Here is a 57,671-nt window from a genome sequence, read left to right as displayed (position 1 = left end):
TCGCGCCCGGTGACGGACGTGCTCCTGGACCCGGACCTGCTGGTGACGGTGGAGCCCACGGTGACCCCGGGCCAGGTGGTGGAGCTCACCGCGCGCACCGGGTACTCGCGTTTCCCCGTGGTCGCATCGAACGGAGCGTTCATGGGCTACCTCCACGTGAAGGACGTCCTCGACATGGAGGACTCCGAGCGGGCGGTGCCGCGGCAGCTCTGGCGGCCGATGACCACGCTGGCGGCGGAGCTGCCGCTGGACGACGCGTTGACCGTGATGCGCCGGGCGGCCACGCATCTGGCGCAGGTCGCGGATGCCTCCGGGCAGGTGCTCGGCCTGGTCGCTCTGGAGGACGTGCTGGAACTCCTGGTGGGCGAGGTCAGGGACCCGGCACACCGGGAGGCCCCGCCGCAGCCGCGCATGCCGGAACAGAAGGAACCGGTACCGAGCTGACCGGGCAGGGTCCCCCCGCGCCCCGCAGGGGCGCGGGGGGACCCTGGCCGCCCGTATACGGGCACACCCAGAGCTCGCAGGGTGCGCTCACCATCCCGAGGGATCCTGCGGCCCCCGCCCCGACAGCACCTCCCCGTACGCCTGCATCAGATCCGGCAGCCTCAGAGTCGACAGATCGTCCCGGGACGGGGTTCGGGGATATGCGGTGAGCCGGAGATCCCGGTACGCGCAGCTCTTCTCGTACAGCGTCCGCAGGAACCGGCCGTTGCCCAACTCGTCGATCCAGCCCTGGTCCACCACATGCCCGGCGATCGAGCGGAGTTCCTCCAGGGTTTCCTCGTCCCAGACGTCTCCGTTCTCCGCGGCCAGCACCTCGCCGATCGCGGTCAGTTCCAAAGGACGGTACGAGGGGAAGTCGACCCGGGTGGTGAAACGTGAGGACAGCCCGGGGTTGGCGGCCAGCAGCCGGTCCATCCCTTCGGGGTAGCCCGCGAGGATCACCACCAGATGGTCGCGGTTGTCCTCCGCCCGCTTCAGCAGCACCTGCAGTGCCTCGTCGCCGTACGCGTCGCCCTTGCCGTAGCCGGAGTTGGACAGCGAGTAGGCCTCGTCCACGAACAGCACACCGCCGATCGCTGAGTCGATCAGCTCGTTCGCCTTCACCGCGGTCTGGCCCAGGTACTCGCCGACCAGGTCGGCCCGCTGGGCCTCCACGAGGTGGTCGCCACCGAGCAGGCCGAGTGCGTAGAAGACCCGGCCCAGAATGCGCGCCACCGTGGTCTTGCCGGTGCCCGAGGGCCCGGAGAAGACGAAGTGGCGCTTGGGCGGCTGCACGGGCAATCCCTGGTCCGCCCGTAGCCGCGCCATGTTCAACTGTGCCGACAAAGCCCTGACTTGGCGTTTCACCGGCTCCAGGCCGACCATGCGCTCCAGCTCGGCCAGCGCCTCCTCCAGCAGGGCCGGATCGGTCGGCCCGGCCGGCAGCGGCTTCAGCAGCGGTGAGGCCTTCTCGCGCACGGCGTCGCTCTGCGCCGGCAGCGCGCCCGGCGGCGGTGGCTCGGGCTCGGGCTCGGAGAGCTTCACCTCCCGCCCCTCGATGCCGAAGAGCGGGTCAAGACCGTCGGGCCCGTCCAGCACGTCCCCGCCGCCGGCGAACGCCATCGCCGTCAGGTCGGCCGACTCGTCGTACCCGTCGCCCTCGGCTATCGCCGCGAGTCGTGCGGAGGTGTCCATGAACGCCGGGTCGACGCGGTGCACCGCGCGGTAGAGGGGCAGGGCGGCGGCCGAGCGGCCCGTGCCCTCGAGGGCACGGGCCAGCCAGTACCGCAGCTCCTTGCGTTGCGGCTGCTCGCTGCGGCAGCGCATCAGCGCGGTGGAGAGCAGCGGCTCGGCCTGCCCGTACATCTCCAGGCGCACCCGGGCCATCCCTCCGAACAGCCCGACCTCGATGCCCAGCAGGGGATCGTCGATCAGCGGATCGGTGTGCCGGACCAACTGCTCCCAGTCCTTGACCAGGTAGGCCCGGCAGGCGTGCAGAAAACGGACCTGGGGGTCGGCGTCCACAGGCGGCAGCCCGGCGAGCGCCCGGTCCAGCTCGGGGACGTGGCGGCCGTCCAGCCAGTGCGAGGCGTGCGCGAGCAGCAGATCGCGCGGGCCCTCCAGTACCGGCTGCACCCACCAGCCCAGCCAGTACCAGGAGTTGAGGGCGCGCCGGTGGCGGGCCCGTTGTTCCCCGAAGCGGTCCCGGTGGCGGAACATCCGCAGCAGCGCGGTCGTCGTGTCGACGCGCAGCGCGTGCAGTCCGAGCCAGCCGTCGGCCATCCCCGGATCCATCCGGACCGCCGCACGGAACTCCTCCTCCGCCTGCGGATAGGCGCCCATCGTGTAGGCGTCGACCCCTCGCAGCCAAGCGAGGTCGGCCGGGGCCTCAGGGCCCTGCGTGCCGAAGTCCATCACGTCCCCCACAAACCGTGCCCCCGTTGGTTCACCGCCGGGCCTCACCCGCTGGTCGCTTCGCTTGAACCGCTGTGCCGTGGAACGGAGTTGCTACGGTGCGCAGAGCAGTCGTCCGAAGGCCGCACCGAGAGGCATCGTACCTGCGGGAGAGCGGCACGCCGTAGGGGGCGGCACAGGCTGTTCGGTGAGCTGGCGTGGACGGGGTGCATATCACGCAGTGACCGAGGGTGAGCGAATCGGGCCTGCCGACGCCTGCGGAAGGTGTCCGGGGCAGAACGAAGCCCCCGATCACGGGGGAACAACCGGGGGCTTCGTGTCTGCGGGCGGCTTCTAAAACCGCCCATTGAGAACGTAAGTCCTGTACGGCTCCCGGGTCAAGCCGAGTTGGAGCACTCAAAGAAGTTCTCTCGCAAGGGTCTTCACAAGCTCAGCACACTGCCGACGGCCCGTTACTGTGCGTGATCTCTTGGTCCGGTTCAGGAGTCCCGTTCGGCCCAGACAGTACCTCGTACCCCTCGTACTCCTGCCGCACCAGAAGGTCGGCGAACGGCCGGGACGGGTCCTCGGTGAAGTGCCGGAGTTCCGCCTCGACCCATCCGGCCCAGAACGCGCTTTGTTCCTCACCGTCGCGGGCCCGTCCGCGCGTCCAGGCCTCTTCGTGCGGCAGTTCCATCCACAGCAGCCACGCCAGATACGGACGCAGGGCCCGACGGCCCGCGCCGACCCCCTCGATCAGGATCACGGGGGCGGGCGGGAGCGTGCGGGTGGGGCCGAAGCGCCGCGCGAGCCAGTCGTAGGGGCGGTAGCGTGCGGTCTCGTCGCGGCCGAGCGGTTCGATCACCTCGCGCAGCAGTCGATCCGTCCAGGCGAACAGCTCCTCGTGGGTGGCGATGTCGTCGAGGTGCAGCACGGGCACACCACCGAGCGCCGCGGCCAATTGCCCGGCGAACGTGGACTTCCCGGAGCCCGCGTGCCCGTCGACGCCGATGAGGCGGACCGGGCCACAGGATGGGGGCAGTTGCCGAAGACGGGACGCGAGGGCGTGAATGGCGATGTCCTGGAAGTGAGAGGGCGTGGGTGTATTTCGGGAGAACTCTATGCGGGAACGATTCCCGGCCGCCCGCCCGCGCCGTGCCGATCTCGACAAGGCCGAGGCCGCTGCTGCGGCCTTGCCCCGGCTCACCGGAACGGCGGTCGCGTCCGCCGTTCGGCGGGGCCTGAGGTCATGCCAGTGGTCGGGACCAATGTTGGTGGACGCGCCGAGCGTCGAAGTGCTGGCAGAAGTCCCGGTGCGGCAGCCATAGTTGGCGCACACCGTGCGTCTGAGCCGCCGCTTCCGGATACCTGGGGGTCTCCCACCGATGACCAGAGCTTCAGAGCCGTCCCGCAGAACCATCCTCGCCGCCGCGGTCGCCGCCGCCACCGTGGCCGGCGCCGCGGGCCGGGCGTCCGCGGCCACCCCGGCCGACCGGCCGGTGAAAGCAGCCCCGAGCCTCGTGGACAACCGCGCCTGGACCTCGTACCCCGACTGGCGCTCGGGCACCGCGCAGGGCGTCCGCGCCGTGCCCGGCGCTCGCCCCGGCGTGGTGATCGCCACGCCCGCCGGCCGTGTCGACTACACCGACCCGCACACCGGAAAGACCGCCACCTGGGAGTACGCCACCTGGACCTCCCCGGTGCACCTGCTCGCCGTCCCGTCCACCGAGGCCATCGCCTCCTGGAACGCGCACACCCCGGCGGGCAGCTGGCTCCAGGTCGAACTGAAGGGCACCTACTCCGACGGAACGGACACGCCCTGGTACGTGATGGGCCGCTGGGCGGCCGGTGACCAGGACATCAGGCGGACCTCGGTCGACAACCAGACCGACGGCAAGAGCGACATCTGGACCGACACCTTCTCCATCGCCGACGCCGCCTCGGGCCTGCGTCTGATCTCCTATCGCCTGCGACTGACCCTCTACCGCACACCCGGCACCAAGATCACCCCGACCGTGTGGCGGCTCGGTGCCATCGGCTCCGACATCCCCGGCCGCTTCACCGTCCCGGCCTCCACCCCCGGCTTCGCCCGGGAGCTGACCGTCCCGCGCTTCTCGCAGGAGATCCACAAGGGCCAGTACCCGGAGTACGACAATGGCGGCGAGGCCTGGTGCAGCCCCACCTCCTCGCAGATGATCATCGAGTACTGGGGCGGGAAGCTCACCCCCGAGCAGGTGTCCTGGGTCGACCCCTCGTACGCCGATCCGCAGGTCTGCCACGCGGCCCGCTCCACCTACGACTACCAGTACCAGGGCTGCGGCAACTGGCCCTTCAACGCGGCCTACGCGGCGACCTTCAAGGACCTGCAGGGCGTGGTCACCCGGCTGTCCTCGCTCACCGACCTGGAGACGCTGATCGCGGCGGGCATCCCGGCCATAACGTCCCAGTCCTTCCTGAAGGAGGAGCTGACGGGGGCCGGGTACGGCACCTCGGGCCATCTGATGACCGTGATCGGCTTCACCGCCGACGGCGACGTGGTCGCCAATGACCCGGCCTCGCCCAGTGACGCGGCGGTGCGCCGGGTCTACAAGCGGCGCGAGTGGGAGAACATCTGGCTGCGTACCAAGCGGTACAACGCCTCCGGCAAGGTCGTCTCCGGCACCGGTGGCGTCTGTTACCTGTACTTCCCGGCCCAGCTCACCGGGCGGCAGCGCCAGGCACTGGCGGCGGTGGGCATCCGCTGACGCCTTGGCCCTGGTGCGTACGGCGGCCCCGGTCTCCCGGGGCCGCCGTACGCGCATGCGATGCGAAACCGGGGGCTCGGGTCATCGGACCGGCCAGGATTTTCCTTGAAGTAAGCGGTCGTTAACTGGTGACTCGCTGCCTTTGATCGGGCATACTCCAAACGCCACAGTCGCTGGTCAGCGGCTTCCGAGACCCGGAGCCGCGAGCATCGGCTGGGCCCAGTGAGACCCGGCGGAGTCGCCCCACTCCAGGCGCACGTCCGCCGATGTCCCCGAGAGGGAGGAGAGCGTCGCCATGCCCGACCGCGCCCCGCAGCCGGTGGAGCGTCAACTGCCCACGGACGAGGCCCGGGACCTGATCTCGCTTGTCCGCGACATCGCGCAGCACGAGATCGCCCCGAAGGCTGCCGAGGAGGAGGACACCGGGCGCTTCCCGCGCGAGGTTTTCCGACTGCTCTCCGAATCCGGGCTGCTCGGCCTGCCGTACGACTCCGAGTACGGCGGCGGAGACCAGCCCTACGAGGTCTACCTCCAGGTTCTCGAAGAGCTGGCCGCCGCCCGCCTCACGGTCGGCCTCGGCGTCAGCGTCCACACCCTGGCCTGTCACGGCCTGGCGCACTACGGCACGAAGGAGCAGCAGGCCGAGCACCTGCCCGCGATGCTCGGCGGCGGCCTGCTGGGCGCGTACTGCCTGTCGGAGGCGTCGTCCGGGTCGGACGCGGCGTCCCTGCGGACGAAGGCCGTCCGCGACGACGGCGGGAGCTGGGTGATCACCGGCACCAAGTCGTGGATCACACACGGCGGGATCGCGGACTTCTACACCGTGATGGCGCGCACCGGCGAGGAGGGCCCGCGCGGGATCACCGCGTTCCTGGTGCCCGGCGACACCGAGGGGCTCAGCGCCGCGGCGCCGGAGAAGAAGATGGGCATGAAGGGCTCGCCCACGGCGCAGGTCCACTTCGACGGCGTACGCGTCGGTGACGACCGCCGCCTCGGCGAGGAAGGCCAGGGCTTCACGATCGCCCTGTCCGCGCTCGACTCCGGGCGGCTGGGCATCGCGGCGTGCGCCATAGGCGTGGCCCAGGCGGCGCTCGACGAGGCGGTCGCCTACGCCGGCGGGCGGCGACAGTTCGGACGGCCGATCTCCGACTTCGAGGGATTGCGCTTTCTGCTCGCCGACATGGCGACCCAGATCGAGGCCGGCCGGGCGCTGTACCTGGCGGCGGCACGGCTGCGCGACGCCGGCCTGCCGTTCGCCAAGCAGGCGGCCATGGCCAAGCTGCACTGCACCGACGCGGCGATGAAGGTCACCACCGACGCGGTCCAGGTCTTCGGCGGGTACGGCTACACCGCGGACTTCCCGGTCGAGCGCTATATGCGCGAGGCCAAGGCGTTGCAGATCGTCGAGGGTACGAATCAGATCCAGCGGATGGTCATCGCCCGTCACCTCGCCGGTCCCGAGTCCCGCTGAACGGGTCCTGGCCCGTCGTGAGCCGGCCCGGGCCGGCCAGGGGCGCCGCGAGCCGCACCCACTCCGGGTCGTGGCGCCCCGGCAGCGTACGCCCGCGATCGGCCCAGGTCCGCATGAGTGCGCGGTAGATGGGCGGGTCCTGGTGGTGCGGCAGCGGAAGTGAAACTGCCGGGACGAGCACCCGTCGCCGGTGCCCCGTGTCTGTGGCGGTCATACATGGGGAACGGCGGGGCGTGTGCGCAGGTCACCGCCCCTGCTAATCGGGCGTGAGTTCCCCGGGGCTCGTACGAGGACATGACGCGCCTTCGCCGGGCGCGGCGTCTTGTCGCACGGCACCGGCCCCGGGCAGGCGTGCCGTGCCGCCGGCGTGCCATGGTGCAGGGCGGTTACGGGAAGGCTGCGTGGCGGGCGTCAGGCGGCCTGGCCCCGCATCACCGGCATCCGAATCGGCTGCGAGCCCGGGCCGCCGACGTGCGAGAACGGCTGCATCCGCCAGTGGAGCCCCTGAGGGAGCGTCAACAGCAGGGCCGTGTCCTGTTCCTGGGGCGTCACCGACTCGTCCGCGGCCCGGGCGTCGGCCGCCGCGCGGCCGGTACCGGCGCAGACCGTGAGACCGAACGGGTTCCAGGGCGAGGTGCACAGCGCATGCTCGGGCAGGACCTCCTCGTCCGCCAGAAGCGCGATGGGCTGCGCGCAGTCCGGGCAGACCACCCGGTACATCTCGAAGGTGTCGTAGGCGTCGAACTCGTCGTCGGCTTCGACACCCTCCGGCTCGGGTTCGACGGCGGGCTTGTGCCGCTTGGACGCACCACGAACAGGGCGCTTCAGACTCTGCATGGGATTCTCCCCCTCGGGCTGGGCCGACAAGGCACTGCGGCCTCGACCACAGCAAGCACTTCCCGCCCCGTCTTGGCGGTAATCACGAGACCATCACGAAGCCTGTCCGTACACTGTGGCGTTCGTCACATGCCGTCCGCAGGTGCCCCAGCGCGGTGGTTCTGTCCCACGGGCGGCCGGCAGGCCCGCTCGCGGCCACATCACAAACCGGGCATGACCTGCGCCGCTCGGTATCCGTGGGGAACAGGTGCACTGTAGGTTCTAGCGCCATGGAGGAGCTGGACCGACAGATCGTGCAGCTGCTCGTCAAGGACGGGCGGATGAGCTACACCGACCTGGGCAAGGCCACGGGCCTGTCCACCTCGGCCGTGCACCAGCGGGTGCGCCGACTGGAGCAGCGCGGCGTGATCCGCGGGTATGCCGCGGTCGTCGACCCGGAGGCGGTCGGGCTGCCGATGACCGCCTTCATCTCGGTGAAGCCGTTCGACCCCAGCGCCCCCGACGACATCGCCGAGCGACTCGCGGGCGTCCCGGAGATCGAGGCGTGCCACAGCGTCGCGGGAGACGAGAACTACATCCTCAAGGTCCGCGTGGCCACACCCCACAGGCTGGAGGAACTCCTGGCGCGCCTGCGGACGCTCGCGGGGGTGTCGACGCGCACGACGGTGGTGCTGTCGACGCCGTACGAGGCGCGGCCGCCCCAGATCTGAGGGACCTGCGTGCCGGACGGCTCGCGCGAGGCGCGAGACTGGTCCCATGAATGAGCGCACCACCCCGCCGCGGACCGTCCTGCTGCGCCGAGGAGAAGTCCACAGCCCCGCTGATCCCTTCGCGACCGCCATGGTCGTCGAGCACGGGCAGATCGCCTGGGTCGGCTCCGAAGGCGCCGCCGACTCCTTCGCGGAGGGCGTGGACGAGGTCGTCGATCTGGACGGCGCGCTCGTCACTCCGGCGTTCACCGACGCGCATGTGCACACCACGTCCACCGGCCTCGCGCTCACCGGCCTCGACCTGTCCGCCGCGCCCTCCCTGGCGGACGCCCTCGGCCGGGTCCGTGACTTCGCCGCGGCCCGCCCGGACGACCGGGTGCTGCTGGGCCACGGCTGGGACGCGGCCCGCTGGCCCGAACGCCGGGCGCCCCGGCGGGACGAGCTCGACGAGGCCACCGGAGGCCGTCCGCTCTATCTGAGCCGCATCGACGTCCACTCAGCCGTCGTCACCACCGCCCTGCTGGAGCTGACCCCGGGCGTACGGGGCAAGGCCGGCTTCGCGGACGGGGAACCGCTCACCCGCGACGCCCACCACGCCGTGCGCGCCGCCGCGTTCGCGGCGATCACCCCCGCCCAGCGCACCGAGGCCCAGCGCGCCGCCCTCGTACACGCCGCCTCCCTCGGTATCGGTTCGGTCCACGAGTGCGCGGGTCCGGAGATCTCCTCCGAGGACGACTTCACCGGACTGCTGCGCCTGGCGGCCGAGGAGCCGGGCCCCCGGGTCGTCGGCTACTGGGCCGAGCTGGACGTCGACAAGGCGCGGGAGCTGGGCGCGATCGGGGCCGCCGGCGACCTGTTCGTCGACGGTTCCATCGGCTCCCACTCCGCCTGCCTGCACGAGCCGTACGCCGACGCGGCCCACACTGGCACCGCCTACCTCGACGCCGCCGCCGTCGCCGCCCACGTCGTCGCCTGCACCGAGGCCGGGCTCCAGGCGGGCTTCCATGCGATCGGAGACGCCGCCGTGACCGCGGTCGTCGAGGGTGTGCGTGCCGCCGCCGAGAAGGTCGGCCTCGCCCGTGTGCGCGCCGCCCGCCACCGCGTCGAGCACGCCGAGATGCTCACCCCCGAGACCATCGCGGCCTTCGCCGAGCTGGGCCTGACCGCCTCCGTCCAGCCCGCCTTCGACGCGCTGTGGGGCGGCGAGGACGGCATGTACGCCCAGCGCCTGGGCGTAGAGCGGGCCCGCACCCTGAACCCGTTCGCGGCCCTGCTGCGCACCGGTGTCCCGCTCGCCTTCGGCTCCGACAGCCCCGTCACGCCGCTCGACCCGTGGGGCACGGTCCGTGCCGCGGCCTTCCACCGCACCCCCGAGCACCGGGTCTCCGTGCGGGCCGCGTTCACCGCGCACACGCGCGGCGGCTGGCGGGCGATCGGACGGGACGACGCGGGCGTTCTGATGCCGGGCGCGCCCGCGGACTACGCCGTGTGGCGTACCGACGCACTGGTGGTCCAGGCTCCCGACGACCGGGTGGCCCGCTGGTCCACCGACCCCCGTTCGGGCACCCCCGGACTGCCCGATCTGACCCCGGACGCCGACCTGCCCGTCTGCCTGCGCACCGTGGTGGGCGGCCGGACGGTGTTCGTACGGCCGGGAGAGTGATCTCCCGGGGCGCCGCGGCGGCGATCGCCGGTCCGGGCCCCGTCGTGCGACCTGCGCATCCTCCCCGCTGACCAGGGAATTGATGGAAGATGCGCAGGTCGCACGGCTGTTGACAGCCGGGCGCAGGGGGCCGGTAGGTTCGGCCGGGTCCACCACCGGACGTCCGACCGGGGAACCTCCGCACAGTCGCCGGAGCGCCGCTGGGTCAGGGGTGTGCCGCACCGGCGCATCACCGCTGGGAGCCAGGCACAGCGCCCGCGCCACGACGCGGGAACGTTCCGGCCGGTCGGCAGGGTGTGGCCCGGGTGGGGCCCGGACGTTCAGTAGACAACGGCCTTCGGTCGACCCGCAGCCAGCGGGTCCCAGGTCGGCCCGAAGGGCGCCGGGCCCCGATCCCACGCGGTACGGGCAAAACTACGTTCTTACCCGACTCTTGTGGAATCGACACCCCCTTAGGTGCGCGCTGCCACTTCGGCGTAGCCCGGAGGCCATATGGTGGTCCCCTGCGTACGGATATGAAGGGGCAGCAGTGAACGACGGCGACGGGACCCGCGCGGCGGGAGCCCAGGAGAGGCAGTTCGGTCCGCTCGGCACCGCCCTGGTGATTATCCCGACCTATAACGAGGCGGAGAACATCAAGGCGATCGTCGGCCGGGTGCGGTCGGCCGTGCCCGAGGCGCACGTCCTCGTGGCCGACGACAACAGCCCCGACGGCACGGGCAAGCTCGCCGATGAGCTGGCGGCCGCGGACGACCAGGTCCATGTCCTGCACCGCAAGGGCAAGGAGGGGCTCGGCGCCGCCTACATCGCCGGCTTCCGCTGGGGCCTGGAGCACGACTACGGCGTCCTGATCGAGATGGACGCCGACGGCTCCCATCAGCCCGAAGAACTGCCGCGCCTGCTGACCGCCCTCAAGAGCGCCGACCTCGTGCTCGGCTCCCGCTGGGTGCCGGGCGGGCGGACCGTGAACTGGCCCAAGTCCCGGCAGTTCATCTCCCGTGGCGGCAGCCTCTACTCACGCCTCGCCCTCGGCCTGTCGCTGCGCGACATCACCGGCGGCTACCGCGCTTTCCGGCGCGAGACCCTGGAGGGTCTCGGCCTCGACCAGGTCGCCTCGCAGGGGTACTGCTTCCAGGTCGACCTGGCCCGCCGTGCGGTCAAGGCCGGCTACCACGTGATCGAGGTGCCCATCACCTTCGTCGAGCGGGAGCTGGGCGACTCCAAGATGAGCCGTGACATCCTCGTCGAGGCGCTGTGGCGGGTCACGGCGTGGGGCGTGGGGGAACGCGTCGCCAAGGCCACGGGCCGCGACAGGTCCTCCTGAGCGCCGCTCGGCCCGCAGCCGGTTGCCGCGGCCGCCGGCGCGGGGTCGACAGGGCTGGTGATCACCCCCTTATCCCGTGCTGAGCCGGATCGATGCACACTGGGGGCATGACGACTGGCGCACCGACTTCCTCCCGCCCCGCCCAGCCGCGGCGTTCCCGGCTGCGCACCTTCTTGCCGCTGGGTGTCGCCGCGTGGCTGGTGCTGGAGATCTGGCTGCTCACGCTGGTGGCGGACGCGGCCGGCGGGTTCACGGTGTTCCTGCTGCTGGTGGCCGGTTTCGTGCTCGGAGCCGCCGTCATCAAGCGGGCCGGGCGCCGTGCCTTCCGCAACCTCGGCGAGACGCTGCACCCCCGGCAGACCGGTGCGGCGCCGACGGGCGGCGGTAACGGGCTGATGATGCTCGGCGGCCTGCTCCTGATGCTGCCGGGCATGATCTCCGACGTGCTCGGTCTGCTGCTCCTGATCCCGGCGGTCCAGAAACTGGCGAGCCGCTCCGTGGAGCGCACCATCGACCGCAGGCTCCGCAGGGCGCCGCTCGGCAGCTTCGGCGACGCCTTCCAGCGGGTTCGATTCCACCGTGGTGACGGAAAGGTCGTCCAGGGCGAGGTCCTCAGAGACGACGAGCACGAGTCGGACGAGGCACCGCGGGGCCCGCGCCCGCCGCTCAGCCGCTGAGCGGCCCGGGCAGCCTGAACGCCGAGCACCGAACACGCCAAGCAGCGGGCGCCCTACGTCGAGGTGACGTAGGGCGCCCGCTGCTTGGCGTGCTGTACCCCGCTCAACCCCCGGAGGGGACTACGCGGACTTGCGGCTGTCCCGCGGATGTACCGCGATGTTCATCGCGCCGGAGCGGAGAACGGCCAGACGCTCCTCGAGGACCTCTTCGAGTTCCTCGCGGGTGCGCCGCTCCATCAGCATGTCCCAATGCGTACGCGCGGGCTTGCCCTTCTTCTCTTCCGGGCCGTCGCCGTCTACCAGGAGTGCCGGGGCCCCGCAGACCTTGCACTCCCACTCCGGCGGGATCTCCGCCTCGACCGAGAAGGGCATCTCGAAGCGGTGCCCCTTCTCGCATGCGTACTCCACGGCCTGGCGCGGGGCCAGGTCGATGCCGCGGTCCGTCTCGTAGCTGGTCACCACGAGGCGCGTGCCGCGAAGAGCTCGCTCACTCATGAATCGTGCCTCCCGGGCTTGTCGCCCACAGGACAGGTGTCGCTGTCGTCGTCATCCGGTCAACGTCCGGTCGGCGGTAAAGATTCCCGTTCCGGGCCATGCGTCGCCGTCGTAGCCGCCCCTTGTTGTACCCACCAGCGCCCGGTTTGTCACATCTGCTAGCAGATGTCACCCAGCGTTTCGTCTCCGTTGACGCGCGGTAACGGTACGCCTGGTAGGCCAACCGCGTACACTACCGGTCTTTTCGGTCAGGTGCTAAATCGTCGCTGGGACCGGGTTGCCCGCCTCGCGCACCGCCTGGCGCACCGGTACCCGCGCGAGCAGCACGAATCCGATGATGAAGAAGGCCACCAGCGAGATGATCGCGTCCCGATAGCTTTCGGTCAGCTGGTAGGTGATGCCGAACAGAAGCGGGCCCAGCCAGCTCATCCCGCGGTCGCTCATCTCGTACGCCGAGAAGTACTCGGCCTCCTTGCCGGGCGGGACCAGATGGGAGAACAGGGACCGGGACAGGGCCTGGCTGCCGCCGAGGACCAGTCCGATGCCGGCCGCCAGCGCGAAGAACCCTGCCGGCGCGCCCGAGGGCAGGAAGTAGCCGGCGCCCAGCGTCACCGTCCATGCGACGAGCGACCCGAGGATGGTGCGTTTGGCGCCGTACATCCGGGCGAGCCGTCCCATGCCCAGGGCGCCGCCCACCGCCAGCACCTGCACCAGGAGCACGGCGGTGATCAGTGTGGACTGGCTCAGGCCCAGCTCCTCGGAGCCGTACACCGATGCCTGCGAGATCACCGTCTGGATGCCGTCGTTGTAGATGAGGTAGGCCAGCAGGAAGGCGAGGGTGAGTGGTTTGCCGCGCATGTCCCGGACCGTGGCCGCCAATTGTCGCCAGCCGTGCACCGCGGGGGCTGTGGAGGTCGTACGGCGGTCGCGCAGCCGTCTGAGCGGCACGAGCGTGAAGGCGCCCCACCACACCCCCGCCGAGGCCAGGCAGATGCGGACGGCCGTCGACTCGGAGATGCCGAAGGAGGCGTGCGCCGTGAAGAGGATCAGGTTCGCGATCAGGACCAGCGAGCCGGCCGCGTAGCCGAAGGCCCAGCCGCGTGAGGAGACCGCGTCGCGTTCCTCGGGCGGGGCGATCTGCGGCAGGTAGGAGTTGTAGATGACCATCGAGACGGCCACCGACGCGTTCGCGACGATCAGCAGGAAGCCACCGAGCAGATAGCGGTCGCCGTCCAGGAAGAACATGCCGGTGGTGGCCGCGGCGCCCAGGTACGCGCAGAGGGCGAGCAGGGGCTTCTTGCGGCCGCTGCGGTCGGCTGCCGCGCCCGCGAGCGGCATCACGAGGATCGCCACGATGACGGAGGCGGAGACGCAGTACGCGAAGAAGGAACCCGCGCGCACCGCGACGCCCAGCGGGTGCACATAACCGTCGGCGTCCGCCGCCGACTTGGCCACGGCGGTGAGATAGGGGCCGAGGAACACGGTGAGCACGCTCGTCGAATAGACGGAGCACGCCCAGTCGTAGAAGTACCAGCCGCCTTGTTCCCGCCGCCGCTCACCGGCCTCGTCGGCCACCGCCGCCACCGCGGTGTCGTTGCCCACCCGTGCCCTCGCTTCCCCGTGAAACGTGATCGTGCGCGGGACGTTCAGGCCCAAGTGCCCCGGTCCTCAAGGACCTTGCGCAGCGTGTCGATGCGATCGGTCATGATGCCATCCACTCCGAGATCCAGGAGCCGGTGCATGCGATCGGGTTCGTTGACCGTCCACACATGGACCTGCAGGCCGCGCGCGTGGGCGGTGCGTACGAAGCGGTGGTCGACCACGGGGAAACCGGACCGGGACTCCGGGACCTGGGCGGCGACTGCCGAGCGGCGCAGCGCCGCCGGTATGCCCCAGGAAAGCAGCCGCAGGCCCAGCACACCGCGGGTGCCGTACGACGTCGCCAGGCGCGGCCCGGCCAGACGCTGGGCACGGGCCACGCGTGCCTCGGAGAACGAGCCGACGCAGACGCGGCCCCAGGAACCGGTGCGCTCGATCAGATCGAGCAGGGGGCGCAGGGCGGGCTCCGCCTTGACGTCCACGTTCCAGCGGACCTCGGGGAACTCCTCCAGTAGATCCTCGAAGAGGGGCACCGGTTCGCTGCCCGCCACGCGCGCGTGCCGTACGTCCTCCCAGGGCAGGTCGGCGATCCGGCCCGCCCCGTCCGTCACCCGGTCCAGCGTCGCGTCGTGGAACGCCACCAGCTTCCCGTCGGCGGTGGCGTGCACGTCCGTCTCGATGTAGCGGTAACCCGTTGCCACCGCGCGCCGGAACTGGGCCGCGGTGTTCTCCAGGCCGTCCGCCGTCCCGCCCCGGTGGGCGAACGCGATCGGGCCGGGGTGATCGAGATAGGGGTGGCGTATGTGGGTGGTCACCGGGGCAGTATCGCCCCCTTCGGCTGCCCGGTGGCAACGACCGTGCTGCGATCCTGTGCCGCGGGGACGGTGAACACGCGCAGGAAGACCTGGGCGAGCGGGCCTATCGACAGCGCGTACAGGACGGTGCCGATCCCCACAGTGCCGCCGAGGGCGAATCCGGTCGCGACGACGGTGAGTTCCACGCCGGTGCGGATCAGCCGGATCGACCGGCCCGTGCGCCGGTGCAGTCCGGTCATCAGGCCGTCGCGCGGACCGGGGCCGAAGTCCGCGGCGATGTAGAGGCCGGTCGCGGCGCCGTTGAGTACGACACCCGCGAGCAGGAGGGGCACCCGTAGGGCAAGAGCGTGCGCGCCGGGCAGGACGGACAGGGTGGCGTCCATGGCGAACCCGATCACCAGGACGTTGGACACGGTGCCGAGACCGGGACGCTGGCGCAGCGGGATCCACAGCAGCAGGACGGCAGCGCCCACGATCGTCAGCACCACGCCCATGCTGAGCCCGGTGAGCTTCGCAAGTCCCTGGTGCAGGACGTTCCAGGGCTCCAGACCGAGACCCGCCCTCACGAGCAGGGCGGAACTCGCGCCGTACAGCGCGAGTCCTGCGTACAACTGGATCAACCGCCGCCCGAGACGGCTCCTCGTGGACGAGTCAGCGGACAAGACGTACCCCCCTGTGGTGGTCGTGGACCGATGCATGTCACTCTGTGGCTTGATAAGTGAAGCCATCCATGGCCAATTCGCGGAAGGTGGACTGGGAATCGTGGCGCAGTGGACCTCGGTGGTGGGAGCGGCACAGCTCGCTCGGCTGCTCAACTCCCAGCAGGACCGTCCCGCGGGCCCCGGCAGCCGCCGTCCGCCCGCCTACCGGGCGCTCGCCGACGGCATCCGGTTGCTCGTGCTGGAGGGCCGTGTGCCGGTCGCGGCCCGGCTGCCCGCCGAGCGGGAGCTGGCGCTCGCGCTGTCCGTGAGCCGTACGACGGTCGCCGCCGCGTACGAGGCACTGCGTGCCGAGGGGTTCCTGGAGTCCCGACGGGGCGCGGGCAGCTGGACGGCGGTACCCGCCGGCAACCCGCTGCCCGCGCGCGGCCTGGAGCCGCTGCCGCCGGAGGCGCTCGGCTCGATGATCGACCTCGGCTGTGCGGCGCTTCCCGCCCCGGAGCCCTGGCTCACCCACGCGGTGCAGGGCGCACTGGAGGAGCTGTCGCCGTACGCGCACACGCACGGCGACTACCCGGCGGGCCTGCCCGCGCTGCGCGCCATGCTCGCCGACCGCTATACGGCGCGCGGCATCCCGACCATGCCTGAGCAGATCATGGTGACGACCGGCGCCATGGGCGCGATGGACGCGATCTGCCACCTCTTCGCCGGGCGCGGCGAGCGCATCGCGGTGGAGTCGCCCTCCTACGCCAACATCCTCCAGCTGATGCGGGAGGCGGGGGCCCGTCTGGTCCCCGTCGCCATGTCCGAGGGGCTCGGCGGCTGGGACCTGGACCGCTGGCGCCAGGTGCTGCGGGAAGCCGCTCCGCGGCTCGCCTACGTGGTCGCGGACTTCCACAACCCGACCGGCGCGCTGGCCGACGAGGACCAGCGGCGGCGGTTGGTGGAGGCCGCCCGCTCGGCCGGGACGGTGCTGGTCGTCGACGAGACGATGAGCGAGCTGCACCTGGAGGACGGTGTGGAGATGCCGCGCCGGGTATGCGGGTTCGACCCCGCCGGCTCCACGGTCATCACGGTCGGCTCGGCGAGCAAGGCGTTCTGGGCGGGCATGCGCATCGGTTGGGTGCGAGCGGCTCCCGATGTGATCCGCAGCCTGGTCGCGGCCCGCGCGTACGCCGACCTGGGCACGCCGGTGCTGGAGCAGCTGGCCGTGAACTGGCTGCTGAGCACGGGGGGCTGGGAGCAGGCGGTCGAGCTGCGGCGCGCGCAGGCCCGGGAGAACCGGGACGCCCTGGTCGCCGCCGTGCGCAGGGAGCTGCCGTCCTGGGAGTTCTCCGTGCCGCAGGGCGGTCTGACGCTGTGGGTCCGCACGGGCGGTCTGTCCGGCTCCCGTCTTGCCGAGGCGGGCGAGCGGGTCGGCGTCCGGGTGCCGTCGGGGCCGCGCTTCGGCGTGGACGGGGCTTTCGAGGGGTATGTGCGGCTGCCGTTCACGGTGGGTGGGGCGGTGGCCGAGGAGGCGGCGGTGCGCCTGGCGGCCGCGGCGCGTCTGGTGAAGACGGGTGCGTCGGGCCCCACGGACGCCCCGCGCACCTTCGTCGCCTGACCGGCCGTCCGCGACCGGCGCTTGTCACAGGCCGGCCCTGTCATCCCTCCGCGGCGACCGCCTCCACCGGTACGGCCTTCACGGCGAGCGCCTCCACCGGCACGGCCTCCACGGCCGCCCCCTGCACCGCCGCTGCCTCTGCGGGCTCACTCCGTCGCGGCAGCAGTTCCAGCACCGCCTGCCGGTGGTTCTCACTGGTCGCGTCGTCGTACGGGTCCGGGGTGGCCGGTACCTGGAGACGGTGGACCGGGCCGGAGCCCAGGCGGGCGTAGCCCCGGCCGGGCGGAACGTCCTTGACCGGCGTGGTGTGGGGCCGTGCGCCGAGGACCGCCTCCAGCTCGTCCGGGACCGACGGGCCGAGCACCACGCGGGCGCGGGTGTGCTGCCGGACCGCCTCGGACAGGCCGTCCAGACTGTCGAACTGCTCGGCGACCACGACCGTGACGTTCGCGGCGCGACCGTGCCGGAGGGGTACCTGGAGCAGCGCCTGGGGGTCCCCGTGCCCCTCGGCCGCGGCGAGGTGCCCCAGCACGCTCGGCCGGTCCAGCAGGATCCACAGCGGCCGCTTGACGTCCTCCGGCGGAGGATGCCCGGCCTGCCGGGCACGGTTCGCCGCGATCAGCCTCCGCTCCGTTTCGTGGGTCGCCCACTCCAGGCTCGCCATCGCCCCCGCGAGCCCGGACTCCACGGCCAGCACACCGTCCCGGCCCGTCAGGCACGCGTACTCGCCGGTGCCGCCGCCCTCGACGATCAGGATGTCGCCGTGCTGCAGCGCCTGGAGGGCGATGGAGCGCACCAGCGTCGTCGTACCGCTGCCGGGTCCGCCGACGATCAGCAGGTGCGGCTCGGTGGAACGCGTGCCCCTGCGCCACACCACCGGAGGCTCGTCGCACTGCTCCTCGCCGCGGGTGAGGGGGAGCGTGCGCTGGACTCCGGTCGGGTCGGTGAAACCCAGGACCACTTCTCCCGGCGCGGTCACGAAACGCTGTGCCGTGATGTCGGTGGGAAGCGGCGGCAGCACGGTCACGGCCAGCTCGTTGCCCTCCTCGTCCCACGCGAAGTGGTACTCGCGGCCCCGGCCCGCCTTGGCGTGCAGGAGGTGCTCGATCCGGGCCCGCGAGTCGGCCTCGCCGTCCGTGAAGTAGGCGGGGTAACGGACGAGCAGGCGGCAGACGCGCCCGGTCTCGTCGAAGTCGTAGGAGGGGAACGCCCGGGTCCAGTCCCCGCCGTGCGCGTACAGGGGCGCGGGGTCCTCCGCCGCCGACAGGTACGGCACCAGCGCGTCGTACAGCGACCGCAGGCGCTTGGTCTGCGAGGGGTCCGGGCCCGTCGGCTGCGGCGCCCGGCGTTCGCGGCCCATCCAGCCGGCCGCCGCCATCAGGGTGATGGCGGCGAGCACCGGCCCGTACGGCATCAGGGCCACGACCAGGATCACTGTGGCGGCCAGGAAGAGGAGCGGCCCGCGCCGGTCCTTCGGTGTGTCCGCCCACTTGCGGCGCCCGACTCCGGTCAGCAGGCGCAGTCCACGCGTGATGGTGATCAGCGGGTGGAGGACGTCGCCGGCGCTGTCGGCCGCCGTCCGGGCCAACTCCCGACTGCGGGCGATGTGTGCGCTGCCGTTCGTCAGGATGCGGGGGAGTGGGCGCCGGGCCACGTCGTTCTCCAGGAAGTGCGAGGGGGCGGGGGCGGGGTCAGAAGTTGATCCCGCCGATGAGGTTCGCGAGGCTCGAGCCGCCGGCCTTGATGCTCGGGGCGATGGCGGTGCTCGAGAGGTAGAACCCGAAGAGTCCGCAGACCGTCGCGTGTGAGCCCTTGAGGCCGTCCTTGCGGCAGAAGAGGAAGACGATGACGCCGAGCAGTACGACGCCTGACATGTTCAGAATCATTACGCTCTCCTGGTTCATGGGGTGAAGTCACCATGAGTACTTCCAGGCTCACAGAATGTATCCATACGACAAAAGGTGCAACTGAGTGGAATTCCGTTGATTTCCACCGAGTGGTGGAGCTGCCCTGCAGCTCGGGCAGGGTTGCCGCAGGCACGGGGTGTCGCTGTGGTCCTTGCCGGGCGCGGGGCCGATCGTGTGCCCTGGAAGCCAGTACGCTGGCGATTCACCCGTACGGCGTCACCGCTCGGCGTCGTGCGAGCCCGAGTACGGCCGCCCCGCTCGCTGCCGTACTCCCACAGTCCCCAGCAGTCGTAGTGAGAGGCGGTCCGGCGATGAGTGAAGCCCCCGACCCCGAGGTCGTCGAGTTGGCGACCAAGATCTTCGAACTGGCGCGCCGAGGCGAGACTCAGACGCTCGTGGCCTACGTCGACGCGGGCGTTCCGGCCAACCTCACCAACGACCGCGGCGACTCCCTCGTGATGCTCGCCGCCTACCACGGTCACGCCGACGCCGTCCGCGCCCTGCTGGAGCGCGGCGCCGAGGTCGACCGGGAGAACGACCGAGGTCAGACTCCGCTCGCCGGTGCGGTCTTCAAGGGCGAGACGGAGGTCGTCCGGGCCCTGCTGGACGGCGGCGCCGACCCGGCGGCAGGCACTCCCTCGGCCGTCGACACCGCGCGGATGTTCGGCAAGAAGGAGCTGCTCGAACTGTTCGACGCACATGGATCCGAAACGCTCTGACCAGTGAGAACAAGGAAAATGGGGGAGTCAGTGCGGGGCCGCCCGAAATAAGGTCGCGGCGGGAAGAGACGCCGGGTCATCATGACGTCGTGATTCACGGACGCGATGGCTGGGCACGTGTTGCCGCACCGCGTGGACCGTGATGCGGTCCGCTTGGGCCACCGACGAGAGGCAGAAGAAAATGGTCTACAGCAAGCAAGAGACGGCGGGCGCCCCGACGTGTTGTCACGCGGCCAGGTAGTGGGTGGTCCCCGGTTGCGTCGACGCTTGATGTGAGGCTGTTTCCCATGTTCGAACCGGTCATAGCGCCCAGCGGTACCCTGCTCGGCCTCCTCCAGAGGGGCCGCGGCGACGGGACGTTGCACGCGCTCACCGCACCGCGGGCCGAGGCGCTCGCTGCTCTCAACCACTGCGTGCTGCGTGATCCCCGCCACGACTGGCAGGTGGAGAACCGCTCCCTTTACTACGCCCGGCTCTTCCTCGATCTGCACGGTGAGCTGGACGAGATCGAGTCGCACCTCTTCGGCGCCGAGGACGTCCTGGACACCGACGAGTGCCGCACCGGGCTCGCCCTGGCGGTCCTCGGGCATCTCGCCTCGTACGGCAGACGTGACGCGCTGGACCTGCTGCGCAGATACGCGGCCTCGGGCACCAACTGGGCCTGGGCCCTGGACGAACTGGCGCTGCGCGACGACGACGCGGGCCTGCGCGCCCTCGCCGCACCCGTCCTGGCGCGCTTCCCGGCCGACGCCGAGGGCGAGGCCGAACTTGCCGCCGCGGTCCGGGACGCCTTCGAACCGCGTCCCTGGCGGCTGTGGGCCGAGGACCCCCGGGCATCCATCGCCGCGCGCGTGCGTGCTGCCCAGGAAGCAGGCTGCTTCGATCGGTGGCAGCGGCAGCTGAGGCCCCAGGGGCCCCAGCCCGGGTGGAGTGTCCAGGCCGTCTTCGACTGGGCCCAGCAGGGCATCGAACGCGGAGCGGTACTCCACGTGCCGGCCGCCCGCTGCCTCACCGCCGTCGCGGGCCCCGAGCACCGGGCCGAGATCGTCGAGGCCGCCCGGTCGGGCGGCGACGGGGCGCGCTGTACCGCCCTGCGCTACCTCGCCGACAGCAACGATCCCGGCGTGCTCGACCTGATCGAGGACGCGGTGTCCGCCGCTTCCGCGCTGGTCGTCGACGCGGCCGTGGATGCCTTCGAGCGCATGCGCAGCGTCGCCGTCGTCAACCGGGCGCGCCGCTGGGCCCACCGGCCGGACGTCCTGGGGGCCGCCGCCGGGCGCGTGCTCGCCTGCCGGGGCGGCGCACAGGACAGGGATCTGGTGCTCGCGGCGCTGCGGGAGGCTGTGCGGGGCGAGGGCCCCGACGCGCCGACCCTGTGGACCCTCGTCGACGGCGCCGGACGGCTCGGCATCGCCTGCGCGGCCCCCGTGCTGCGCCATGTCTACCGCGAGACCGCCTCGTCCCATCTCCGTGGCCGCGCCGCCCGCGCCCTGGCCGCCACCGACCCCTCCTTCGCCGTCGGATTCGCCGTCGAATGCCTCTGGGACTGCGAGGAGTCCACGCGCGAGATCGCCGCACGGCACGCCGAGACCGGTGACGCGCGCGTCGTGGAGCGACTGCGCCGACTCGCCGCGGACCCGGCCGAGGAGGCTGAGGTCCAAACGGCCGTACGCACCCGGATCGGCCCCGACACACCAGCCGTATGACCGTTCGGTGACGGGAGCCGGGATGGACACGGGCTGACCTGCCGGGCCGCGCAGCAACGCTCGGACGGCGTGAACGACGGCGGGCCGAGCCCGAAGAGCTGGCCTGCGGAGCGGCTGCCGAGCACCGGCTCCACCGCCACCTTGCCCGCGCGCCGAGGTGGCTGCGGACCGCACCGGCCCGAAGCCGAGCGGCGCCGCCCGTCAGACGCACCGGCGCTCCCCGGGGCGCAGGGCGGCCGTCCGCCGTGACCGGGCAGGGTGGCCCGCCGAACTACGACCGTGAGCGTCGAACACGGCCGTACGGGCCAGCCGTTGAGCGTGGTGTGACACCTCGGATGTCTGGGCGCGTCTGCGCCGTTTGGGTCGTTGTCGGACCGAGGACCTAATCTGTGCACCGTGACTTCGCCTGCACCGACGGACAGTGTTCCGCCCCAGCTCAGCGCGGGGCCGCGCCCCGCTTTGGGTCCGGCCGCCGACGAGGGGCTGGCGCGGCGGCTGCGCGCGCTCGCCTGCACCGCGCCGATCCACGACCTGGACGCGCGCAAGGCGAACCTCGCGGGTGAGTACTCGGTGTACGGCATGGCGGAGATCGCCCTCGCCGCCATCGATCTCGTCACGCTGAACATGGACTTCGACACCGGCGCGGACCACGAGCAGATAGTGGCCCGCCTCGTCCCGCGCATCGCCGCCCAGGCTTCCGGGCGCCCGGCCGCCGAGCACGAGCGGGTGGCCCGCTGGGTGCTGGAGAACCTGATCAACGTCGGCAGCGTCGACCGCGGCTTCAGGGCCGTGTACGGCACGTTCGCCTCCGACGGCAGGTATGTCCGCCGTGACTACGACTTCAAGCTGATCGAAGAAGTGCCGGGATTCGGCGGCAGCGTCTACCTCCGGACGACGGACGAGGCGGTCAACGTCCTCGTCGGCGCCCTCGACACGGACGTCACCAGCGCCCAGATCGCCGCGGAGGTCAAGCTGGAGGTGCTGATCAGCCGAGGCCGCCTCGCCGACGCCCAGCTCGCCGCCGAGCAGGCGCGCTACCGGACGGTGCAGTACTCCGAGTCGCTGCGCAGGGCGCTGGATGCGACCCGGCGCAACGTCCGGGCGGTGGACTGGCTGAACGCGGTGCCGGACATGATCGCCGAGGCCCTCGACCACGTCGCCGACCGCTACCGCCACGAGAACGCGATCCTCACCAACATCCGCAAGGCTCGCGACGAGTCGGAGGACCCCGAGCAGAAGCGGCGCGCCGCCGAGCTCGTCGACATCGTCAAGGACTGCATCCGCAGGCACACACAGCTGCAGTCGCGGCTCCTGGAAGCGGGCCCGCTGTTCCGCGCCGAGCAGGACCGGCAGGCGTTCGCGACACCGATGACCACGTCGGGCGCCGACCTCTACGGACATCTCCTCGCGCCGGTACTGCCGCTGCCGCTGGAGCAGGCGGTTCGCGTCACGGACGCCTTCTTCGCGCACGGGACCGGGCTGCGCACGCCCGCGTCCGTTCGGGTCGGGGACCTTGTGGACCTGTTGCTGACGCCGCCCGTGGAGCGCGAGCACCTCGGGGCCGAGATGCCGGAACCGGATCTGATCGCCACGCCGGACGACAGCCGGTTCAGCGAGGAACAGCTGACCGCCGCGACACGGTTGCTCGACCTGCCGGCGGACGCGCCGAGACGGCTGTCCGGGCTGCTCGCCGAAGCCCGCCGACAGGATCCGGATCTGCCGTATCTGGTGGCCCTGCTGGCCGTGCACGCGGCCAGCCCACCGGTCGGTACGGCGTACCGGCAGGGCGAGCAGAAGCTGCTGTTCGCCGTGGACGACGGCACGGAGCTGGACGACTCCGAGTTCGGGGGCGCAGACCTCGTCGTCGGGACGGCCCTGCTGGACGCGGCGGCCATGGCCGCGGACCGGACGGAGGCGGCATGAGCAGGAACGAGTATCAGCGCAGCAAGGAGCCCCAACCGTGACCGAGCACGTCGACTGGAGCGAGCCGGAGGCCGCCGCGCCGGTGAGCAGTGCCGCCGTCACCCCTGCCGACGCCGCCGACGCGGCGCGGCTCGTCGCCTTCGGGCTGCAGCCCAAGCTGCAGCCCGCGCGGGACCAGGAGTACGCGGAACTGCTGCGCCGCTACCGCGAGGACCCGCCGTTCGCGCGGCTCGCCGACGCCGTCGCCACCGGGCTCGGGCTGGTCGTCCTGGAGGTGTCTGCGCGTGCCGGCATGGCCGTGACCGCGGCCGAGGACTCCGTGTTCGCCGTCCGCATGGGCGACTACGCGCGTCGCACGTCGGCCGACTCCGGGGACCGCTTCCTGCACGGTCTGGCCCATCTCGCCGTCGCCGCCCTGGCCTTCCCACGCCCCGAGGACCTCGCCGACGACGGCTACATCGGGCGCGTCACGGTCAACGGCGTGGACGCCTTCGTGCGCCAGGCCTGCCGCCGCCTGGAGGAGCGGGCCGAGGAGCAGGGCGAGAACACCGACCCGGCGACGGACGCGCCGGGACTGGAGGCGGCCTGGCGGATCTGGGCCAGACGCAGCGCGACCGGGGCCACCAAGGACGCGCGCAGGCTGGCGGGTTCGACCACCGGCATCGTCGGCAGGGCCGTCGCCTTCCTCACCGACTCCGGGTTTCTGCAGCGCACGGGCGACGACAACGGCGGTACGTACCGCACGACGGCCCGCTACCAGCTCCAGGTGCGCGACATGGCGGCCGGCGCCGCCATGACCGAGCTGCTCGAACTGGGCGTCGTCCCGGTCACCGACGGTACGGCGACCCTGCTGCCCGCCGAGGACACCGACGACCTGGAACTGGTGGCCGACGCCGGACTGCCGTTCCACTCCTGAAGTTCCCGGAGCCATCGAGGCTCCCGAACTTCTGCACGTTTCCGAAGACTTAGCACGATTTACGACGAGAGTCCGCCGCCATGTACGAGCTGTCCCGGGTCCGCCTCTACTCCATCGGCCCGGCCGGTGCGCGCTATGCCGACACCGTGCTGGACCTGCGGGGTGTGGGTGATCCGGTGCCCGACCCCGCGCCCGTCCAGGCGGAGTTCTTCGAGGAGGGTCCCCCCGGGCCGCCCCGTCGCCCCGCGCCCGCCGGCGTGCTCTTCCTGGAGAACGGAGGCGGCAAGTCCGTCCTGCTCAAGCTGATCTTCTCGGTGATGCTGCCGGGCCACCGCAACACGCTCGGCGGCGCCAGCTCCGGTGTGCTGCGCAAGTTCCTGCTCGCCGACGACTGCGGGCACGTGGCACTGGAGTGGCAGCACACGCTGACCGGCGAGTGCGTCGTGGTCGGCAAGGCGAGCGAGTGGCGCGGGCGCCAGGTCTCCAACGACCCGCGGAAGTTCGCCGAGGCCTGGTACTCCTTCCGGCCCGGCCCCGGGCTCAGCCTCGACAACCTCCCGGTCGCCGAGTCCACCGCCGTACGGCCGCCTGTCGAGGGCGCGTCCGGGGCACAGGGCCGGCGCCGCACGATGAAGGGCTTCAGGGACGCCCTCACGGAGGCGGGCAAGGCATACCCGCATCTGGAGGTGCACTGGGAGGAGATCCACGACCGCTGGAACGAGCATCTGACCGACCTCGGTCTCGACCCCGAACTCTTCCGCTACCAGCGGGAGATGAACGCCGACGAGGGTGAGGCCGCCGGCCTCTTCGCGGTCAAGAAGGACTCCGACTTCACCGACCTGCTGCTGCGTGCCGTCACCGACACCCGGGACACCGACGGACTCGCCGACTTGGTCAGTGGGTTCGGCAACAAGCTGGGGCGGCGTTCCGAGCTGATCGCCGAACGCGACTTCACCGCCGGCTCGGTGGATCTGCTCGGACGCATCGTCGACGCTGCCGAGGCGCGGTCGCGGGCCCGGGACGTCCACGCGGGCGCCGAGCGGCGGACGCGCACACTCGCCCGGCGGCTGTCCGCACGAGGGGTGCAGGAGCGGGTGCGGGCCGCCGACCTGGCCCAGCGGGTGACCGCGGCCGCGTACGCCGTCACGCATGCCGAGGGCGCCCGGGCGCGCAGTTCCCTGATCGCGGCCGAACTTGCCTACCGGCACGCCTCGTTGGCGCTCGCCGGGGCGGAGAAGGCCGCCGCCGCGCAGAAGCGCGAGCTGGCCGACGCGCGCCAGTTGTACAGCGCATGGCAGGCCGCGGAGGCCGTGCTGCGGCACCGCGCCGCCGCCGACCGCTCCGCACGTGTCGCGGCCGCGATCCGCGAGGCGGAACGGGACGCCGCGCCCGCGCTCGCCGCCCGCGCCAAGGCCGCCGTCGATCTCGTACGGGCGCTGCACACGGCCGCCGAGAGCGCCGAGACGCTCGCCAACGAGGAGGAGGAGCGCTCCGCCGCGCTCCAGGAAGTCGGTGACGGCGCCTACGGGGACTCGACCGCCGCCGCCACGCAGGCGCAGCGCGCCCGCAGCGAGGCCGGGCATCTGCGCCAGCGCCTCAGCGAGGTCGAACAGGAGACCGCCGAAGCCGTACGGGCCGGCTGGCTGGACGACAGCGCGCCCGACGCCGACCCGGCGCGGGCCGCGCTCGCCGCGAGCGACGCCGAGAAGACGACCGTCGCGGCCTGGGACTCCGCACGCGAGATCTCCCGCCGGGCGTCCGAGCACGCGCGCGAGGCGGCGTCCGCCCAGTCGCGTGCGGAACTGACGGCGGCCCGCGCGGCGGACGCGGCCACCGCCGCCGAGCGGGCGTACGAGGCGGAGTGCCGCACGGCGAGCGCGCTGGCGGCGGAGGAACGGCTGACGGAACTGCTGGGCCTGTCCGGCACCGGCGCACGCACCCGCGTCCCCGGACCTCGCCGTGCGGCGGACCAGGGCGCCGCCGACGCCCCCGCAGCGGGAGAAGGCCCGCTCGGCCCCGAGGAACTGGACGGATTCGCCGACGAACTGCGCGAACTGCTCGACACCTCCGTCTCCTCCGCCGAACGGCAGCTCTTCGAGCTGCGGACCGCGGCCGCCGACGACGCACGCATCCTCGGTGCCCTCGGTGACGGGGGGCTGCTGCCGCCGGGCCCGGACGTGCTGGCGACCGTCGAGTTCCTCGGTGAGCACGGCATCCCGGCGCTGCCGGGCTGGCGCTATCTCGCGCAGGCCGTCGACCCCACCGACCACGCGCGCGTGCTGGCCGCCCGGCCCGAACTGGTCGACGGCGTGATCATCACGGACCCGGACTCGCACGCCCGGGCCCGCGAGGCACTCGGCGATGCCGCGTTGCTGCCGCGCTCCGCCGTCGCCGTCGGCACGGCCGCCGCACTGCTCGCGCCGACCCCCGCCCGGGACGAGGACGACGGCGGTGTCTTCCTGGTACCGCCGAACCCGGCCATGCACGACGAGCACGCCGCCGACGAGGAACGGCAGGCGCTGCGCGCGCGGGCCACCGATCGGGACGAGGAGATCCGCGCGCTCGCGGCCCGGCTGGGCAAGGACCGCGGACTGGCGGCCCGGCTGGCGTCCTGGCGCGCGGGCTGCCCGGCCGGCCGGCTCACCGAACTCGCCGCGGCCGCCCGGGAGGCGCGTGCCTTCGCCGAGGAGGCCGAGGCCGAACTTGCCGAGGCACGGACCGTCCGGACCGAGGCCGAGGAAGCCGCCGCCGAGACCGCGCAGATCCGCGACGAGCGGCAGGAGGCCGCCCAGAAGGCCCGGCGCGCCGCCGACGCGCTCGCCGGACTCGCCTTCCGGCTGCGTGAACGCGCGGGATGGCAGGTCACGTTGCGTGAACTCGCGGACGAGGCGGTCGAGGCGGAGGCTCGTGCCCAGTCCTGCCTGGAGCGCGCCCGCGCCGCCGACGAGGACCGGCGCGCCGCCCAGCGCGCCGCCGATGACGCCCGCCGCACGGCCCGCTCCCTGCGCGCCGAACGCGCCGAGATCGCGGGCGCCCCGGACGACGTACCCGAGGACGAAACGGACGCGCCGACGGCGTCCCTGCCCGCGCTCCGCGAGGCCTACCGGGCAGCCTCCCAGGTGTACGAGAAGGTCGGGGTCGGCGCCGACCTGCGGGCCGAGCAGGCACGGGCCGAGAGCGACGAGTCCGCAGCGCTCGCCGAGCTGAACCGGCTCAGCAACAAGGTCCGCACGCGCGCCGAGCAGCTCCTCAGGTCCCCGGACGGCTCCGACGGCCCCTCCCGGCAGGCCGCCGCCGCGCGAGCCGAAGAACTGGTGCAGCTCCTGGAGACCCGTATGTCCACGGCGAGCGAGCAGCTCGGCCGGCTGCGGGGCGAGGCCGAGCGGCACGCGCCCGAGAACGGCGAGGCGCACACCGAACTGCCCGAGGAACTGGTCCCGAACGACACCGAGCACGCCCAGGCGCTGCTGCGCACGGCCACTGGTGAACTGGCCGCCCGCACCGAGGCGCTCGGCCAGGCCCGCGAGGCCCACGCCGAACTCCTCGACGCCCACCGGGCCGCCGAGGACGCGGCGAGCGGCTTCGACGAGATCGCCGCGATGCTCCGTGATCTGCTGCGCGAGCACACCGCGGACGAGGAGCAGGAGGAACCGGAGCCGTACCCGGGCACGCTCGAAGAGGCCCGGCACTCCGCCGCCGAGGCCCGCCGGTCGCTGCGCGGCTGCGCCGCCGATCTGTCCGCCGCCGAGGCGGCCGTGCGCGAGGCGAGCGACGTGCTCGTACGGCACGCGAACTCCACGCGCTACGAACAGGTCCGTACGCCCGCCCGGCAGCAGATCCGCGAACTGCCGGCGTCCGCGCTGCCGGAGCACGCGCAGCGGTGGGCGGAGGCCTTCGCACCCCGGCTCCGGGTCCTCACCGACGAGCTGGCGCAGCTGGAGCGCAACCGGGACTCGATCGTGGACCGGCTGCGGGGGCTGGTCGAGTCGGCCCTCGCCACCCTGCGCTCGGCCCAGCGGCTCTCCCGCCTCCCCGAGGGGCTCGGCGAGTGGTCCGGGCAGGAGTTCCTGCGCATCCGCTTCGAGGAACCCGACCAGGCCACGCTCACCGAACGGCTCGGCGAGGTCATCGACGAGGCGACCCGGGCGGCCGTGAAGAAGAACTCCGACCTCAGGCGCGACGGCATGTCCCTCCTGCTGAGGGGGGCCGGCGCGGCGCTCCAGCCCAAGGGCGTCGCCGTGGAGATCCTCAAGCCGGACGCGGTGCTGCGCGCCGAGCGCGTGCCGGTCGGCCAGATGGGCGACGTGTTCTCGGGCGGTCAGCTGCTCACCGCCGCGATCGCGTTGTACTGCACGATGGCCGCGCTGCGCTCCAACGACCGGGGCCGCGACAAGCACCGCCACGCAGGCACGCTGTTCCTGGACAACCCCATCGGGCGCGCCAACGCGACCTATCTGCTGGAACTCCAGCGGGCCGTCTCGGACGCGCTCGGCGTCCAGCTCCTGTACACCACCGGCCTGTTCGACACGACCGCACTCGCGGAGTTCCCGCTGGTCATCCGGCTGCGCAATGACGCGGACCTGCGGGCCGGACTGAAGTACATCCGCGTGGAGGAACATCTGCGGCCGGGACTGCCGCAGCAGCCCCAGGCCGGAGAGGCGGTGCACAGCGAGATCACGGCGACGCGGATGTTCAAACGACCGGCGATGGGTGCATAAGGGGCACGAGGACGCGGGGCTGTCCCATCACGCGGCTGCCCCGCGCAAGCACTACTAGTGCCGGGCGTCGCGACGGGGCGAACGTTGCCTGCCGCGGCACTAGGCATCCTCCGTCAGGAGATCAGTGCATTTCTCGCCGGGCAGAACAGGTCCGGCAGGTCCGGCCCCCAGCTTCTCGAGTACCCACTCGTGGAAGATCCCGATGTGGTGCTCGGCGGGAACCAGCACGCCGCCCCCGCGGTACGCCCGGGACGACATCGCCGGCTGTGTCCGCTCGCACGCCTCGAAGTCCTGGATGTTCACCCGGTGGAACAGCTCCACCGACTTCGACAGGTCCGCCCCCGACCCGACGACCTCCGGCGCGTACAGCCAGTCGCACTCGACGACCGTGCGGTCCTCGGCGAGCGGGAACATGCGGTGCACAATCACATGGTCCGGGACGAGATTGATGAACACCGTCGGCTTCACGGTGATCGCGTAGTAGCGGCGGTCCTGGTCCCCTGAGACGTACGGCAGCTTCGGGAAGCCCTCGCTGCCGTCGACCGTGAAGCCCCGGATGTCCTCGCCGAACTCCGCGCCGTGCCCCACGAAGGACTGGGCGGCGTACCCGCCCGCGAACTCCGGGAGCACATCGACGAGTTCGGGGTGGATCGTCGCGCAGTGGTAGCACTCCATGAAGTTCTCGACGATCAGCTTCCAGTTCGCCCTCACGTCGTAGACGATCCGCTTGCCGAGTGCCAGCCTCTCGGTTCCGTAGTGCTCGAGCGCGGCGGCATCACCGAGGCGCTCGACGGCCGCGCCCACCACGGTGTCCTCGAAGGACGGCGGCTCGTCGGCCAGGCACACCCAGGCGTAGCCGAGCCACTCCCGCAGCGCGACCTTGACCAGACCGTAGGCGACGCGGTCGACGTCCGGCATCTTCACCAGGTTCGGCGCGGCGACGAGCGTGCCGTCGAGGTCGTAGGTCCAGGCGTGGTACGGGCATTGGAGGGTGCGCCGGACCCGGCCGGTCTCCTCCAGGCACAGCCGGGCTCCGCGGTGGCGGCAGACGTTGAGGAAGGCACGTAGTTCACCGGTGCGCGAGCGGGTGATCAGGACGTTCTCGCGGCCGACCTGGACGGTGCGGAAGGAACCGGGTTCGGCCAGGTCCGCGCTGCGGACCGCGCAGAACCACATCGCCTCGAGGAGCAGCTCCTGTTCCCGCTGGAAGACCGCGGGGTCGGTGTAGGAGCGCCCGGGGAGGGTGGCGATCAGGCTCGGGGGGATCTGCTGAGGGGAGAAGGGGGGCGTCGTCACGGGCGTGCTCCTCAGGCGGGCGCGGCGGTGAGGCGGGAGGGGGCGAACAGCCCGATGGGGTGCCTGGTGGTGCCGGTGAGGGCCAGGTCGGCGAGGATCTCACCGACGACGGGCGCGAACTTGAAGCCATGCCCGGAGAATCCGCAGGCCACGGTCACGGACTCGGGGTGCGCGGGGTGGCGGGAGATGACGAAGTGCTCGTCGGGCGTGTTGGAGTACATGCAGGTGGCTGCCTTCAGGAAGGCGCCCGGCAGATCCGGGACGCAACGGGACATGTGGTCCGCCATGGCCTGGATCTCCTCCTCGTGCACGGTCCGGTCGATGGTGTCCGGGGTGCAGACGGCGCCCTTGCGGAAGAAGGCGACCTTGGCGCCGAGGTCCGGTCCGTCGATCGCGGGGAAACCGTAGACCTGTACCCCCTCCGCGTCCTCCCAGATGTAGACGGGGTGGTTCTCCAAGGCGAAGGGCCGGGTGCCGTGCTTCGGCTGGAACCAGTACATGACCTGCCGTTCGATGGTGAACGCCACCCCGAGGTCCGTGAGCAGCCGCGGTGCCCAGGCCCCCGGGCAGATCACCAACTGGCCGGCGGTGTAGGTGTTCTCGCAGGTGTGGACGCGGACGCCGTACCTGTACGGCTCCCAGCGGAGCACCGGCTCCTCGAAGTGCAGCCGAGCGCCCTGCCGGGTGGCCAGCTGGAGGTGGGCGGCCACCATGTTCTCGGGGCGGACCAGGCCGGCCTTCTTCTCGTAGAGCGCGACCTCGTCGTCCTTGGGGGCGAGGGTCGGGAAGCGGCGCCGGATCTCCCGTGCGTCCAGCATCTCGTGGGGCAGGTCCCACTCTGTGGCCGAACGCAGTGAGCCGGAGACGGTACGGGACGCGGGCGGGCCGACCATCACACCGCCGCACAGCGCGGCGATCTCACGGCCGGTGGCCCGCTCCACGTCCTCGTACAGCTCGTACGCGCGCAGCAGCAGCGGCACGTACGCCGGGTCCTCGAAGTACGACTGCCGGGTGATCCGCGAACCGCCGTGGCTGGAGCCGCGGTTGTGGACCGGGCCGAACCTCTCCAGGCCCAGCACACGGGCTCCACGTGCGGACAGATGGTGGGCGGCGGCGCTGCCCATGCCGCCGAGACCGATGACGATGACGTCGTACGAGGGGGACATCGGGCGCCTCCTGGCGGCTAGCGGCGGATGCGGGTCATCTTCGGGTCGAACAGCGGCTCGTCGGCGACGGTCGCGGGCACCTTCTCGCCGAAGTATTCGATGTGCACACCGGTCCCGGTCGCCAGCGGCGGCAGCCAGGCGTACGCGACGCATCGCCCCAGGGTGTAGCCGTACGAGGCGCTGGTGACGTACCCGGAGGGCACGCCGGCGGGGTCACCTCCCGCTCGGGCGGAGATGAGAGTTGGGGCGTACACCGGCTCGCTGCCGAGGACGTTCGCGGCCGGGTCGTCGAGGAGGAGGGCGGTGAGACGGCGGGTGGGCTCGCCGGCGGACTCCAGGGCCGCCTTTCCCACGAAGTCCCCCTTGCCCATCCGGACGGCGAAACCGAGGCCCGCCTCGAACGGGTTGTGCTCGTCCGTCATGTCGACCCCCCACGAGCGATAGCCCTTCTCCAGACGCAGGGAGTTGAAGGCCGACCGCCCGGCCGCGACCACGCCGTGCTCCCGGCCGGCCTCCCACAGCGTGTCCCAGAGGCGGAGCCCCAGGTCGGCGGTGGTGTACAGCTCCCAGCCCAGTTCGCCGACGTAACTCAGCCGCATGGCCGTCACCGGGACGTGCCCGAGCCAGGTCTCCTTGGCCCGGAAGTATCCGAAGCGCTCGTGCGAGAAGTCGTCGCGGGTCAGCGGCTGGACCAGGTCCCGGGCGAGCGGGCCCCAGACACCGATGCAGCAGGTGCCGGAGGTGATGTCCCTGATGTGGACGTCGGACGGAGCGTGCCTGAGGAGCCGGTCGAGGTCGGCGGGGGAGTTCGCGCCCACCTGGAAGCGGTCGGGGCCCAGACGGGCCACGGTGAGGTCGGAGCGGATGCCGCCGCTCTCGTCGAGGAGGAGGGTGTAGGTGACCGCGCCGGGCTTCTTGCGGAGGTCGTTGGTGGTCATACGGTCGAGGAAGACGAGCGCGCCCGGGCCGGTGACCTCCAGTCGGCGCAGCGGAGTCATGTCGTACAGCGCGACCTTTTCCCGGGTCGCCTTCGCCTCGGCCGCCGCGATCGGCGACCAGTAGCGGGCGGACCAGGCGTCCCGCTCGGGCAGGTCGAGTCCGTCCACGAGCGGGGCGTTCGCCTCGTACCAGTACGGGCGTTCCCAGCCGCCGCCCTCCAGGAAGTAGGCGCCGAGGGTCTGTTGGCGGGCGTGGAAGGGGCTGACCCGCAGCGGGCGCGGCTGCTCCATCGGCTGGAGCGGGTGGAGCACGTCGTACACCTCGACGAACTGCTGCGCGCCGCGCTCCGTGATGTACGCCGGTGAGCGCTGCGCCTCCTCGAAGCGGGTGAGGTCGCATGCGTGGACGTCGAGGGACGGGCGCCCGTCCACCATCCACTCGGCGACCGCCTTGGCGACACCGGCGGAGTGGGTGACCCAGACAGCCTCCGCCAGCCAGAAGCCGCGCACGGCGCGCGACTCACCGAGGACCGGCATGCCGTCCGGGGTGAAGGAGAAGACGCCGTTGAAACCCTCCTCGATCTCCGTGCCGCGCAGGGCCGGGATCAGCCGGCGGCAGTCCTCCCAGCTCGGGGCCCAGTCCTGCGCGGTGAAGGGGTACGCGGAGGGCATCGTCCTGTTCCGCACGCGCGCCTCGTCGTAGGACGGGACGGCGAACGGATCGACCGGCATCGGCCGGTGGGCGTAACTGCCGATGCCGAGGCGGTCGGTGTGCTCGCGGAAGTAGAGGTCGCGGTCCTGGAAGCGGAGGATGGGCCGGGAGGCCTCCGCGCGGTGGTCCGCGAGTTCGCTGAGCGGCTTCGTCTTCGCGTACTGGTGCGCGAGCGGCTGGAGCGGTACGCCGACCCCGGCCATGCGGCCGATGACCGGGCCCCAGAAACCGGCCGCCGAGACGACGTGGTCGGCCGGAAAGGTGCCCCGGTCGGTGACGACGGCGCTGACCCGGCCGTCTTGTTGTGTGATGCCGGTGACCGTGTGACGTTCCAGGAAGCGGGCGCCCCGGCTCGTCGCGCGTTCCATCTGGGCCCGGGCGGCGGGCAGGGCGCGGGCCAGGCCGTCGCCGGGGGTGTGGAAGCCGCCGAGGACCACCGACTCGTCGATGAGCGGCCACAGTTCCTTGCAGCGTGCCGTGCTCACGACCTCGCCGCGCACGCCCCAGGAGGCGGCGAACCCCGCCTTGCGGTGCAGGTCGGCGAGCCGCTCGGGGGTGGTCGCGAGTTCCAGGCCGCCGACGCGGTCGAAGCAGGTGACCCCGTCGATCTCCAGGGAGGCGAACTTTTCGACGGTGTACTTCGCGAACTCCGTCAGCGTCTTCGAGGGGTTGGTGCGGAAGACGAGACCGGGTGCGTGCGAGGTGGAGCCGCCCGGCGCGGGCAGTGGCCCCTGGTCGAGGACCGTGACGTCACTCCAGCCGCGGGCGGTCAGCTCGTCGGCCAGGGAGCAGCCGACGATGCCGGCGCCGATGACGACCGCACGGGGACCGTGGGGGCGGCGTGCGGGCGTGCTGCCCGGGTTCAAGGACATGCCCCTCCTTGCGGTGGCGGGGATGACAGGGCCGAGAGCGCACCTTCCCGGTAGGGGAGGTCCGCGGGGCAGACGCCGCGGGCTTGCGCTGGGACGCGCGCCGCGCCGGGTCCTGGATCAGGAACGACGATCGTCCGCACCTCGACGGGTGCGCCCTTCTCGGCATCGACTGCGGCACGGACCCCGTGTGGCACGACCCAGCTCCTCTGCTGTTGCGCACTGCACGATCGGTTGCGTGATTAGGGACATAGTGAGAACGGCGTCACGGAGCCGTCAAGAGGGTGGGCAACTGCTTGTCGGGGAGCGTGCCGGCTCGGACCACGGACACGATCCGTGTCGCCGCCCGGGAGGCGAAAGCGGACGACCAGTGCGCCCAGAACCGTTCGGGGTGTGCGGCTGATCGGGCTCACTCCTGCTCAGTCCGTAGGAACGGTGCGTCATCTCCTGGCAAAAGGAACGGGGAGGCCGGACCCGTCCGGCACACGGGCGGCGCGGGACCCGGGATTCAGGGTCTGCCGAGTCGTCGCCCGGTCGCGCCTCAGAATCCGTAGCCCATCCGGCACGACAGCTCGGACCCGGCGGCCACCATGCGCTTGGCCAGCTCCGGCAGCCGGTCGGCGTTCAGCCGGTACACCGGCCCGGAGACGCTGATCGCGGCGATCACCTTGCCGTCGTGGGCGCGGATCGGGGCGGCCACGGCCGCCAGGCCCAGTTCCAGCTCCTCGATCGTGATGCTGTAGCCCTGCTCCACCACCGCCTCCAGCTCGCCGCGCAGCGCGCCCGCACCCGTGAGGGTGCGCTCGGTGAAACGCGGCAGGGAACGGGCGAGCAGGCCTTCGCGCAGCGTGGGCGTCATGTGCGCGAGCAACACCTTGCCGCTGGAGGTGGCGTGCAGCGGGGTGCGTCGGCCCAGCCAGTTCTGCGCCGTCACGGACGCCGTGCCGCGGGCCTGCATGATGTTGACCGCGGCGTCGTCGTCGAGGACCGCGATGTTGACGGTCTCGCTCAGCTCACCGGCGAGTTCCCGGCAGACCGCGACCCCCTCCTGCGAGATGTCCAGGCGTCCTGCCGCCGCCCCCGCCAGGCGCAGTACGCCGGCGCCCAGGAAGTACTTCCCGCGGTCCTTGGCCTGGGCCACCAGGCCGCGGTTCTCCAGGACGCCGAGCAGCCGGAAGGCGGTGGACTTGTGTACGTCCAGCTCGTCGGCGATCTCCGTGACGCCCGCCTCACCGTGCCGGGCGAGGATCTCCAGCACGCTCACGGCGCGGTCCACCGACTGGACCGCGCTCGCCGCGCCTCTGCCGTTCTGCCGCTCCCGGCGCCCCTTGCCGTCGTCGGTCTGCCTGTGCGAGCGGACCATGACTCAACTCACCACCTGAGGGCCCTGTTTGGGCCGCATCTACGGGAAACCCTTGACGCGACGGTCGCCTCGCCCGGACTCTGTTGCGCACAGCGTCCATCAGTGCGCCATACGCAACATCATGTTACCGAGGCGTCTGGATCTCGTAAGGGAGCGAGCCCGAACAGGTACCGAGCCCGAACGGGGCGATACCTGGACCGGGACCGTTGCCCGCGGGGACCGGCGACCTGACCGACCCCGGACCGGGACCGGTTCCGCAAGGGGAACCCGACGGCCCGGCCCATGACGGACCCGACGACCCGGCCCATGAGGGGCCCGACTCTTTCCCGACCACCTGAACTCCCTGACTGCCTGGACCGACCGGGTCCAAGGCCATGTGTCCCGGACCGAGAGGGGGGCCCGTGATTCCCGTCTGCCGCCTTGAAGACCTCCCCAAGGGCGAGGCCGTCCGCGTCGACACCGAACGGCCCCTCGCCGTGTTCCACACCGAAGACGGCGAGTTGTACGCCATCGACGACACCTGCACCCACCAGGACGCCTCCCTCTCCGAAGGCTGGCTGGAGGGCTGTCTGGTCGAATGCCCGCTCCACGCCGCCTCATTCGACCTCCGCACGGGCGAGCCGACCTGCCTGCCGGCCCGCCGCCCCGTCCGTACCCACCGGGTGACGGTGGAGGACGGCGTGATCCATGTGTATCTGGCGGCGCGGGAGGGGAGCGCGGCGTGAGGACATAGGTGCAACCGGCCGCAGTCCGGCGCACCGGCCTCGTCGGCGCGCCCGCTTCGGTCATCCCGCCAGGGGCGCGGATGCCCCTACGACCACGCGGCCACGGGTGCGGCGTACCCCATCCCGCGCCCGAGACCTCATGGGTGCGACAGCCGACCCGTCCCGCCCTGCCCGCGTATCCGCTTCTGCGCCCGCTCCACGGCCCGTGCCTGCCGACGGGCCGTGCGGCGCTCGCGGCGCAGCACCCGGGCCGTGCTGCTCGGAACCGACACCACTCCATTGCGCTGGTTCCATACCTGGCGCGTCACCCAGACGTCGAGCACGCCCCAGGTCGCCAACACCGTGCTGGCCACGCTGCTCAGCACCATGGGGAAGGCCAGCCCGGATCCGGCCAGTGTGCACAGGAAGGCGATCACCGCCTGGATCAGTGTCACCGCGATGATGAGCACCGCCCGCACCGCCGCCGTGCGCACCGGGTCCGGCAGCCGACGTCTGCGCGCCGGCTCCTCGACCCACAGCGGGCGGCGGCACCGCGCCTCGTACCGCTCCTCATCCGTCATGGTGTACTGCTCGCCCGCCGGAACGGCGCGATCCGGTGTCTGCGGGCCCCGCCGCGTCGCCGTGCTCATCAACTCGTCACTCCCCACCGCCCGCAGACCGTCCGTCCCGGTGTCAGGCGACCCCGACTCCCCCAGTGGTTGCCCGGCTTGCACTGCTTTACGCCGCCTGGGTGCGACCTGCGGCGCCTGTGGCCGATTCCGCCCCCAGTCCCCTTGGAAAGAAGACGATCGGCGTTCCGTGAAGATTCCCACCGAAGGAAGAATTCGGCCAACCCGGCCACGGTTCCCGGCCGGGTTGGCCGCCCTCGCGGTATGCCGGTTCCGGGCAGGCGATCTCCCATAATGACGGGACAACTAACCATTCTCTGCTCGTAGTTCAAGGAGCGACGCGCGAGGTCGGCGCTTCGGGATACCGGTGAGACGGTAGTAGGCTCACGCCGTTTGTTGTCGCACATCTGTGCCCCCGGGCCGGAGGGGGTCGAGCTGGGGGAGGCCATGCGCTTTCGCGGGAAGTCGATCCGCCGGAAGATCGTGGCGCTGCTTCTCGTGCCGCTGTTGTCCCTGACCTTCATCTGGGCCTTCGCGGCGGTGCTCACCGGCCGTGCGGCGCAGTCGCTGTTCGACGTCTCGTACGTCGTCGAAAAGGTCGGCTACCCCACCGAGGACACCGTCCGCGTACTGCAGCAGGAACGCCGCCAGTCCCTGGTCTACCTCGCGGACCCGCGTGCCTCCGACACCCTCGCCGCGCTCCGCCGCAGCCGCGCCGCCACCGACGAGGTCGTGGCGAAGCTCCGTGCCAACAGCAAGGAGGGGGTCCTGCACGACGACATGGGGCAGGGCACCGCCGAGCGCCTTACCTCGATCCTGGACGCCCTCGACGGCATGGCGTCGTTGCGCCGCAGCGTCGAGGACGGCACCGTCAACCGCTACCAGGCCCTCGACCTCTACAACCGCCTGGTCGACCCCTGCTTCACGCTCCTGACCAATCTGCGCGTCCTCGACGACGTGGAGATGGACAAGCAGGGCCGCGCACTCGTCAACGTCTCCCGCGCGCGTGAACTGCTCTCCCGTGAGGACGCCCTCCTGGGCTCCGCACTCGTCGCCGGCCGGCTGACCCGCGACGACATCCACGACGTCTCCGACCTCGTAGCCCAGCGCGCGGTGCTGTACGACGTCGGCCTGCCGATGCTGCCGAGCTCGGAGAGCGCACACTTCCAGCGCTACTGGGAGAACGGCGACACCGCGCCATTGCGCGTGGCCGAACACGCCGTCATCGACGCCACCCCCGGCACTCCGCGCGGCGTGACCGCGAAGAGCTGGGACGGGGCCGCCGGCCAGGTCCTCGACCGGCTCGACAAGATGAGCGCCGAGGCGGACGACCGCTACCACGACCGGGTCCGCCCCCGCGCCGTCGACATCATCATCAAGGCGGCCGTCGCGGGCGTCCTGGGCCTCGTCGCCCTACTGGTCTCGCTCATCATGTCCGTCCGCATCGGCCGCGGCCTCATCCGCGATCTGCGCGGGCTGCGCCGGGAGGCCCATGAGGCGTCCGATGTGCGGCTGCCCAGTGTGATGCGCCGCCTCTCGGCGGGCGAACAGGTCGACGTCGAGACCGAGGTGCCGCGCCTGCAGTACGACAAGAATGAGATCGGCGAGGTCGGTCAGGCCCTCAACACCCTCCAGCGCGCCGCCGTCGAGGCCGCCGTCAAACAGGCCGAGCTGCGCGCCGGCGTCTCCGAGGTCTTCGTCAACCTCGCCCGCCGCAGTCAGGTCCTGCTGCACAAGCAGCTCACCCTGCTCGACACCATGGAGCGCAGGACCGAGGACACCGACGAACTCGCCGACCTTTTCCGCCTGGACCACCTCACCACGCGCATGCGCCGCCATGCCGAGGGCCTGGTCATCCTCTCCGGCGCGGCCCCCTCCCGGCAGTGGCGCAAGCCCATCCAGCTCATGGACGTGGTGCGCGCCGCCGTCGCCGAGGTCGAGGACTACGAGCGCATCGAGGTGCGCCGACTGCCCCGGGTGGCCGTCACCGGACCCGCGGTCGCCGACCTGACCCACCTGGTGGCCGAACTCCTGGAGAACGCCACGGTGTTCTCCCCGCCGCACACCACCGTACGGGTCGTCGGCGAGCGGGTCGCCAAAGGCTTCACCCTGGAGATCCACGACCGCGGCCTCGGCATGTCGGCCGAGGCGTTCCTGGAGGCCAACCTACGGCTCGCCGAGACCCCCGCGTTCGAACTCTCCGACACCGACCGGCTCGGCCTCTTCGTGGTCAGCCGGCTCGCCCGGCGGCAGAACGTCCGCGTCTCCCTCCAGCCGTCCCCGTACGGCGGCACCACCGCCGTCGTCTTCATCCCCGTCGCGCTGCTCACCGACGACGTCCCGGACACCAACGGCATCGGCTTCCGCCTCGACCGCCCTCTGCCCGACAAGAAGGCCCAGGCCGAGGAGGACCGCACGACGGCGCTGTCCCCGAGGCCCGTCGAGCTCCCCGGCATTCCGGCGTCGATCATGGACGGGCCGGTGGAGCTGGAGGCACCGGTCGGCCTGGACGCGCTCGACGGCTTCCCGGATGCCGCCGACGACGAGGGCGGCGACCGCGGCGGCCTGTTCCCTCGCCGTCCCTCCCTCGCCGAGGCCCCCGGCGAGCAGCACCAGCAGGCGTGCGACGGGCGGCGCGAGGCGGCTCGCCCCGGCGACTTCGATCACCCCGGGGGCCCGGTCCCGCTGCCGCGCCGGACCCCCAGGCTGGTCAGCTCCCACGGCCGTCCCGTGCAGGAAGCGGGACCGCAGGCCGACGGGGAACCGGAGCGGTCCGAGCGGGACACGGCGGGGCTTGGGGAAGCCGGACTTCCCTCCGGTCGCCCGGCGGAGGCCACCAGGGGCACCCTGCGGCTGCACGGTGACCGCTCGCAGCTTCCCGTCCTGCCCCAGCGGCGCCGTACCCGCTCCCCGGCCGGACCGGACAAGTCCATCCCGCGCCGGGATCCGGAGGCAGAACCGGTGGAACCGGAACCGGAACCGGCCACGGACGCGCTGCCTCGCCGGGTACGGCAGGCCAGCCTTGCCCCGCAGTTGAAGGAAGGACCCGACCGGCGCGAGGAGCGAGAACGGTCCCGCACCGAGCCCGGCGAGGGACCGGCCGAGCGCGATGCCGAGGAGGTACGCAGCCGTTTTGCCTCGCTCCAGCGGGGCTGGCAGCGCGGCCGCGAGGAGAACGCCGCGGGTGACGATGCCCGGGACGGTTCAGCAGGAACGACAAAGGGGGACGGTCGATGACCGCACCGAAGGCCGCAGGGCCCACCGCGACCAATATGCCGTCGGGCGAGCTGAACTGGCTGCTCGACGACCTGGTGGAGCGCGTCGCCAGCATCCGCAAGGTGCTCGTGCTCTCCAGCGACGGCCTGCCCACGGGGGTTTCCCGGGAACTGAGCGGGGAGGACGGCGAGCACCTCGCCGCGGTCGCCTCCGGATTCCACAGCCTCGCCAAGGGCGTCGGCCGGCACTTCGACGCCGGCAGTGTCCGCCAGACCGTCGTCGAACTCGACGACGCCTTCCTCTTCGTCATGGCCGCCGGCGACGGCAGCTGCCTCGCCGTCCTGTCGGACGCCGACTCCGACGTCGGGCAGGTGGCCTACGAGATGACCCTCCTGGTCAAGCGGGTCGGAGTACATCTGGGGTCCGCTCCGCGCACCGATCTGCCCTCGGGCGGGTAGTGGGATGGCATGAGCGGAGACGGTCAGGGAATCAGCCACTGGTTCGACGACGAGGCCGGACCGGTGGTGCGCCCGTACGCCATGACGCGCGGCCGCACCAGCCACGCGGCCCAGCACCGCCTCGACCTGATCGCGGTGGTCGTCTCGGAGCCGCCCAAGGACGACCTCGAGACGGACCCGTTGCTGTCCCCGGAACACGTGGACATCGTCGAGCTGTGCCGTGACACCCCGCAGTCGGTCGCCGAACTCGCCGCCGAACTCGATCTGCCGGTCGGCGTGGTGCGCGTCCTCGTAGGCGACCTGGTGGACGGGGAACTGGTGCATGTGACACGTCCCGTGCCGCCCGCCGAGCTGGTCGACGAGAACATCCTGCGCGACGTCATCAGCGGCCTGCGAGCTCTGTGAGGCATGGTCCGGCCACCTTCCCGCCCGCCGCGGTGGCTCCTCGCGAGCGTGCTGAGGCGCTTGCCGAGGAGCCGGAACGGCGGTCCCGGGCATCCCGGTGGGGGCGCGGTACTGACGGATCCGCCGCCGGAACCACCCTCCCGTTATGCTCTGACCGAGCGTCGACGAGCCGCAGCGCGCCCCGCCCCGCTGCGGACACCGTTGCGGGCAGCGCGATCGGAGAGACGGACGTGACCACGGGCTGGCAGTTCTGGGTCGACCGAGGCGGCACCTTCACCGACATCGTCGCGCGCCGCCCCGACGGCCGTGTGCTCACCCACAAGCTGCTGTCGGACAACCCCCACCGCTACGCCGACGCGGCCGTCGCGGGCGTCCACGCACTCCTGGACGACGGCGGTCCGATCGACGCCGTCCGCATGGGCACCACCGTCGCCACCAACGCCCTCCTGGAACGCAAGGGCGAACGCACCCTCCTCGTCGTCACCCGCGGCTTCCGGGACGCCCTGCGCATCGCCTACCAGAACCGCCCCAGCATCTTCGCCCGCGCGATCGAACTGCCCGAGCTGCTGTACGAGCGAGTCCTCGAGGTCGACGAACGCCTCGCCGCCGACGGCACCGTGCTGCGCACCCCCGACCTGGACGCCCTCGCAGGACCGCTCCAGGAGGCGTACGACGACGGGATCCGCGCCCTCGCCGTGGTCTGCATGCACAGCCATCTGCACCCCGCCCACGAGCGGGCCGTCGGCGAGCTGGCCGCCCGCACGGGCTTCCCGCAGATCTCCCTCTCCAGTGAGGTCAGCCCGCTGATGAAGCTGGTCCCGCGTGGTGACACCGCGGTCGTCGACGCCTATCTCTCGCCGGTCCTGCGCCGCTATGTCCAGCACGTCGCCGACGAACTCGAAGGCGTGCGGCTGATGTTCATGCAGTCCAACGGCGGCCTCGCCGAGGCCGGACAGTTCCGCGGCAAGGACGCCATCCTCTCCGGACCCGCGGGCGGCATCGTCGGCATGGCCCGGATGTCGCAGCTCGCCGGATTCGACCGAGTGATCGGCTTCGACATGGGCGGCACGTCCACCGACGTCTCGCACTTCGCCGGCGAGTACGAACGCGTCTTCACCACCCGGATCGCCGGCGTGCGGCTGCGGGCGCCCATGCTCGACATCCACACGGTCGCGGCGGGCGGCGGCTCGATCCTCCACTTCGACGGCTCCCGCTACCGCGTAGGGCCGGACTCGGCGGGCGCGGATCCAGGACCCGCCTGCTACCGCGGCGGCGGCCCGCTCACCGTCACCGACGCCAACGTCATGCTCGGCCGCATCCAACCCGCCCACTTCCCCCGGGTGTTCGGCCCGGACGGCGACCAGCCCCTCGACGACGCACTCGTACGCGAGCGCTTCGCCGCGCTGGCCCACGAGATCCGCGAGGGCACCGGCGACCGGCGCACCCCCGAACAGGTCGCCGAGGGCTACCTCCAGATCGCCGTCGCCAACATCGCGGGCGCCGTCAAGCGGATCTCCGTCCAGAAGGGGCACGACGTCACCCGCTATGCGCTCACCACCTTCGGAGGAGCCGGCGGCCAGCACGCCTGCATGGTCGCGGACTCCCTGGGCATCCGCACCGTCCTCGTACCCCCCATGGCCGGGGTGCTCTCCGCGCTCGGCATCGGGCTCGCCGACACCACCGCCATGCGCGAGCAGTCCGTCGAGGCGCCCCTCGTGCCCGCATCGATGCCCGCTGTCCTCAAGACCGCCGAGGACCTGGAAGGCGACGCCCGCGCCGAACTCCTCGCCGAGGACGTACCCGAGGACCGCATCCGGGTCACCCGGCGGGCCCAACTGCGCTACGACGGCACGGACACCGCCCTCATCGTCGGGTTGACCGAGCCCGACACGATGAGGTGCGCTTTCGAAGAACGTCATCGCGCCACGTACTCCTTCACGCTCGACCGCCCGATCGTCGTCGAAGCCCTCTCCGTGGAAGCCACCGGCCTCACCGAACCCCCCGATCTGTCCGCCCTCGCCCCGTACGAAGGCCGCCCCGCCGCCCCCGAGACCGTCCGCCTCCACACGGGCGGCGCCTGGCGCGACGTACCCCTCCACCGCCGGGAGCGCCTGCCTCCCGGCGAAGCCGTCACCGGCCCCGCGATCATCACCGAGGCCAGTGCGACGACCGTCGTCGACGACGGCTGGCGGGCCACGGCGACCGGCGAGGGGCATCTGGTCATGAAACGCATGGCGATCACGGAGAGTGCCGATCTCGCTACACAAGTCGATCCGGTCCTGCTCGAGGTCTTCAACAACCTCTTCATGTCCATCGCCGAACAGATGGGCGCCCGCCTGGAGTCCACCGCCCAGTCCGTCAACATCAAGGAACGCCTGGACTTCTCCTGCGCCCTCTTCGACCCCGAGGGCAACCTGGTCGCCAACGCCCCCCACATCCCCGTGCACCTGGGCTCGATGGGCACCAGCGTCAAGGAGGTCATCCGGCGGCGCGCGGACGGCATGCGCCCCGGCGAAACCTACGCGGTCAACGACCCGTACCACGGCGGCACCCATCTGCCCGACGTCACCGTCATCACCCCGGTCTTCGACACGGAGGGTGAGCGGATCCTGTTCTACGTCGCGTCCCGCGGCCACCACGCGGAGATCGGCGGCATCGCGCCCGGGTCCATGCCCGCGCACAGCCGCACCATCGAGGAGGAGGGCGTCCTCTTCGACAACTGGCTGCTGGCCGAGCACGGCCGCTTCCGTGAGGAGGAGACGTTCCGCCTGCTCACCGGGGCGCGCCACCCCTCACGCAACCCGAAGACCAACCTCGCCGACCTACGCGCCCAGATCGCGGCCAACCAGAAGGGCGTCGACGAAGTCGGCCGCATGATCGACGACTTCGGACTCGACGTCGTGCAGGCCTACATGAAACACGTCCAGGACAATGCGGAGGACGCCGTCCGCCGCGTCATCGACACCCTGGACGACGGCGAGTACGCCTACGAGACCGACTCCGGCGCCGTCATCCGCGTCCGCGTCCGTGTGGACCGCGACGGCCGCTCCGCGACCATCGACTTCACCGGCACCTCCCCCCAACTGGCCACGAACTTCAACGCACCCTTCTCGGTCGTCAACGCAGCAGTGCTGTACGTCTTCCGCACCCTCGTCGCCGACGACATCCCGCTCAATGACGGCTGTCTGCGGCCCCTCGACATCATCGTGCCGCCCGGCTCGATGCTCGCGCCCGAGCCGCCGGCCGCCGTCGTCGCCGGCAACGTGGAGACGTCCCAGGCCATCACCGGCGCCCTGTACGCCGCCCTGGGTGTGCAGGCCGAGGGCTCCGGCACCATGAACAACGTCACCTTCGGCAACGACCGTTACCAGTACTACGAGACTGTGGCCTCGGGCTCCGGCGCGGGCGACGGCTTCCCGGGTGCCCCCGTCGTGCAGACCCATATGACCAACTCGCGTCTGACCGATCCCGAAGTCCTCGAATGGAGACTGCCGGTCCTGCTGGACGAGTTCGCGGTGCGGTACGGCAGCGGTGGTGCGGGCCGCTGGCGCGGCGGCGACGGCGCCGTGCGGCGCATCCGCTTCCAGGAGCCCATGACCGTCTCCACGCTCTCCCAGCACCGCAGGGTCCCGCCCTACGGCATGGCGGGAGGCGAGCCCGGTGCACTCGGCGCCAACCGTGTGGAGCGCGCGGACGGGACCGTGGTGCGCCTCGAGGGCAGTGACGCGGCCGACGTCGGCCCCGGCGACGTCCTGGTCGTGGAAACCCCCGGCGGCGGTGGGTACGGACCGCCGCCCGACGCCCGGCAAGCGGGAGAGGAGAACGATGGCCTTCGGGTGCGGTGAGCGCCGCAAGCCTCCGGTCGAGCCCGTCACACTCAAGATCCTCGTGGCCGGCGGCTTCGGTGTGGGCAAGACGACCCTTGTCGGCACGGTCAGCGACATCAGGCCGCTGCGCACCGAGGAGGTGCTCACCGAGGCGGGCCGCCCGGTCGACGACACGCGCGGCGTGGAGGGCAAGGACACCACCACCGTCGCCATGGACTTCGGCCGCATCGCCCTTCGCGAGGACCTGGTGCTCTACCTGTTCGGGACGCCGGGCCAGGACCGCTTCTGGTTCCTGTGGGACGAACTGGCCACCGGTGCCCTGGGTGCCGTCGTCCTTGCCGACACCCGCCGCCTGGAGGACTGCTTCGCCGCGGTCGACTACTTCGAACGCCGCTCCATCCCCTTCGTCGTCGGCGTCAACTGCTTCGAGGGCACGACCCGTTACCCCGCCGAGACCGTGCGGCAGGCCCTCGACCTCGACGTCGACGTGCCGGTCGTCCTCTGTGACGCACGGGAGCGCGAGTCGGCCAAGGAGGTCGTGATCGCGGCGGTACGGCACGCCGGGGCACACACGGCCGACCGCCGCCGGAGCGTCACCACCTGATCCTGTGGCCGAGCAGCTGCGGCCCGTACCCCCGCCGACCGGGGTACGGGCCGCGCTCGTGCACGCGCGCGTGGCTCACGTGAGACGCACGCGCGCGTGAAGGGTGTTCGTCACTCCACCCCGTCCTCCTGCCAGCCGAAGCTCTTCTCCACGGCCTTGCGCCAGTTGTCGTACTCGCGCTCGCGTACCGACGCCTCCATGGCGGGAGTCCACTCGGCGTCCTTCTGCCAGTGGGACTTCAGCTCGTCAAGGTCGCTCCACACGCCGGTCGCGAGGCCGGCCGCGTACGCGGCGCCCAGGCAGGTCGTCTCGGAGACCCTCGGACGGATCACGGGCACACCCAGCACATCCGCCTGGTGCTGCATCAGCAGGTTGTTCTTCGTCATGCCCCCGTCGACCTTCAGGGTGGTGATCCGCACCCCGGAGTCCTGGTACATGGCGTCCACGACCTCACGCGTCTGCCAGCTCGTCGCCTCCAGCACCGCCCGCGCGAGGTGGGCCTTCGTGACATACCGCGTCAGGCCGGTGATCACGCCGCGGGCGTCGGAGCGCCAGTACGGGGCGAAGAGTCCCGAGAACGCCGGCACGATGTACGCCCCGCCGTTGTCCTCGACGCCCGCCGCCAGCGTCTCGATCTCGTCAGCGGTACGGATGATGCCGAGTTGGTCGCGGAACCACTGCACCAGCGCACCCGTGATCGCGATCGACCCCTCCAGGCAGTAGACCGGTGCCTCACCGCCGATCTTGTAGCCCATGGTCGTCAGCAGCCCGCTCTTCGACGGCACCGGCCGGTTCCCGGTGTTGAGCAGCAGGAAGCTGCCCGTGCCGTAGGTGTTCTTCGCCGTGCCCACGTCGTAGCAGGCCTGCCCGAACACGGCCGCCTGCTGGTCGCCCAGCGCCGAGGCGACCGGGACGCCGGCGAGCTGACCCACTGCTGTTCCGTACACCTCGGCGGAGGACCTGATCTCCGGCAGGATCGCCTCCGGGACATTCATGGCGGACAGGATGGAGGGGTCCCACTGGAGCGTCTCCAGGTTCATCAGCATGGTGCGCCCGGCGTTGGTGACGTCGGTGACGTGCCGTCCGCCGTCCGTGCCACCGGTCAGGTTCCAGATCAGCCAGGAGTCGATGGTGCCGAAGGCGATCTCGCCGCGCTCGGCGCGGACCCTGAGACCAGGTACGTGGTCGAGCAGCCAGGCTGCCTTGGGCCCGGAGAAGTAGCTTGCGAGCGGGAGTCCCGTCTGCTCGCGGAAGCGATCCTGCCCGTGGGAGCCGCCCAGTTCGTTGCACAGGGCGGCCGTCCGGGTGTCCTGCCAGACGATCGCGTTGTGCACCGGCTTGCCGGTGGCGCGGTCCCACAGCACCGTCGTCTCGCGCTGGTTGGTGATGCCGAGCGCGCTGATCTGATCGGCCCGCAGCCCGGCCCTGGCGATCGCACCCGCGACCACCGCCTGCACCTTGGACCAGATCTCCGTGGCGTCGTGCTCCACCCAGCCCGGCTTGGGAAAGATCTGGCGGTGTTCGCGCTGGTCGACGGCGACGATCGCACCGCCCTGGTCGAAGATGATGCAGCGGCTGGACGTGGTGCCCTGATCGATCGCGGCGACGTAACTCTGGGCGTTGTCCGTCATGACGTCCCCTTCGTCAAAAGGTCAGAAGGCTGCTTTGTACACGAGGGCCGACAGCGCCCCGCCGATCAGTGGTCCCGCCACCGGTATCCAGGCGTAACCCCAGTCCGAGGTCCCCTTGTTGGGGATCGGGAGCAGAGCGTGCGTGATGCGCGGGCCGAGATCACGGGCGGGGTTGATCGCATAGCCGGTGGGCCCGCCGAGGGAGAGGCCGATGCCGACGACGAGCAGGGCGACGAGCAGGGGCCCGATGCCCGAACCGTAGGCCGTCTGCGTGCCGGAGACGGGGCCGATGCCGGTGCCGAGGTTCTTGCCGAAGAACAGGAGGGGTAGCACCAGGCCGGCGGTCGCGATGGTCTCGGTGATCAGGTTGGCGACCGGATTGCGGATCTCCGGGGCCGTGGAGAAGATCCCGAGCGTGGGCAGAGCCGTTTCCTCGTCGGCGTTGGCCTGGAATTGTGCGAAGTAGAGCAGCCAGGTCAGAACGGCGCCGAGGATCGCGCCCGCCATCTGGCCCAGCAGGTAGTACGGGACGTCCCCCCACTTGGTGATGTCGGCGATGGCGAGGCCGAGGGTCACTGCCGGGTTGAGGTGTCCGCCGGACTTCGGGGCGGCGGTGTACGCACCCGCCAGGACGCCGAAGCCCCAGCCGAAGGCGACGACGACCCAGCCCGCGTCCTTGGCCTTGGAGTGGTTGAGGGTGACGGCGGCGCAGACACCGGCGCCGAACAGGATCAGGATGGCCGTTCCGATCAACTCGCCGACGAAGATGCTTCCATGGGTCATGGCGGCTCCTAGGCCCTCGCCCGGGGCGGTTTCGCCCGGTGTCCGTCCTTGGTGCAGGGTGCGTTTCCCTTGGCGACTTCAGCCGAAGGCAGGGAAGATCCCGCGTCCCCGCCCGGCGTCCGTGACGAGCGTGCCCGACCAGCGGAATCGCCCGTGGGGGAACGGCCCGGTCGTACTGGCGTGGGCCCGGGGCGCAGCACAAAGACGCCCGATTGCGGCGATGCCGACTGACACCCGGAAGTGTTCACCGGCACCCACAGAGCGTCAAGGTCGGCGACAGCAACGGTTGAAGGCGGCGCTCGTACGTCCGGATCCGCGGCGTTCGCCGCCGGACGGTCGGCGTGCAGGTCATGCCTGGAGCGCCCCGGCGACGACAGCGTGAACCGCGAGCCGCGCCCGTACCGGCCCGGCCGAGCGAACGCGGATCGCGCCGCCCGCTTCCCCCGGCCGACCCATCCCTGGTAAATGCAAGGGACATGACACGACTCTCCGTCGCGGTACGAGGCATCGTCACCGCACTCGCCGCCGTCCTGGCCTCCGCCTCCGCCACCGCCACCGCCCAGGCCGCCCCGGCGCCCAAGGCACCCGCGGACTTCGTGGCGCTGAGATCGGTGGACCCGACCATCCTTGAGGAGATCCGGTACTTCACCCCGCACAACTTCGTCGGCGAGCGCATCGACGGCTACCGGCAGCCCCTGTGCATCCTCACCCGCCCCGCCGCCGAGGCCCTCCACAAGGCGCAGACGAAGCTGCTGCGCCAGGGCTACACGCTCAAGGTGTACGACTGCTACCGGCCGCAGCGCGCCGTCGACCACTTCGTGCGCTGGGCGAAGGACCTCGACGACCAGAAGATGAAGGCCGAGTTCTATCCGCAGGTCGACAAGACCCGTCTGTTCGCGGACGGTTACATCGCGGAGCAGTCCGGACACAGCCGCGGCTCCACCATGGACCTGACGATCGTACGGCTTCCGGCCAGGCCGACCCGGCCGTACGTCCCGGGCCGACCGCTCGTGCCGTGCTACGCGCCCCAGAGCGAGCGCTTCCCGGACAACTCCGTCGACATGGGGACGGGCTACGACTGCTTCGACACCCTGGCCCACACCGACGACCCCCGGATCGCCGGCGAGCAGCGTGCACACCGGCAGCTCCTGAAGAGCACTCTGGAGGGTCTCGGGTTCGTCAATCTCGCCGAGGAGTGGTGGCACTACACCTACAAGCCGGAGCCCTACCCGAGCACCTATTTCGACTTCCCGGTGTCCCGGGCGTCGCTCACCCCCGGCCACTGAGCCGCCCCGAAGGACGCCCTCGATGTCATCGGATACAGTCCGCCACGTGTCCGAAACCCCGGTTCCATCCGCCGACTCCGTGCCGGACTCCCACTGTTCGAGCTGCGGAGCACCCTACGGAGAGGGCGTCTTCGGCTGGCCGCGCACCTGCGCCGCCTGCGGCACGGTGGCCTACCGCAATCCGCTGCCCGTCGCGGTGGCCCTCCAGCCCGTGTACGACACCCAGGGCGCGGCCCTGGTCGTCATCACCCGCACGATCTCTCCTGCGCGCGGGGGCGTCGCTCTGCCGGGAGGGTTCATCGGACAGCGGGAGGACTGGCAGCACGCCGTCGTCCGTGAGCTGAGGGAGGAGACGGGCATCGAAGCGGCCGGCCGCGACGTGCGGCTCGTCGACGCGATGAGCTCACCCGACGGCCATCTGCTGCTCTTCGGACTCCTGCCCGAACGCACGGCCGCCGACCTGCCGCCGTCCGTCCGCACGGACGAGACGGAGGGCTGGCACCTGCTGCGCCGGCCGGCCGAACTCGCCTTCCCGCTGCACACCCTGGCGGTGCAGGGCTGGTTCGAGGGCCGGTACGGGTGACCCTGTGGGCGGGACGGCGCCTGCGCCCGTCCCGCCCACATCACGTCCGGACCCCGCGCAGCCGTCCGGCGCGCCCGCGGGCCGCCCTCCCGCGTCACCCGGAGCCGAGGCCCCGTACGCGGACCGGATGCACGGGTTCACTCCGGCCTTCGTCCCCGTCCCGCCGGACGACCACCCGTCGGCCCTTCCACCGGCTCACATACCGCTCGACCTCCGGCTCGCCCCAGCCGTCGCCCGCGTCCCGCACCACCAGCCCGCCCCCGGACCGCCCCGGCGCCGGCGCCCAGGCCTCCAGCTCCAGACCGCCGCCCTCCCCCCGCACGGGCAGGACGGCGCCCGCGCGCGCGAGCACCGGAATCCGCGACAAGGGGGCGTCGACCACCACCCGGCCGGGCCCCTGGTACGCCTTCTCGGTCACCGTGTCGTACCAGCGCCCCCGTGGCAGACGCACCGTCCGCCGGTCCACGCCGGGATCCAGCACCGGCGCCACCAGGAGACCGTCTCCGAGCAGAAACGCGTCCCCGCAGTCCCTCAGCGCCCGGTCCTCGGGCGTGCCCCACCACAAGGGCCGCACATAGGGCGCACCCGTGCGGCGCGCCAGATGCGCCAGCGTGACGAAGTACGGCAGCAGGCGCCGCCGCTGGGTGAGCGCCACGCGCGCGTGCTCGAGGACGTCGTCGCCGAACTCCCAGGGCTCACGGCGTCCGGCGCGCAGGCTCGCGTGCGTACGGAACAACGGCAGATACGAGGCGAGTTGGAACCAGCGCAGATACAGCTCCGGCGACGGACTCCCGTCGAAGCCGCCCACATCGGGCCCGGAGTACGGCACCCCGCACAGTCCGAGCCCCATCACCAGCGACAGCGAGGCGCGCAGCCCGGACCATCCCGTGGCCACGTCCCCGGACCAGGTACCCCCGTAGCGCTGCATTCCCGCCCACCCGGAACGAGAGAAGAGGAACGGCCTTTCCCGGGGGGCGAGCGCGCGCAGTCCCTCGTACGCTGCCTGGGCCATGCACAGGGCGTACACGTTGTGCGCCTCGCGATGGTCACCCCCGCGCCCCTCCAACGCGTGCAGGGCCGATCGGGGCAGGGTGTTCTCCCCGAAGGCCGTGAACGACACCGGTTCGTTCATGTCGTGCCAGAAGCCGGCGAAGCCCTGAGCGAGGCGCTCCGCGTAGTGCCCGCCCCACCACTGCCGCACGCGCGCGTGCGTGAAGTCCGGATAGACGGCCTCCCCGGGCCAGACGACTCCTTCGACCACCCGGCCCGACGCATCCCGCACGAACGCGTCCTCGGCACAACCGCTGTCGTACACGGCGTTGCCCGGCTCCACCTTGACCGCAGGGTCGACGATCGACACCAGGCGTATCCCGTCCCGGCGCAACTCCTCGGCGAGCACCGGCAGTTCCGGAAAGCGGTCCCGGTCGACCGTGAACACCCGGTGCCCCTCGTAGTGGTCGATGTCCAGATGGACGGCATCCAGCGGAAGACCACGCTCCCGGTAGCCCGCCACGATCCGCCGCACCTCCTGCGCGCTGCCGAAGCCCCACCGCGCGTGATGGTGCCCCAGCGCCCAGGCCGGCGGCACAGCGGGAGAGCCGGTCAGCGACGCCCAGACGCGCAGTACACGCGCGGGGGTGCCCACCATCACCCAGCACCGCAGCGGCCCACCGTCCATCCGCAGCTCGCAGCTTCCTGCCCGGTCGTGCCCCGACCCAGCGCCCTCCTCGCCCTCGCGCAACGTCACCGTGCCGTCCCACGACGTGTCGTGGAACACCAGGTGCGTGCTTGCGTCGGCGACCACCATCTGTACCGGCATGGTGAGGTAGAGCGGGTCGTCGCCGGGGGCGAAGGGCCGGCCGGGGTCCGTGTTCCACAGCCGGTAGGTCCCATCGGCCAGCCGCGGTCCCGTGGCACGCCCGCCGAGCCCGAAGAACCGCGCGTCCGGGGCCACTTCGGACCGCTGCATCCACCGCGCACCACCCCCGTCCGCCGGCTCCCACCAGCGGGGCGGCAGATCCCGGCGCAGGGTCACCCCGCCCGGCGTCCGCACCTCGACCGCGCCGTGCCGCGACACCACGACCGTGACGCGTTTCGCCACGACCCGCCAGCCCCCGTCCTTGTCCGGCTCCAGCACCGCTCGCGGATCCGGCTCGGGGCCGCTGCCCGCGAGCGCGTACGATGGCTCCGGGCCGGCCCCGTCCCAGCCCCAGAACACCGCCCCGTTCACGGTGACCGTGATCCGCAGCTCGGACCGGGCGAACCGGACGACACCGCCGCCGGGCCCGGGCAGCGCCTCCTGCACGGTGCCGGGCACCCGTGCCCGTTCCGCTCCCCGCCGCGGCAGCCCGGCGGCATCGGCACGCCTCCTGCGCCACGCGGCCCGTACCCGGCGCAAGCCCTGCGCCGCGCCTCCCGAACCGACCGCCTTCACCGAACGCACCAGGTCACGACCGTCCATGCTGCTCACCCTGCCATCGACATCCCCGTACGGAGGCGCCGTTCAACCGTCGTTCACCCATGGCCAGAGCACATCTTCACGATGCCGAGTGTGTGCGGCGCACCCTGGTGCAGAAGTCGATCACATGGCATCGTCCGTGTCAGCCGCGTGACGCGCATACCCAAGCCGGTGCGCGGACCACGCACACCACGCGCACAGTCCGGGAGCCGACCCATGACCTCAGCGAACCCCATGCCGCTCTGGCAGCCCGACGTCGACCGCGTCGCCCGGGCACGGATCACCAGGTTCCAGGCCTGGGCAGCCGAACACCACGGAGCCCCCTCCGAGGGTGGCTACGCCGCTCTGCACCGCTGGTCCGTGGACGAGCTGGACACCTTCTGGAAGGCGGTCACGGAGTGGTTCGACGTACGGTTCTCCACCCCCTGTGAGCGCGTGCTCGGCGGCCGCTCCATGCCGGGCGCCGCATGGTTCCCCGGGGCGACGTTGAACTACGCCGAACACGCCCTGCGCGCGGCCGGCACCCGCGCCGACGAACCCGCCATCCTGGCCGTCGACGAGACCCACCAGCCCCGCCCGGTCACCTGGTCCGAGCTGCGCCGCCAGGTCGGCTCCCTCGCCGCCGAGCTGCGCGCCCTCGGCGTACGCCCCGGAGACCGCGTCAGCGGCTACCTCCCCAACATCCCGCACGCCGTCGTCGCCCTCCTCGCCACGGCCGCCGTCGGCGCGGTGTGGACCTCCTGCGCACCCGACTTCGGCGCCCGCAGCGTCCTGGACCGCTTCCAGCAGGTCGAACCCGTCGTCCTGTTCACGGTCGACGGCTACCGCTACGGCGGCAAGGAGCACGACCGTCGCGACGTCGTCACCGAACTGCGCCGCGAACTGCCCACCCTGCGTGCCGTCGTCCACATCCCGCTGCTCGGCACCGACGCCCCCGAAGGCGCCCTGGAGTGGTCGGCCCTGACCTCGGCGGACGTCGAGCCGGTCTTCGAGCAGGTCCCGTTCGACCACCCCTTGTGGGTGTTGTACTCCTCGGGCACGACCGGCCTGCCCAAGGCCATCGTCCAGTCCCAGGGCGGCATCCTGGTCGAGCACCTCAAGCAGCTCGGCCTGCACTGCGACCTCGGTCCGGAGGACCGTTTCTTCTGGTACACGTCCACCGGCTGGATGATGTGGAACTTCCTCGTCTCCGGCCTGCTGACGGGCACCACGATCGTCCTGTACGACGGCAGCCCCGGCCACCCCGACACAGGCGCTCAGTGGCGCATCGCCGAATGCACCGGCGCCACCCTCTACGGCACGTCCGCCGCGTACGTCATGGCCTGCCGCAAGGCGGGGGTGCAGCCGGCGCGCGACCACGATCTCTCGCGCCTGCGGTGCGTGGCGACGACCGGTTCTCCACTGCCTCCGGACGGCTTCGCCTGGCTGCACGACGAGGTCCGTGACGACCTGTGGATCGCCTCCGTCAGCGGTGGCACGGACGTGTGCTCCTGCTTCGCGGGAGCCGTGCCGACCCTCCCGGTGTACATCGGCGAACTCCAGGCGCCCTGCCTGGGCACCGACCTCCAAGCCTGGGACCCCAGCGGAAACCCCCTGATCGACGAGGTCGGCGAGCTGGTCGTCACCAACCCGATGCCCTCCATGCCGACCCGCTTCTGGAACGACCCCGACGGCAGCCGCTACCACGACAGCTACTTCGACATGTATCCGGGAGTGTGGCGCCACGGGGACTGGATCACCCTCACCTCCCGCGGCTCCGTGATCATCCACGGCCGCTCGGACTCCACGCTCAACCGCCAGGGCGTCCGCATGGGTTCGGCCGATATCTACGAAGCCGTCGAGCGCCTCCCCGAGATCAAGGAGTCCCTCGTCATCGGCATCGAGCAGCCCGACGGCGGCTACTGGATGCCTCTCTTCGTCCACCTGGCCCCCGGAGCCGTACTCGACGACACCCTCCTGAACCGCATCAAGCAGACCATCCGCGAACAGCTCTCCCCGCGCCACGTCCCCGACGAAGTCATCCAGGTCCCGGGCGTTCCGCACACCCTCACGGGCAAGCGCATCGAGGTCCCGGTCAAACGCCTCCTGCAGGGCACCCCCTTGGAGAAGGCCGTGAACCCGGGCTCTGTCGACGACCTCGACCTGCTGCACTTCTACGAGGACCTGGCCCGCAAGCGGGGCTGACGCATCTCGCCGCACCCATGACCGACCCCCTCGCCCCCGCCGCGGCCACCGCGGCGGGCAGGCGTTGTCAGTGCCGCCCGTTACTGTGAGTGAGCATTGATCGACTGCATGCAGGGGGAACCATGCCGCACACCGCGCACCACATCATGCGACGCGTCCTGCGCCGTGAAATCGCGGGCACCATCGGCTTGTTGACCGACGAACACGACTTCACCGAGATGCGGCGCTACCGCACCTTCGCCTTCGACGACCACACGACCTACCTCCAGCAGGTGGAAGCCCTGCTCAGGAGTCTCGCCGACCAGGGCAGCCATACCACGGTCGCCCTGTTCGATCCGCAGGAGTACGCGGACTTCTGCGCCGACAGCGGCCTGGAACCCGACGCCCCCTCCAGCCGCACCCGTTTCACGGCGGAACTGGCCGCCACGGGGCCGACCATCCCGTACGAGGGCCAACCCCTGGCCGAACTCGTCCCGGACCTGGTAGACGAGGCCGTACGACAGGCCACCTGGGAGTACGCGACCACGGTGCTGGCCCACCTCGGCCCCTGCGCCTCCTGCGGCGAGGACATCGGGCACGCCTCCCTCGCGCACGCCTCCCGGCTGCTCACCCGCGTCCTCGAGACCGCGCGTCCCGGCCACCACCACCTCGTGTGCAGCGTCTCGACGGCACCCGAGACCCTCGTTGCGGTGCTGCATGCCGACGAGGACCCCGACGGCATGCCTCGCGTCGACGAGACCGAGGTCCTCGAATTCACCACTGTCCTCGCCCTGGGCATCGCCACCCACCGTGTGGGCGGACTCGTCATGCGCACCATCGCACCCGGCACTGCGGACCGCGTCTACGGCTGGCGCCTGTGCGGAGAACACCTGGAACCCCTCACTGCGGGGGAGGTCTTCGACGCCTACTGCACCGACGTCGAGTCCGGCGACCTCGTCTCCCCGGAGTCCGGCGTCGACTACTGCGCGCCACCCGATCTCGGGGACGACGGACCGACGGGCCACACTCATGGAACGGACGCCCCGGAGCCACCGATGCGCACATGATCCAGACACGCCGAGCAACTGACACGTGCCCGAACGAGCCAGGGGCGCCCCACCCGCAGGTGGAGCGCCCCGGCCGTCCGCGTCGGGCGGCACCGCGTCCCGGCTACTCGCCGGACAGCACCGCCTGCGCCGCGCGCCGCGCCTCGTCGGCGGTGTCGGCGGCACGCGCGGCCGCTGCGGCACGCTCGCACTGCGCCAGTGTGTACTTCGCCAGCGTTGCCCGGACGTAAGGAAGCGACGCCGCACCCATGGACAAGGAGGTGACACCGAGACCGGTCAGCACACACGCCAGCAGCGGGTCCGACGCGGCCTCACCGCAGACGCCGCAGCTCTTCCCCTCGGCCTTCGCCGCCTCCGCGGACAGCGCGACCAGGTCGAGCAGCGCGGGTTGCCACGGATCCTGCAGGCGCGAGACCGCACCCACCTGACGGTCGGCGGCGAACGTGTACTGCGCGAGGTCGTTGGTCCCCAGCGACAGGAACTCGACCTCCTGCAGAATCGAGCGCGCCCGCAGCGCGGCCGACGGGATCTCCACCATCGCGCCGAACTTCGCGTGCAGCCCGGCCTCGCGGCACGCGTCCGCGAACGCCTTCGCATCGGTGCGGTCGGCGACCATCGGGGCCATGACCTCGAGGTAGACCGGCAGCCCCTCCGCGGCCTTCGCGAGCGCGGTCAGCTGCGTACGCAGTACCTCGGGGTGGTCGAGCAGCGTCCGCAGACCGCGTACGCCCAGCGCCGGGTTCGGCTCGTCCGCCGGGGTCAGGAAGTCCAGCGGCTTGTCCGCACCGGCGTCCAGCACCCGCACGACGACACGGCCCTCCGGGAAGGCCTCGAGTACCTGCCGGTACGCCTCGACCTGCTTCTCCTGCGACGGTGCCTTCCTGTTGTCGTCCAGGAAGAGGAACTCCGTACGGAACAGACCGACGCCCTCGGCCCCGGCCTCGACGGCGGCCGGCACATCCGCCGGGCCACCGACGTTCGCCAGCAGCGGCACCTTGTGACCGTCGGCCGTGGCACCCGGCCCGGTCGAAGCCGCCAGGGCGGCCTTGCGCTCGGCGGCCGCCGCCTCCAGCTGTGCCTTCTTCTCGTCGCTCGGGTTCACGAAGATCTCGCCGGTGCTGCCGTCGACGGCGATCACCGTGCCCTCGGTGAGCTCACCGGCACCCGGCAGCGCCACCACGGCCGGAACGCCGAGCGCCCGGGCCAGGATCGCGCTGTGGCTGGTCGGCCCGCCCTCCTCGGTGACGAAGCCGAGGACCAGGGTGGGGTCCAGCAGAGCCGTGTCGGCAGGCGCGAGATCGCGGGCGACGAGGACGTAGGGCTCGTCGCTGTCCGGGACACCCGGCATCGGCACCCCGAGGAGACGGGCGACGATACGATTCCGCACGTCGTCGAGGTCGGCCACGCGACCGGCGAGGTACTCACCAGCGGCGGCCAGCAGTTCGCGGTACGCGGCGAATGCGTCGTACACCGCACGCTCCGCGGTGCTGCCGACGGCGATACGACGTTCCACGTCCGCCATCAGCTCGGGGTCCTGGGCCATGAGGGCCTGCGCCTCCAGTACTGCCTGGGCCTCGCCCCCCGCCAGGTTGCCGCGCGCAATGAGATCAGCGGCCACAGCGTCCACGGCCTGGCGTGCGCGTCCCTGTTCGCGCTCCGCGTCCTCCGCCGGAATCTGCTTGGCCGGCGGTTCGAGCACCGCCGTCCCCATGTGCCGGACCTCGCCGATCGCCACGCCGTGGCTCACACCGACGCCTCGCAGCGTTGTCTGCATCTCAACCGTCTCCGAATCATGCGGTGGGTCCCGCCACCGCGATGGTTGTCTGTGATGTCGTTCAGTACGGCGTCGGCGTCACTGCCAGCTGAAGAGCTGGTCGCCCGCCTTCACATCGCCGTCCTCACGGAGACCGGAAAGGGAGTCGGCCATGGCCTCGAGCGCCACCACCGGGCACACCGGGGACTTGCCGGCCTGCTCGACGGCGGCCGGGTTCCAACGCACGATCGCCTGACCACGCGTGACGGTGTCGCCCTTGTTGACCAGCAGTTCGAAGCCCTCACCGTTGAGCTGCACGGTGTCGATGCCCAGGTGCGTCAGCACACCGCGGCCTTCTGCGTCCACGACGACGAAGGCGTGCGGATGGAGCGAGACGATGACACCGTCCACCGGGGAGACGGCTACCGAGGGCTCACGCAGGGGATCGACCGCCACACCGGGCCCGACCATCGCTCCTGAGAAGACGGGGTCGGGCACTGCAGACAGTTCGATCGCGCGTCCTGCGAGAGGAGACGTCACGGTGGTCATGGGAAGCCTCCCAGAGATGGAGTTTCAACTGCGCCGTCACCGCCTGTCCCGGACGGCGCACTGCCCAGAAGGGTATGTCATATGAAGTACAGGTTCCGGGTGAGTCGTAGGGGTTGCTGACCCTAGGGAAGCGGCTCAATATTGATTTGCACCCGCTCCGAGGCCCGTGTACAGTCTGACTCCTGCCTGGGGCCGAGAGACGCGATCAAGCGTCCTGGCTTGGCAGCACCCACCTTGTCGGATTCCTTTCTCGGGGCCGTTCTGCATGCCCGCAGAGCAGTGGTCAGAGAGACGGAAAATCACTGATAAAGTCGGGTTCGCCGGAAAGGGAAACGCGAGAGCGGGAACC

43 protein-coding genes (1 of these 43 running past the window's edge) are annotated in these 57,671 nt (G+C 71.6%); 23 read left to right on the top strand and 20 right to left on the bottom strand.

Features of this window, described 5'->3' with window-relative positions; all coding sequences use genetic code 11:
* Positions 1–444, top strand: the 3' end of a protein-coding gene (locus tag BIV24_RS02140; protein ID WP_071364387.1) for a hemolysin family protein. 627 nt of this gene lie to the left of the window's left edge; only the last 444 of its 1,071 coding nucleotides appear in the window; its start codon lies off the left edge, out of view; it ends in the stop codon at positions 442–444.
* An 87-nt stretch (positions 445–531) separates the two neighbouring features.
* Here BIV24_RS02140 and BIV24_RS02135 read toward each other — a convergent pair whose 3' ends face one another.
* Positions 532–2,397, bottom strand: a complete 1,866-nt coding sequence (locus BIV24_RS02135; RefSeq protein WP_071364386.1) for an AAA family ATPase — start codon at positions 2,395–2,397, stop codon at positions 532–534.
* A gap of 430 nt (positions 2,398–2,827) precedes the next feature.
* The gene (locus BIV24_RS02130) at positions 2,828–3,448 is read right to left on the bottom strand and encodes a uridine kinase family protein (protein WP_177198607.1); all 621 of its coding nucleotides are present in this window, start codon (positions 3,446–3,448) and stop codon (positions 2,828–2,830) included.
* Between the two features lie 313 nt (positions 3,449–3,761).
* Here BIV24_RS02130 and BIV24_RS02125 point away from each other — a divergent pair, with 313 nt between their 5' ends.
* Entirely contained in the window at positions 3,762–5,120 is a 1,359-nt protein-coding gene (locus BIV24_RS02125; protein WP_071364384.1) for a peptidase C39 family protein, read from the top strand.
* A 295-nt stretch (positions 5,121–5,415) separates the two neighbouring features.
* Positions 5,416–6,591 (top strand): acyl-CoA dehydrogenase family protein, encoded by a 1,176-nt coding sequence (locus BIV24_RS02120; RefSeq protein ID WP_071364383.1) that lies wholly within the window; start codon positions 5,416–5,418, stop codon positions 6,589–6,591.
* Here BIV24_RS02120 and BIV24_RS34975 read toward each other — a convergent pair.
* Both BIV24_RS34975 and BIV24_RS02115 read right to left on the bottom strand, forming a co-directional pair.
* The gene (locus BIV24_RS34975; protein ID WP_079167955.1) at positions 6,554–6,805 is read right to left on the bottom strand and encodes a hypothetical protein; all 252 of its coding nucleotides are present in this window, start codon (positions 6,803–6,805) and stop codon (positions 6,554–6,556) included. The two genes, BIV24_RS02120 and BIV24_RS34975, sit on opposite strands and share 38 nt — an antisense overlap.
* Before the next feature lie 197 nt (positions 6,806–7,002).
* Entirely contained in the window at positions 7,003–7,428 is a 426-nt protein-coding gene (locus tag BIV24_RS02115; protein WP_071364382.1) for a hypothetical protein, read from the bottom strand.
* A 269-nt stretch (positions 7,429–7,697) separates the two neighbouring features.
* Here BIV24_RS02115 and BIV24_RS02110 point away from each other — a divergent pair, with 269 nt between their 5' ends.
* The 4 genes from BIV24_RS02110 (at position 7,698) to fxsA (ending at position 11,802) form a co-directional block, all read left to right on the top strand.
* On the top strand, positions 7,698–8,138 hold the full coding sequence (locus tag BIV24_RS02110) for an Lrp/AsnC family transcriptional regulator (protein ID WP_071364381.1): 441 nt from the start codon (positions 7,698–7,700) through the stop codon (positions 8,136–8,138).
* A gap of 46 nt (positions 8,139–8,184) precedes the next feature.
* Positions 8,185–9,801 (top strand): amidohydrolase, encoded by a 1,617-nt coding sequence (locus BIV24_RS02105; RefSeq protein ID WP_071364380.1) that lies wholly within the window; start codon positions 8,185–8,187, stop codon positions 9,799–9,801.
* A gap of 529 nt (positions 9,802–10,330) precedes the next feature.
* On the top strand, positions 10,331–11,125 hold the full coding sequence (locus tag BIV24_RS02100; protein WP_071364379.1) for a polyprenol monophosphomannose synthase: 795 nt from the start codon (positions 10,331–10,333) through the stop codon (positions 11,123–11,125).
* Positions 11,126–11,232: 107 nt separating this feature from the next.
* Positions 11,233–11,802, top strand: a complete 570-nt coding sequence (fxsA, locus tag BIV24_RS02095; RefSeq protein ID WP_071364378.1) for an FxsA family membrane protein — start codon at positions 11,233–11,235, stop codon at positions 11,800–11,802.
* Positions 11,803–11,922: 120 nt separating this feature from the next.
* Here fxsA and BIV24_RS02090 read toward each other — a convergent pair whose 3' ends face one another.
* The 4 genes from BIV24_RS02090 to yczE all read right to left on the bottom strand — a co-directional run bounded on the left by BIV24_RS02090 (position 11,923) and on the right by yczE (position 15,409).
* Positions 11,923–12,297, bottom strand: coding sequence for an RNA polymerase-binding protein RbpA (locus BIV24_RS02090; protein WP_071364377.1), 375 nt, complete (start codon positions 12,295–12,297; stop codon positions 11,923–11,925).
* Positions 12,298–12,552: 255 nt separating this feature from the next.
* Positions 12,553–13,899, bottom strand: coding sequence for an MFS transporter (locus tag BIV24_RS02085; RefSeq protein ID WP_071364527.1), 1,347 nt, complete (start codon positions 13,897–13,899; stop codon positions 12,553–12,555).
* 44 nt (positions 13,900–13,943) lie between these two features.
* On the bottom strand, positions 13,944–14,711 hold the full coding sequence (locus tag BIV24_RS02080; RefSeq protein ID WP_071364376.1) for a glycerophosphodiester phosphodiesterase family protein: 768 nt from the start codon (positions 14,709–14,711) through the stop codon (positions 13,944–13,946).
* Positions 14,708–15,409: a membrane protein YczE gene (gene yczE, locus BIV24_RS02075; protein WP_071364375.1), complete on the bottom strand. Its 702-nt coding sequence runs from the start codon at positions 15,407–15,409 to the stop codon at positions 14,708–14,710. Before yczE ends, BIV24_RS02080 begins: the two co-directional genes overlap by 4 nt.
* Positions 15,410–15,473: 64 nt before the next feature.
* On the opposite strand from yczE, the gene BIV24_RS02070 reads away from it, so the two are divergent.
* Positions 15,474–16,973, top strand: a complete 1,500-nt coding sequence (locus BIV24_RS02070; RefSeq protein WP_071364374.1) for an SCO1417 family PLP biosynthesis transcription factor — start codon at positions 15,474–15,476, stop codon at positions 16,971–16,973.
* Between the two features lie 40 nt (positions 16,974–17,013).
* Here BIV24_RS02070 and BIV24_RS02065 read toward each other — a convergent pair whose 3' ends face one another.
* On the bottom strand, positions 17,014–18,627 hold the full coding sequence (locus BIV24_RS02065) for a P-loop NTPase family protein (protein ID WP_071364373.1): 1,614 nt from the start codon (positions 18,625–18,627) through the stop codon (positions 17,014–17,016).
* A 37-nt stretch (positions 18,628–18,664) separates the two neighbouring features.
* Positions 18,665–18,859, bottom strand: coding sequence for a hypothetical protein (locus tag BIV24_RS02060; RefSeq protein ID WP_071364372.1), 195 nt, complete (start codon positions 18,857–18,859; stop codon positions 18,665–18,667).
* A 332-nt stretch (positions 18,860–19,191) separates the two neighbouring features.
* On the opposite strand from BIV24_RS02060, the gene BIV24_RS02055 reads away from it, so the two are divergent.
* The 5 genes from BIV24_RS02055 (at position 19,192) to BIV24_RS02035 (ending at position 28,862) form a co-directional block, all read left to right on the top strand.
* Positions 19,192–19,599 carry an ankyrin repeat domain-containing protein gene (locus tag BIV24_RS02055; RefSeq protein WP_071364371.1) on the top strand — a complete coding sequence of 136 codons (408 nt, stop codon included), beginning with the start codon at positions 19,192–19,194 and terminating at the stop codon, positions 19,597–19,599.
* 287 nt (positions 19,600–19,886) lie between these two features.
* Complete coding sequence (locus tag BIV24_RS02050; protein WP_071364370.1) at positions 19,887–21,305, top strand: hypothetical protein; 1,419 nt, start codon at positions 19,887–19,889, stop codon at positions 21,303–21,305.
* Positions 21,306–21,701: 396 nt separating this feature from the next.
* Positions 21,702–23,228, top strand: coding sequence for a hypothetical protein (locus BIV24_RS02045; protein WP_071364369.1), 1,527 nt, complete (start codon positions 21,702–21,704; stop codon positions 23,226–23,228).
* A 37-nt stretch (positions 23,229–23,265) separates the two neighbouring features.
* Positions 23,266–24,144 (top strand): hypothetical protein, encoded by an 879-nt coding sequence (locus BIV24_RS02040; RefSeq protein WP_071364368.1) that lies wholly within the window; start codon positions 23,266–23,268, stop codon positions 24,142–24,144.
* Positions 24,145–24,224: 80 nt separating this feature from the next.
* Entirely contained in the window at positions 24,225–28,862 is a 4,638-nt protein-coding gene (locus BIV24_RS02035) for a coiled-coil domain-containing protein (RefSeq protein WP_071364367.1), read from the top strand.
* A 99-nt stretch (positions 28,863–28,961) separates the two neighbouring features.
* Here the strand turns inward: BIV24_RS02035 and BIV24_RS02030 are convergent, their stop codons facing one another.
* The 4 genes from BIV24_RS02030 to BIV24_RS02015 all read right to left on the bottom strand — a co-directional run bounded on the left by BIV24_RS02030 (position 28,962) and on the right by BIV24_RS02015 (position 35,206).
* Positions 28,962–30,158 carry an aromatic ring-hydroxylating oxygenase subunit alpha gene (locus BIV24_RS02030; protein ID WP_071364366.1) on the bottom strand — a complete coding sequence of 399 codons (1,197 nt, stop codon included), beginning with the start codon at positions 30,156–30,158 and terminating at the stop codon, positions 28,962–28,964.
* Positions 30,159–30,169: 11 nt separating this feature from the next.
* The gene (gene solA / locus BIV24_RS02025) at positions 30,170–31,324 is read right to left on the bottom strand and encodes an N-methyl-L-tryptophan oxidase (protein ID WP_071364365.1); all 1,155 of its coding nucleotides are present in this window, start codon (positions 31,322–31,324) and stop codon (positions 30,170–30,172) included.
* A gap of 17 nt (positions 31,325–31,341) precedes the next feature.
* Entirely contained in the window at positions 31,342–33,846 is a 2,505-nt protein-coding gene (locus BIV24_RS02020) for a GcvT family protein (RefSeq protein ID WP_071364364.1), read from the bottom strand.
* Between the two features lie 538 nt (positions 33,847–34,384).
* Positions 34,385–35,206 (bottom strand): IclR family transcriptional regulator, encoded by an 822-nt coding sequence (locus BIV24_RS02015; protein ID WP_079167953.1) that lies wholly within the window; start codon positions 35,204–35,206, stop codon positions 34,385–34,387.
* 401 nt (positions 35,207–35,607) lie between these two features.
* Between BIV24_RS02015 and BIV24_RS02010 the strand changes: the two genes are divergently transcribed.
* Positions 35,608–35,931 (top strand): bifunctional 3-phenylpropionate/cinnamic acid dioxygenase ferredoxin subunit, encoded by a 324-nt coding sequence (locus tag BIV24_RS02010; RefSeq protein WP_071364363.1) that lies wholly within the window; start codon positions 35,608–35,610, stop codon positions 35,929–35,931.
* Between the two features lie 137 nt (positions 35,932–36,068).
* Here the strand turns inward: BIV24_RS02010 and BIV24_RS02005 are convergent, their stop codons facing one another.
* Entirely contained in the window at positions 36,069–36,560 is a 492-nt protein-coding gene (locus tag BIV24_RS02005) for a hypothetical protein (protein ID WP_245766645.1), read from the bottom strand.
* Between the two features lie 426 nt (positions 36,561–36,986).
* Between BIV24_RS02005 and BIV24_RS02000 the strand changes: the two genes are divergently transcribed.
* From BIV24_RS02000 to BIV24_RS01980, 5 genes are all read left to right on the top strand, one after another.
* Positions 36,987–39,776, top strand: a complete 2,790-nt coding sequence (locus BIV24_RS02000) for a sensor histidine kinase (protein ID WP_071364362.1) — start codon at positions 36,987–36,989, stop codon at positions 39,774–39,776.
* Positions 39,773–40,213: a roadblock/LC7 domain-containing protein gene (locus BIV24_RS01995; protein ID WP_071364361.1), complete on the top strand. Its 441-nt coding sequence runs from the start codon at positions 39,773–39,775 to the stop codon at positions 40,211–40,213. Before BIV24_RS02000 ends, BIV24_RS01995 begins: the two co-directional genes overlap by 4 nt.
* Positions 40,214–40,222: 9 nt before the next feature.
* A complete protein-coding gene (locus tag BIV24_RS01990) occupies positions 40,223–40,618 on the top strand; it encodes a DUF742 domain-containing protein (RefSeq protein ID WP_071364360.1) in 396 nt (131 codons plus the stop codon).
* A 230-nt stretch (positions 40,619–40,848) separates the two neighbouring features.
* Positions 40,849–44,463, top strand: a complete 3,615-nt coding sequence (locus tag BIV24_RS01985) for a hydantoinase B/oxoprolinase family protein (protein ID WP_071364359.1) — start codon at positions 40,849–40,851, stop codon at positions 44,461–44,463.
* Positions 44,444–45,049 carry a GTP-binding protein gene (locus tag BIV24_RS01980; RefSeq protein WP_071364358.1) on the top strand — a complete coding sequence of 202 codons (606 nt, stop codon included), beginning with the start codon at positions 44,444–44,446 and terminating at the stop codon, positions 45,047–45,049. Before BIV24_RS01985 ends, BIV24_RS01980 begins: the two co-directional genes overlap by 20 nt.
* A gap of 110 nt (positions 45,050–45,159) precedes the next feature.
* Here the strand turns inward: BIV24_RS01980 and glpK are convergent, their stop codons facing one another.
* Together glpK and BIV24_RS01970 are read right to left on the bottom strand one after the other, a co-directional pair.
* A complete protein-coding gene (glpK, locus tag BIV24_RS01975; RefSeq protein WP_071364357.1) occupies positions 45,160–46,680 on the bottom strand; it encodes a glycerol kinase GlpK in 1,521 nt (506 codons plus the stop codon).
* Positions 46,681–46,701: 21 nt separating this feature from the next.
* On the bottom strand, positions 46,702–47,463 hold the full coding sequence (locus BIV24_RS01970) for an MIP/aquaporin family protein (RefSeq protein ID WP_071364356.1): 762 nt from the start codon (positions 47,461–47,463) through the stop codon (positions 46,702–46,704).
* Positions 47,464–47,939: 476 nt separating this feature from the next.
* On the opposite strand from BIV24_RS01970, the gene BIV24_RS01965 reads away from it, so the two are divergent.
* Both BIV24_RS01965 and BIV24_RS01960 read left to right on the top strand, forming a co-directional pair.
* On the top strand, positions 47,940–48,749 hold the full coding sequence (locus BIV24_RS01965) for a M15 family metallopeptidase (RefSeq protein WP_071364355.1): 810 nt from the start codon (positions 47,940–47,942) through the stop codon (positions 48,747–48,749).
* A gap of 22 nt (positions 48,750–48,771) precedes the next feature.
* A complete protein-coding gene (locus BIV24_RS01960; RefSeq protein WP_107459161.1) occupies positions 48,772–49,332 on the top strand; it encodes an NUDIX domain-containing protein in 561 nt (186 codons plus the stop codon).
* Positions 49,333–49,426: 94 nt separating this feature from the next.
* On the opposite strand, the gene BIV24_RS01955 is transcribed toward BIV24_RS01960, so the two are convergent.
* The gene (locus BIV24_RS01955; RefSeq protein WP_071364353.1) at positions 49,427–51,793 is read right to left on the bottom strand and encodes a glycoside hydrolase family 31 protein; all 2,367 of its coding nucleotides are present in this window, start codon (positions 51,791–51,793) and stop codon (positions 49,427–49,429) included.
* A 213-nt stretch (positions 51,794–52,006) separates the two neighbouring features.
* Between BIV24_RS01955 and BIV24_RS01950 the strand changes: the two genes are divergently transcribed.
* A complete protein-coding gene (locus BIV24_RS01950; RefSeq protein ID WP_071364352.1) occupies positions 52,007–53,974 on the top strand; it encodes an acetoacetate--CoA ligase in 1,968 nt (655 codons plus the stop codon).
* A gap of 122 nt (positions 53,975–54,096) precedes the next feature.
* Positions 54,097–55,020 carry a hypothetical protein gene (locus tag BIV24_RS01945; RefSeq protein WP_071364351.1) on the top strand — a complete coding sequence of 308 codons (924 nt, stop codon included), beginning with the start codon at positions 54,097–54,099 and terminating at the stop codon, positions 55,018–55,020.
* Between the two features lie 103 nt (positions 55,021–55,123).
* On the opposite strand, the gene ptsP is transcribed toward BIV24_RS01945, so the two are convergent.
* Both ptsP and BIV24_RS01935 read right to left on the bottom strand, forming a co-directional pair.
* Entirely contained in the window at positions 55,124–56,794 is a 1,671-nt protein-coding gene (gene ptsP, locus BIV24_RS01940) for a phosphoenolpyruvate--protein phosphotransferase (RefSeq protein ID WP_071364350.1), read from the bottom strand.
* 78 nt (positions 56,795–56,872) lie between these two features.
* Entirely contained in the window at positions 56,873–57,322 is a 450-nt protein-coding gene (locus BIV24_RS01935) for a PTS sugar transporter subunit IIA (protein ID WP_071364349.1), read from the bottom strand.
* Positions 57,323–57,671: the final 349 nt, after the last annotated feature.

This window comes from Streptomyces colonosanans (genome assembly GCF_001866645.1).
In the GTDB taxonomy this organism is placed as follows: domain Bacteria; phylum Actinomycetota; class Actinomycetes; order Streptomycetales; family Streptomycetaceae; genus Streptomyces; species Streptomyces colonosanans.
This window is presented reverse-complemented; position numbering and strand designations above follow the sequence as displayed.

Excerpts from the sequence above, each read along its gene's own strand:
- BIV24_RS01970 (WP_071364356.1), bottom strand. The coding sequence starts at position 47,463 with ATGACCCATGGAAGCATCTTCGTCGGCGAGTTGATCGGAACGGCCATC.
- yczE (WP_071364375.1), bottom strand. The coding sequence starts at position 15,409 with ATGCATCGGTCCACGACCACCACAGGGGGGTACGTCTTGTCCGCTGAC.
- BIV24_RS01965 (WP_071364355.1), top strand. The coding sequence starts at position 47,940 with ATGACACGACTCTCCGTCGCGGTACGAGGCATCGTCACCGCACTCGCC.
- BIV24_RS02120 (WP_071364383.1), top strand. The coding sequence starts at position 5,416 with ATGCCCGACCGCGCCCCGCAGCCGGTGGAGCGTCAACTGCCCACGGAC.
- BIV24_RS01945 (WP_071364351.1), top strand. The coding sequence starts at position 54,097 with ATGCCGCACACCGCGCACCACATCATGCGACGCGTCCTGCGCCGTGAA.
- BIV24_RS02050 (WP_071364370.1), top strand. The coding sequence starts at position 19,887 with ATGTTCGAACCGGTCATAGCGCCCAGCGGTACCCTGCTCGGCCTCCTC.
- BIV24_RS02060 (WP_071364372.1), bottom strand. The coding sequence starts at position 18,859 with ATGATTCTGAACATGTCAGGCGTCGTACTGCTCGGCGTCATCGTCTTC.
- BIV24_RS01995 (WP_071364361.1), top strand. The coding sequence starts at position 39,773 with ATGACCGCACCGAAGGCCGCAGGGCCCACCGCGACCAATATGCCGTCG.
- BIV24_RS02035 (WP_071364367.1), top strand. The coding sequence starts at position 24,225 with ATGTACGAGCTGTCCCGGGTCCGCCTCTACTCCATCGGCCCGGCCGGT.
- BIV24_RS01955 (WP_071364353.1), bottom strand. The coding sequence starts at position 51,793 with ATGGACGGTCGTGACCTGGTGCGTTCGGTGAAGGCGGTCGGTTCGGGA.
- BIV24_RS02105 (WP_071364380.1), top strand. The coding sequence starts at position 8,185 with ATGAATGAGCGCACCACCCCGCCGCGGACCGTCCTGCTGCGCCGAGGA.
- glpK (WP_071364357.1), bottom strand. The coding sequence starts at position 46,680 with ATGACGGACAACGCCCAGAGTTACGTCGCCGCGATCGATCAGGGCACC.
- BIV24_RS02000 (WP_071364362.1), top strand. The coding sequence starts at position 36,987 with ATGCGCTTTCGCGGGAAGTCGATCCGCCGGAAGATCGTGGCGCTGCTT.
- ptsP (WP_071364350.1), bottom strand. The coding sequence starts at position 56,794 with ATGCAGACAACGCTGCGAGGCGTCGGTGTGAGCCACGGCGTGGCGATC.
- BIV24_RS34975 (WP_079167955.1), bottom strand. The coding sequence starts at position 6,805 with ATGACCGCCACAGACACGGGGCACCGGCGACGGGTGCTCGTCCCGGCA.
- BIV24_RS02110 (WP_071364381.1), top strand. The coding sequence starts at position 7,698 with ATGGAGGAGCTGGACCGACAGATCGTGCAGCTGCTCGTCAAGGACGGG.
- BIV24_RS01980 (WP_071364358.1), top strand. The coding sequence starts at position 44,444 with ATGGCCTTCGGGTGCGGTGAGCGCCGCAAGCCTCCGGTCGAGCCCGTC.
- BIV24_RS02125 (WP_071364384.1), top strand. The coding sequence starts at position 3,762 with ATGACCAGAGCTTCAGAGCCGTCCCGCAGAACCATCCTCGCCGCCGCG.
- solA (WP_071364365.1), bottom strand. The coding sequence starts at position 31,324 with ATGTCCCCCTCGTACGACGTCATCGTCATCGGTCTCGGCGGCATGGGC.
- BIV24_RS02015 (WP_079167953.1), bottom strand. The coding sequence starts at position 35,206 with ATGGTCCGCTCGCACAGGCAGACCGACGACGGCAAGGGGCGCCGGGAG.
- BIV24_RS01935 (WP_071364349.1), bottom strand. The coding sequence starts at position 57,322 with ATGACCACCGTGACGTCTCCTCTCGCAGGACGCGCGATCGAACTGTCT.
- BIV24_RS02055 (WP_071364371.1), top strand. The coding sequence starts at position 19,192 with ATGAGTGAAGCCCCCGACCCCGAGGTCGTCGAGTTGGCGACCAAGATC.
- BIV24_RS02005 (WP_245766645.1), bottom strand. The coding sequence starts at position 36,560 with ATGAGCACGGCGACGCGGCGGGGCCCGCAGACACCGGATCGCGCCGTT.
- BIV24_RS02115 (WP_071364382.1), bottom strand. The coding sequence starts at position 7,428 with ATGCAGAGTCTGAAGCGCCCTGTTCGTGGTGCGTCCAAGCGGCACAAG.
- fxsA (WP_071364378.1), top strand. The coding sequence starts at position 11,233 with ATGACGACTGGCGCACCGACTTCCTCCCGCCCCGCCCAGCCGCGGCGT.
- BIV24_RS01990 (WP_071364360.1), top strand. The coding sequence starts at position 40,223 with ATGAGCGGAGACGGTCAGGGAATCAGCCACTGGTTCGACGACGAGGCC.
- BIV24_RS02020 (WP_071364364.1), bottom strand. The coding sequence starts at position 33,846 with ATGTCCTTGAACCCGGGCAGCACGCCCGCACGCCGCCCCCACGGTCCC.
- BIV24_RS02090 (WP_071364377.1), bottom strand. The coding sequence starts at position 12,297 with ATGAGTGAGCGAGCTCTTCGCGGCACGCGCCTCGTGGTGACCAGCTAC.
- BIV24_RS01950 (WP_071364352.1), top strand. The coding sequence starts at position 52,007 with ATGACCTCAGCGAACCCCATGCCGCTCTGGCAGCCCGACGTCGACCGC.
- BIV24_RS01960 (WP_107459161.1), top strand. The coding sequence starts at position 48,772 with ATGTCATCGGATACAGTCCGCCACGTGTCCGAAACCCCGGTTCCATCC.
- BIV24_RS02135 (WP_071364386.1), bottom strand. The coding sequence starts at position 2,397 with ATGGACTTCGGCACGCAGGGCCCTGAGGCCCCGGCCGACCTCGCTTGG.